This window comes from Saccharomonospora sp. NB11 (assembly GCF_015910535.1).
Taxonomy (GTDB): domain Bacteria; phylum Actinomycetota; class Actinomycetes; order Mycobacteriales; family Pseudonocardiaceae; genus Saccharomonospora.
Genome location: NZ_JACBJG010000004.1, coordinates 228,879 through 284,046, shown reverse-complemented (window position 1 = coordinate 284,046; position 55,168 = coordinate 228,879). Strand labels below are relative to the sequence as shown.

Annotated in this window: 61 protein-coding genes and 1 tRNA gene (2 of these 62 only partly in view); 26 read left to right on the top strand and 36 right to left on the bottom strand. The window is 71.1% G+C overall.

Translation table 11 applies throughout. The annotated features are described in order from the left end of the window. From JAV51_RS08080 to JAV51_RS08065, 4 genes are all read right to left on the bottom strand, one after another. Positions 1-276 carry the 5' portion of an ABC transporter ATP-binding protein gene (locus JAV51_RS08080; protein WP_231641582.1) on the bottom strand. It extends 555 nt beyond the left edge of the window, so only the first 276 of its 831 coding nucleotides appear in the window; it begins with the start codon at positions 274-276; its stop codon lies off the left edge, out of view. Then, positions 273-1,136: an ABC transporter permease gene (locus JAV51_RS08075; protein WP_197320028.1), complete on the bottom strand. Its 864-nt coding sequence runs from the start codon at positions 1,134-1,136 to the stop codon at positions 273-275. Before JAV51_RS08075 ends, JAV51_RS08080 begins: the two co-directional genes overlap by 4 nt. After that, entirely contained in the window at positions 1,133-2,215 is a 1,083-nt protein-coding gene (locus JAV51_RS08070) for an ABC transporter substrate-binding protein (protein ID WP_197320027.1), read from the bottom strand. Before JAV51_RS08070 ends, JAV51_RS08075 begins: the two co-directional genes overlap by 4 nt. Positions 2,216-2,534: 319 nt before the next feature. Further along, a complete protein-coding gene (locus JAV51_RS08065) occupies positions 2,535-3,152 on the bottom strand; it encodes a TetR/AcrR family transcriptional regulator (protein WP_197320026.1) in 618 nt (205 codons plus the stop codon). A 44-nt stretch (positions 3,153-3,196) separates the two neighbouring features. Between JAV51_RS08065 and JAV51_RS08060 the strand changes: the two genes are divergently transcribed. The 3 genes from JAV51_RS08060 to JAV51_RS08050 are packed head-to-tail and all read left to right on the top strand — an operon-like array spanning position 3,197 to position 5,371. After that, entirely contained in the window at positions 3,197-3,949 is a 753-nt protein-coding gene (locus tag JAV51_RS08060; RefSeq protein ID WP_197320025.1) for an SDR family oxidoreductase, read from the top strand. Further along, positions 3,946-4,725, top strand: coding sequence for an SDR family oxidoreductase (locus tag JAV51_RS08055; RefSeq protein WP_197320024.1), 780 nt, complete (start codon positions 3,946-3,948; stop codon positions 4,723-4,725). The genes JAV51_RS08060 and JAV51_RS08055 overlap by 4 nt, the downstream gene beginning before the upstream one ends. A 55-nt stretch (positions 4,726-4,780) precedes the next feature. Next, positions 4,781-5,371, top strand: a complete 591-nt coding sequence (locus JAV51_RS08050) for a TetR/AcrR family transcriptional regulator (RefSeq protein ID WP_197320023.1) — start codon at positions 4,781-4,783, stop codon at positions 5,369-5,371. 2 nt (positions 5,372-5,373) lie between these two features. Here JAV51_RS08050 and JAV51_RS08045 read toward each other — a convergent pair whose 3' ends face one another. Continuing rightward, positions 5,374-6,297, bottom strand: a complete 924-nt coding sequence (locus JAV51_RS08045; protein ID WP_197320022.1) for a serine hydrolase — start codon at positions 6,295-6,297, stop codon at positions 5,374-5,376. Next, on the bottom strand, positions 6,294-7,238 hold the full coding sequence (locus tag JAV51_RS08040) for a LysR family transcriptional regulator (RefSeq protein WP_197320021.1): 945 nt from the start codon (positions 7,236-7,238) through the stop codon (positions 6,294-6,296). Before JAV51_RS08040 ends, JAV51_RS08045 begins: the two co-directional genes overlap by 4 nt. A gap of 114 nt (positions 7,239-7,352) precedes the next feature. On the opposite strand from JAV51_RS08040, the gene bla reads away from it, so the two are divergent. Both bla and JAV51_RS08030 read left to right on the top strand, forming a co-directional pair. Then, positions 7,353-8,255, top strand: a complete 903-nt coding sequence (gene bla, locus JAV51_RS08035; RefSeq protein ID WP_197320020.1) for a class A beta-lactamase — start codon at positions 7,353-7,355, stop codon at positions 8,253-8,255. 50 nt (positions 8,256-8,305) lie between these two features. Continuing rightward, the gene (locus JAV51_RS08030) at positions 8,306-8,614 is read left to right on the top strand and encodes a hypothetical protein (protein WP_197320019.1); all 309 of its coding nucleotides are present in this window, start codon (positions 8,306-8,308) and stop codon (positions 8,612-8,614) included. Between the two features lie 59 nt (positions 8,615-8,673). On the opposite strand, the gene JAV51_RS08025 is transcribed toward JAV51_RS08030, so the two are convergent. The 7 genes from JAV51_RS08025 to JAV51_RS07995 all read right to left on the bottom strand — a co-directional run bounded on the left by JAV51_RS08025 (position 8,674) and on the right by JAV51_RS07995 (position 15,949). Continuing rightward, positions 8,674-9,813: an acyl-CoA dehydrogenase family protein gene (locus tag JAV51_RS08025; protein ID WP_197320018.1), complete on the bottom strand. Its 1,140-nt coding sequence runs from the start codon at positions 9,811-9,813 to the stop codon at positions 8,674-8,676. Continuing rightward, positions 9,810-11,006 carry an acyl-CoA dehydrogenase family protein gene (locus JAV51_RS08020; RefSeq protein ID WP_197320017.1) on the bottom strand — a complete coding sequence of 399 codons (1,197 nt, stop codon included), beginning with the start codon at positions 11,004-11,006 and terminating at the stop codon, positions 9,810-9,812. The genes JAV51_RS08025 and JAV51_RS08020 overlap by 4 nt, the downstream gene beginning before the upstream one ends. Then, positions 11,006-12,214, bottom strand: a complete 1,209-nt coding sequence (locus tag JAV51_RS08015) for an acyl-CoA dehydrogenase family protein (protein WP_197320016.1) — start codon at positions 12,212-12,214, stop codon at positions 11,006-11,008. Before JAV51_RS08015 ends, JAV51_RS08020 begins: the two co-directional genes overlap by 1 nt. Then, complete coding sequence (locus JAV51_RS08010; RefSeq protein ID WP_197320015.1) at positions 12,214-13,233, bottom strand: phosphotransferase family protein; 1,020 nt, start codon at positions 13,231-13,233, stop codon at positions 12,214-12,216. The genes JAV51_RS08015 and JAV51_RS08010 overlap by 1 nt, the downstream gene beginning before the upstream one ends. A gap of 116 nt (positions 13,234-13,349) precedes the next feature. Beyond that, positions 13,350-13,811 (bottom strand): MaoC family dehydratase, encoded by a 462-nt coding sequence (locus tag JAV51_RS08005; RefSeq protein WP_197320014.1) that lies wholly within the window; start codon positions 13,809-13,811, stop codon positions 13,350-13,352. Beyond that, positions 13,808-14,569, bottom strand: coding sequence for a 3-oxoacyl-ACP reductase FabG (gene fabG, locus JAV51_RS08000; protein ID WP_197320013.1), 762 nt, complete (start codon positions 14,567-14,569; stop codon positions 13,808-13,810). Before fabG ends, JAV51_RS08005 begins: the two co-directional genes overlap by 4 nt. Before the next feature lie 231 nt (positions 14,570-14,800). Beyond that, a complete protein-coding gene (locus JAV51_RS07995; protein ID WP_197320012.1) occupies positions 14,801-15,949 on the bottom strand; it encodes a DnaJ domain-containing protein in 1,149 nt (382 codons plus the stop codon). A 308-nt stretch (positions 15,950-16,257) separates the two neighbouring features. On the opposite strand from JAV51_RS07995, the gene JAV51_RS07990 reads away from it, so the two are divergent. Then, a complete protein-coding gene (locus JAV51_RS07990; RefSeq protein ID WP_197320011.1) occupies positions 16,258-17,037 on the top strand; it encodes a hypothetical protein in 780 nt (259 codons plus the stop codon). Positions 17,038-17,085: 48 nt separating this feature from the next. On the opposite strand, the gene JAV51_RS07985 is transcribed toward JAV51_RS07990, so the two are convergent. The 11 genes from JAV51_RS07985 to JAV51_RS07935 are packed head-to-tail and all read right to left on the bottom strand — an operon-like array spanning position 17,086 to position 22,871. Beyond that, on the bottom strand, positions 17,086-17,463 hold the full coding sequence (locus JAV51_RS07985) for a DUF6401 family natural product biosynthesis protein (RefSeq protein WP_197320010.1): 378 nt from the start codon (positions 17,461-17,463) through the stop codon (positions 17,086-17,088). A gap of 25 nt (positions 17,464-17,488) precedes the next feature. Next, positions 17,489-17,800: a gas vesicle protein K gene (locus tag JAV51_RS07980; protein ID WP_197320009.1), complete on the bottom strand. Its 312-nt coding sequence runs from the start codon at positions 17,798-17,800 to the stop codon at positions 17,489-17,491. Further along, on the bottom strand, positions 17,797-18,036 hold the full coding sequence (locus JAV51_RS07975) for a gas vesicle protein (protein WP_307845774.1): 240 nt from the start codon (positions 18,034-18,036) through the stop codon (positions 17,797-17,799). Before JAV51_RS07975 ends, JAV51_RS07980 begins: the two co-directional genes overlap by 4 nt. Then, on the bottom strand, positions 18,033-18,872 hold the full coding sequence (locus tag JAV51_RS07970) for a GvpL/GvpF family gas vesicle protein (RefSeq protein ID WP_197320008.1): 840 nt from the start codon (positions 18,870-18,872) through the stop codon (positions 18,033-18,035). Before JAV51_RS07970 ends, JAV51_RS07975 begins: the two co-directional genes overlap by 4 nt. After that, entirely contained in the window at positions 18,865-19,299 is a 435-nt protein-coding gene (locus tag JAV51_RS07965; protein WP_197320007.1) for a gas vesicle protein, read from the bottom strand. The genes JAV51_RS07970 and JAV51_RS07965 overlap by 8 nt, the downstream gene beginning before the upstream one ends. A 43-nt stretch (positions 19,300-19,342) precedes the next feature. Next, on the bottom strand, positions 19,343-19,612 hold the full coding sequence (locus tag JAV51_RS07960) for a gas vesicle protein (RefSeq protein WP_197320006.1): 270 nt from the start codon (positions 19,610-19,612) through the stop codon (positions 19,343-19,345). Positions 19,613-19,615: 3 nt separating this feature from the next. Further along, entirely contained in the window at positions 19,616-19,876 is a 261-nt protein-coding gene (locus JAV51_RS07955) for a gas vesicle protein GvpG (RefSeq protein WP_197320005.1), read from the bottom strand. 23 nt (positions 19,877-19,899) lie between these two features. After that, positions 19,900-20,694 (bottom strand): GvpL/GvpF family gas vesicle protein, encoded by a 795-nt coding sequence (locus tag JAV51_RS07950; RefSeq protein WP_197320004.1) that lies wholly within the window; start codon positions 20,692-20,694, stop codon positions 19,900-19,902. Then, a complete protein-coding gene (gene gvpJ / locus JAV51_RS07945; protein ID WP_197320003.1) occupies positions 20,694-21,056 on the bottom strand; it encodes a gas vesicle protein GvpJ in 363 nt (120 codons plus the stop codon). Before gvpJ ends, JAV51_RS07950 begins: the two co-directional genes overlap by 1 nt. 18 nt (positions 21,057-21,074) lie before the next feature. Continuing rightward, positions 21,075-22,214, bottom strand: coding sequence for an SRPBCC family protein (locus tag JAV51_RS07940; protein ID WP_197320002.1), 1,140 nt, complete (start codon positions 22,212-22,214; stop codon positions 21,075-21,077). Between the two features lie 3 nt (positions 22,215-22,217). Beyond that, positions 22,218-22,871 (bottom strand): hypothetical protein, encoded by a 654-nt coding sequence (locus JAV51_RS07935; RefSeq protein WP_307845773.1) that lies wholly within the window; start codon positions 22,869-22,871, stop codon positions 22,218-22,220. Between the two features lie 154 nt (positions 22,872-23,025). Between JAV51_RS07935 and JAV51_RS07930 the strand changes: the two genes are divergently transcribed. Beyond that, positions 23,026-24,738, top strand: coding sequence for a serine/threonine-protein kinase (locus JAV51_RS07930; RefSeq protein ID WP_197320001.1), 1,713 nt, complete (start codon positions 23,026-23,028; stop codon positions 24,736-24,738). A 7-nt stretch (positions 24,739-24,745) separates the two neighbouring features. Here JAV51_RS07930 and JAV51_RS07925 read toward each other — a convergent pair whose 3' ends face one another. After that, the gene (locus tag JAV51_RS07925) at positions 24,746-25,243 is read right to left on the bottom strand and encodes a hypothetical protein (protein WP_197320000.1); all 498 of its coding nucleotides are present in this window, start codon (positions 25,241-25,243) and stop codon (positions 24,746-24,748) included. Between the two features lie 364 nt (positions 25,244-25,607). Between JAV51_RS07925 and JAV51_RS07920 the strand changes: the two genes are divergently transcribed. Next, entirely contained in the window at positions 25,608-27,005 is a 1,398-nt protein-coding gene (locus JAV51_RS07920) for an aldehyde dehydrogenase (RefSeq protein ID WP_197319999.1), read from the top strand. Between the two features lie 37 nt (positions 27,006-27,042). Here JAV51_RS07920 and JAV51_RS07915 read toward each other — a convergent pair whose 3' ends face one another. Then, positions 27,043-27,507 carry a YbhB/YbcL family Raf kinase inhibitor-like protein gene (locus JAV51_RS07915; protein ID WP_197319998.1) on the bottom strand — a complete coding sequence of 155 codons (465 nt, stop codon included), beginning with the start codon at positions 27,505-27,507 and terminating at the stop codon, positions 27,043-27,045. A 55-nt stretch (positions 27,508-27,562) separates the two neighbouring features. Further along, positions 27,563-28,555 carry a selenide, water dikinase SelD gene (gene selD / locus JAV51_RS07910; protein ID WP_197319997.1) on the bottom strand — a complete coding sequence of 331 codons (993 nt, stop codon included), beginning with the start codon at positions 28,553-28,555 and terminating at the stop codon, positions 27,563-27,565. Between the two features lie 72 nt (positions 28,556-28,627). On the opposite strand from selD, the gene JAV51_RS07905 reads away from it, so the two are divergent. The 3 genes from JAV51_RS07905 to selB all read left to right on the top strand — a co-directional run bounded on the left by JAV51_RS07905 (position 28,628) and on the right by selB (position 31,789). Beyond that, positions 28,628-28,719: transfer RNA gene (locus tag JAV51_RS07905), tRNA-Sec, on the top strand. A 29-nt stretch (positions 28,720-28,748) separates the two neighbouring features. Continuing rightward, on the top strand, positions 28,749-30,062 hold the full coding sequence (gene selA / locus JAV51_RS07900) for an L-seryl-tRNA(Sec) selenium transferase (protein ID WP_197319996.1): 1,314 nt from the start codon (positions 28,749-28,751) through the stop codon (positions 30,060-30,062). Beyond that, positions 30,050-31,789, top strand: coding sequence for a selenocysteine-specific translation elongation factor (selB, locus tag JAV51_RS07895; RefSeq protein ID WP_197319995.1), 1,740 nt, complete (start codon positions 30,050-30,052; stop codon positions 31,787-31,789). The genes selA and selB overlap by 13 nt, the downstream gene beginning before the upstream one ends. Here selB and JAV51_RS07890 read toward each other — a convergent pair. The 3 genes from JAV51_RS07890 to JAV51_RS07880 all read right to left on the bottom strand — a co-directional run bounded on the left by JAV51_RS07890 (position 31,780) and on the right by JAV51_RS07880 (position 35,817). Next, positions 31,780-33,825: a CocE/NonD family hydrolase gene (locus tag JAV51_RS07890; RefSeq protein WP_197319994.1), complete on the bottom strand. Its 2,046-nt coding sequence runs from the start codon at positions 33,823-33,825 to the stop codon at positions 31,780-31,782. The genes selB and JAV51_RS07890 overlap by 10 nt on opposite strands. A gap of 12 nt (positions 33,826-33,837) precedes the next feature. Beyond that, positions 33,838-35,112, bottom strand: a complete 1,275-nt coding sequence (locus JAV51_RS07885) for an ATP-grasp domain-containing protein (protein WP_197319993.1) — start codon at positions 35,110-35,112, stop codon at positions 33,838-33,840. Between the two features lie 66 nt (positions 35,113-35,178). Then, positions 35,179-35,817: an alpha-ketoglutarate-dependent dioxygenase AlkB gene (locus tag JAV51_RS07880; protein ID WP_197319992.1), complete on the bottom strand. Its 639-nt coding sequence runs from the start codon at positions 35,815-35,817 to the stop codon at positions 35,179-35,181. 129 nt (positions 35,818-35,946) lie between these two features. Here JAV51_RS07880 and trxA point away from each other — a divergent pair, with 129 nt between their 5' ends. Both trxA and JAV51_RS07870 read left to right on the top strand, forming a co-directional pair. Further along, positions 35,947-36,306, top strand: a complete 360-nt coding sequence (gene trxA, locus JAV51_RS07875) for a thioredoxin (RefSeq protein ID WP_197319991.1) — start codon at positions 35,947-35,949, stop codon at positions 36,304-36,306. Between the two features lie 62 nt (positions 36,307-36,368). Then, entirely contained in the window at positions 36,369-36,638 is a 270-nt protein-coding gene (locus JAV51_RS07870) for a PASTA domain-containing protein (protein ID WP_197319990.1), read from the top strand. A gap of 13 nt (positions 36,639-36,651) precedes the next feature. Here JAV51_RS07870 and JAV51_RS07865 read toward each other — a convergent pair whose 3' ends face one another. Beyond that, positions 36,652-37,158, bottom strand: coding sequence for a flavodoxin family protein (locus JAV51_RS07865; protein ID WP_197319989.1), 507 nt, complete (start codon positions 37,156-37,158; stop codon positions 36,652-36,654). A 170-nt stretch (positions 37,159-37,328) separates the two neighbouring features. On the opposite strand from JAV51_RS07865, the gene JAV51_RS07860 reads away from it, so the two are divergent. The 8 genes from JAV51_RS07860 (at position 37,329) to JAV51_RS07825 (ending at position 45,449) form a co-directional block, all read left to right on the top strand. Then, a complete protein-coding gene (locus JAV51_RS07860; RefSeq protein ID WP_197319988.1) occupies positions 37,329-37,613 on the top strand; it encodes a hypothetical protein in 285 nt (94 codons plus the stop codon). Between the two features lie 68 nt (positions 37,614-37,681). Continuing rightward, positions 37,682-40,930 (top strand): formate dehydrogenase, encoded by a 3,249-nt coding sequence (fdh, locus tag JAV51_RS07855; RefSeq protein WP_197319987.1) that lies wholly within the window; start codon positions 37,682-37,684, stop codon positions 40,928-40,930. Position 40,931: 1 nt separating this feature from the next. After that, a complete protein-coding gene (locus JAV51_RS07850) occupies positions 40,932-41,864 on the top strand; it encodes a 4Fe-4S dicluster domain-containing protein (RefSeq protein WP_197319986.1) in 933 nt (310 codons plus the stop codon). Position 41,865: 1 nt separating this feature from the next. Further along, positions 41,866-42,927: an NrfD/PsrC family molybdoenzyme membrane anchor subunit gene (gene nrfD, locus JAV51_RS07845; protein WP_197319985.1), complete on the top strand. Its 1,062-nt coding sequence runs from the start codon at positions 41,866-41,868 to the stop codon at positions 42,925-42,927. Continuing rightward, the gene (locus JAV51_RS07840) at positions 42,924-43,397 is read left to right on the top strand and encodes an NUDIX domain-containing protein (RefSeq protein WP_197319984.1); all 474 of its coding nucleotides are present in this window, start codon (positions 42,924-42,926) and stop codon (positions 43,395-43,397) included. The genes nrfD and JAV51_RS07840 overlap by 4 nt, the downstream gene beginning before the upstream one ends. Before the next feature lie 152 nt (positions 43,398-43,549). Next, positions 43,550-43,864 (top strand): hypothetical protein, encoded by a 315-nt coding sequence (locus tag JAV51_RS07835; protein ID WP_197319983.1) that lies wholly within the window; start codon positions 43,550-43,552, stop codon positions 43,862-43,864. A gap of 245 nt (positions 43,865-44,109) precedes the next feature. Then, positions 44,110-44,631 (top strand): hypothetical protein, encoded by a 522-nt coding sequence (locus tag JAV51_RS07830; RefSeq protein WP_197320126.1) that lies wholly within the window; start codon positions 44,110-44,112, stop codon positions 44,629-44,631. Between the two features lie 2 nt (positions 44,632-44,633). Further along, the gene (locus JAV51_RS07825) at positions 44,634-45,449 is read left to right on the top strand and encodes an MBL fold metallo-hydrolase (protein WP_197319982.1); all 816 of its coding nucleotides are present in this window, start codon (positions 44,634-44,636) and stop codon (positions 45,447-45,449) included. 11 nt (positions 45,450-45,460) lie between these two features. Here the strand turns inward: JAV51_RS07825 and JAV51_RS07820 are convergent, their stop codons facing one another. After that, positions 45,461-46,213 (bottom strand): triacylglycerol lipase, encoded by a 753-nt coding sequence (locus JAV51_RS07820; protein ID WP_197319981.1) that lies wholly within the window; start codon positions 46,211-46,213, stop codon positions 45,461-45,463. 70 nt (positions 46,214-46,283) lie between these two features. Next, on the bottom strand, positions 46,284-47,381 hold the full coding sequence (locus tag JAV51_RS07815) for an ABC transporter ATP-binding protein (RefSeq protein ID WP_197319980.1): 1,098 nt from the start codon (positions 47,379-47,381) through the stop codon (positions 46,284-46,286). A gap of 124 nt (positions 47,382-47,505) precedes the next feature. On the opposite strand from JAV51_RS07815, the gene JAV51_RS07810 reads away from it, so the two are divergent. Next, positions 47,506-48,699 (top strand): ROK family transcriptional regulator, encoded by a 1,194-nt coding sequence (locus tag JAV51_RS07810; protein ID WP_197319979.1) that lies wholly within the window; start codon positions 47,506-47,508, stop codon positions 48,697-48,699. A 3-nt stretch (positions 48,700-48,702) separates the two neighbouring features. Here the strand turns inward: JAV51_RS07810 and JAV51_RS07805 are convergent, their stop codons facing one another. From JAV51_RS07805 to JAV51_RS07795, 3 genes are all read right to left on the bottom strand, one after another. Continuing rightward, positions 48,703-49,311, bottom strand: coding sequence for an SRPBCC domain-containing protein (locus tag JAV51_RS07805; RefSeq protein WP_197319978.1), 609 nt, complete (start codon positions 49,309-49,311; stop codon positions 48,703-48,705). A gap of 26 nt (positions 49,312-49,337) precedes the next feature. Beyond that, positions 49,338-49,685: a histidine triad nucleotide-binding protein gene (locus JAV51_RS07800; protein ID WP_197319977.1), complete on the bottom strand. Its 348-nt coding sequence runs from the start codon at positions 49,683-49,685 to the stop codon at positions 49,338-49,340. Between the two features lie 86 nt (positions 49,686-49,771). After that, positions 49,772-50,128 (bottom strand): Lsr2 family protein, encoded by a 357-nt coding sequence (locus JAV51_RS07795; protein ID WP_197319976.1) that lies wholly within the window; start codon positions 50,126-50,128, stop codon positions 49,772-49,774. A 704-nt stretch (positions 50,129-50,832) separates the two neighbouring features. On the opposite strand from JAV51_RS07795, the gene JAV51_RS07790 reads away from it, so the two are divergent. From JAV51_RS07790 to JAV51_RS07775, 4 genes are all read left to right on the top strand, one after another. Beyond that, the gene (locus tag JAV51_RS07790) at positions 50,833-52,038 is read left to right on the top strand and encodes an aminotransferase class V-fold PLP-dependent enzyme (protein ID WP_374058991.1); all 1,206 of its coding nucleotides are present in this window, start codon (positions 50,833-50,835) and stop codon (positions 52,036-52,038) included. A gap of 35 nt (positions 52,039-52,073) precedes the next feature. Next, the gene (locus JAV51_RS07785; RefSeq protein WP_197319975.1) at positions 52,074-52,214 is read left to right on the top strand and encodes a hypothetical protein; all 141 of its coding nucleotides are present in this window, start codon (positions 52,074-52,076) and stop codon (positions 52,212-52,214) included. Between the two features lie 20 nt (positions 52,215-52,234). Further along, the gene (locus JAV51_RS07780) at positions 52,235-53,695 is read left to right on the top strand and encodes an SDR family oxidoreductase (protein ID WP_197319974.1); all 1,461 of its coding nucleotides are present in this window, start codon (positions 52,235-52,237) and stop codon (positions 53,693-53,695) included. Positions 53,696-53,873: 178 nt separating this feature from the next. Next, on the top strand, positions 53,874-55,168 hold the 5' portion of the coding sequence (locus tag JAV51_RS07775; protein WP_197319973.1) for a DUF262 domain-containing protein. The gene runs 553 nt beyond the window's last position; only the first 1,295 of its 1,848 coding nucleotides appear in the window; the start codon lies at positions 53,874-53,876; the stop codon falls past the right edge of the window.

Here is a 55,168-nt window from a genome sequence, read left to right as displayed (position 1 = left end):
ACCGAGCGTGACGTTGTCCAACACCCGCGCCCATGGCAGCAGGCGGGAGTCCTGGAACAACACGGAGCGGTTGTCGGGCACCACCACCCAGCCCTCGCCCGCCACGTCGTCGTCCAGCCCGGCGAGTGCCCGCAGCAGGGTGCTCTTGCCCGACCCGCTGCGGCCGATCAACGCGACGAACTCGCCGGGCGCGATCCGCAGGGAGAGTCGGTCGAGGATCACGCGGTCGCCGTAGCGGCGGGTCAGTTCGCGCGTCGCCACCACCGGGGCGCTCATGAGCCGATCGTCCGTCGCCACGACAGCGCCTTCCGCTCGACGAACCGCACCGCGAAGTCCGACACCAGACCGAGCGTCGCGTACGTCACCAGGCCGACGACGATCACGTCGGTCTGTCCGTAGTCGCGTGCCCGGGTCATCAGGTAGCCGATGCCTTCGGTCGCGTTGATCTGTTCCAGCACGACCAGCGCCGTCCAGCACATGGTCACCGCGAGCCGGAGCCCGGTGAAGAAGCCGGGCAGCGCCCCGGGCAGCGCCACCAGGCGCACGAACTCCGAACGGCGCAGTCCGGTGGTGCGCGCGAGTTCGACGTAGCGGACGTCGATGCCGCGCAGGCCGGCGTGCGTGTTCAGGTACACCGGGACGACGACGCCGCCCACGATGACCGCGATCTTCATCTCGTCGCCGATGCCCAGCCACAGGATGACCAGCGGAATGAGGGCGAGCGTCGGGATGGCGCGCTTGATCTGCACCAGGCTGTCGATCGAGGCCTCGCCGAGGCGGGTGAGTCCCGAGAGCAGGGCCAGCACCACACCGAGGGCAACTCCGATCAGCAGGCCCAGACCGGCGCGGTACGCGGACGCTGCGAGGTGGGGCAGCAGTTCTCCGCCGAGCAGCATCTCCACACCCGTGCGCACCGCCACCGACGGGCCCGCGAGCGTGCGGGGCGACAGCCACCCGACCGTGGCCGCGAACTCCCAGACCGTCAGCAGGACGACGGGGCCGAACAGCAGGCCGAGCGGACCCAGCGGACGCGGCACGAGGCGGGGCCCGCGGGTCGGCCGCGGGGAGTCCTCGACCGTGTCGTCCGCTGCAACGGCGAGCCGTTCGGCTGCCGGAGAGACGTGGATCTGTGTCATGGGGATTCGCTCCTGCGCGCACCCGAGCTCGCCACGGCCTCGTCGATCACCGGATCGAAGCGGGTGTCGAACTCGTCTCGGGCGTCGAGTCGTTCGGGCAGGTCACCGGCGTCGTGCAGCAGGTCGATGGTGTCCTGCTGGAAGCCGATCAGCTCGTCGTCCAGCGGTGGGAACCAGAAGTCGCCCTCCGACTCGACGACCGACCGGCCCTCCTCGGGGCTCAACTGCTGGTTCTCGACGAAGTACGCGTCGATCCACGCGTCCTCGTTCTCCTGCGACCACTGTGCCGCGGCGACCCAGTGCTGCACGAAGTCGCGGATGGCCGCCGCCTTCGCGGGATCGCTCAACGCCGTCGCACTCGCGTAGAGGTACTGCAGGCCGCTTGCGACCCCGTCGGTCTCGGAGTCCGGCACCGCGCTAGCCCCGGCGTCGCGGTACTCGGAGAGGTAGCGCGTGAAGTGCGGCTCGTTGAGCACGGCGACGTCCACCTGGCCGGTGCGGATGGCGTCCGGGAAGTCCGAGGCCTTCAACGGCACGAGTTCGACGTCGTCCTTGGTCAGCCCCGCCTGGCGCAGTGCGCGCAACACGTACGGTTGGCGTCCCGTGCCCTCGCCGTAGGTGATGCGTTTGCCCTTCAGGTCGGACAGCGTGCGCACGGTCACCCCGGGAGCCACCGCCATGCGGTAGTCCGGCAGTTGTTGTTTCTTCGCCGCGACGATGGGAACGGCGTCACCCGACGCATGGGCCTGAATGGGCGGTGTGTCACCGACGACGGCGAGGTCGACGGCGTCCGCGCGAATTGCTTCGAGAATGGCAGGTCCGCCGAGGAAATTGGCGTACTCCACCGACGCGCTCAGTGCGTCGTGCTCGCCCGATGCGCGCATCAGCGTTTGGAGAGCCTCGTTCTGATCGGCGACCACGAGCGACGTGCCCGCCGGGACCTCGGTCGGCAGCGGCTCGTTCCCGGGCCGGGCGACCTCGGCGTTCGGCGCTGGTGCGCAGGCGGTGAGCACGAACCCGGCGACCACGGCGGCGGCGATCGAGACGAGCATCGCTCTCGGACGTTGACGTTGAAGCATCGATTTCCTTCCCTTGCCGGGTTCATCGACCGGTCTCGCGCGAAATCGATGGTCAATGCCGATCGCGGACGACAGCAAGAGACGTTCAGGGAGTGGGAAGAATGTGATTGTTGCGTCGAGAAAGAAACGCCGTGAAATTAACGCGCTGCAATGAATTCGTCGACGGATGGCGTGACCGGGCGGCGCGACACGTCGAGTGCGACCCGCTGAGGCTCGGGAGGGAGGGGTGGCGCAGCGGGTGAGCGACCGCTTAGTATGTCGCTGATCCGAGGGAGAGCACCCTGTCGCGACGAGGCCGGGAGGTGTGTGTGCGAGGCGGTCAGCTCGTGGGGTCGGCGCCCAGCATGCGCAGCGCGAGCTCGCCGTACAGTCGGCCCAGCTCGTCCGGTGAGGTGCGGGACCGTTCGGTGTACCAGCGAGCCACGTCGACGCCCAGGGACAACACCGCGCGGGCGGCCACGCGGGCGTCGGACACGGTGAAGTCGCCCGAACGCTGGCCCGCGAGCACGAGGTCGGTCACGATGCGTTCGATGTCGCGGCGCAGCTCGGCGACGACCCGGTACTCCTGCTCCGGCAGTGCTCCGATCTCGTACTGCACCACCCGCGCGATCGTGTGGCGTCGCGCGTGCCAGGCGGCGAATCGCTCCACGATCTCGCGCATCGCGTCGATCGGGGCGTCGGCCGACTCGGCGGCGGTGCGGACGAGGTCGAGTGCCTGTTGGTGCCCACTGCGGCTGATCGCGAAGAGGAGTGCGGCCTTCGACGAAAAGTGCACGTACAGCGCGGCCGGGCTCATGCCGGCCTTGGTTGCGATGTCGCGGGTGGTGGTGGCGTGGTAGCCCCGTTGGGCGAAGGACTCGACCCCGGCCAGCATGAGGCGGCGGGCCGCGTCCGGTTGGACATCCGGCCACAGCTCGGCCGACAGGGATTCCGTCATACCCGAATTGTAAGCGAGCGCTTAGCGTGGATTGGAGAACGGCCGTGGGAGCACTGACAGACCGGGTCGCCATTGTGACAGGAGCCAGCCGGGGAATCGGCTTCGGGGTGGCGCAGGCCCTGGTCGAGGCGGGTGCCAAGGTCACCATCACGGCGCGCAAGCCGGACCCGCTCGCCGAGGCCGTCGAGAAACTGGGTGGCGACGCGGTCGCCCTCGGTGTTCCCGGCAAGGCCGACGACCCCGCGCATCAGGACGACGCGGTGAAGCGGACGCTGGAGACCTTCGGGCGCATCGACTTCCTCGTCAACAACACCGGCATCAACCCCGTCTACGGCTCCATCCTCGACGTGGAACCCGACGCGGCGGCGAAGATCATCGGTGTCAACGTGCTGTCGCCGTTGGCGTGGACCCGCAAGGTCCGCGACGCGTGGATGGGCGAGCACGGCGGGGCCATCGTCAACGTCGCATCTATCGCGGGGCTGCGCACGTCGCCCGGCATCGGCATGTACGGCGTCAGCAAGGCGGCACTAATTCGGCTCACCACCGAACTCGCGCACGAACTCGCGCCCGCGATCCGGGTGAACGCGGTGGCTCCCGCGGTGGTGAAGACGGCGTTCGCCACCGCCCTGTACGCCGACCGCGAGGAGGAGGTCGCCTCCGCGTACCCGATGAAGCGGCTCGGTGTACCGTCCGATGTGGCCGGTGCGGTGACGTTCCTGCTGTCGGAGCAGGCGGGCTGGATCACCGGGCAGACGCTCGTCGTCGACGGCGGAGTGACCCTCGGCGGTGGACTGTGACGGTGGAACTCGACGGCGCGGGTGTCGTCGTCACCGGCGGAGGCCGGGGCATCGGTGCGGCGCTGGCCACCCGGTTGGCCGCGGAGGGGGCGCGCGTCGTGGTCGCCGACCTCGACGGTGAGGCCGCCTCGGAGGTGGCTGCCAGGATCGGGGGCACGGCCGTGCCCGGCGACGCCGCGTCGGAGGACGGGGTGCGCGCCCTGATCGCGGCGGCGCGTGAGGCGCTGGGCGAGATCGACCTGTTCTGCGCCAACGCGGGCATCGCCGTGGCCGGCGGCCCCGAGGTGGCCGACGACGTGTGGGAGCGGGTGTGGGAGGTCAACGTGATGGCCCACGTCCGCGCCGCGCGGGAGCTGTTGCCGCGGTGGCTGGAGCGAGGGCGGGGACACTTCCTCGCGACCGTGTCGGCCGCCGGGCTGCTCACCAACCTCGGTTCCGCGCCCTACTCCGTCACCAAGCACGCCTCGCTCGGGTTCGCCGAGTGGCTGGAGGTGACGTACCGGCATCGGGGAATCCGGGTGCAGGCGATCTGCCCGCAGGGCGTGCGCACGGACATGCTCGCCGACGCCGGTCCGGCCGGTGCGGCGCTGTTGGCCGCGGATGCCATCACGCCGGAACAGGTTGCCGACGCTGCCGTGGCCGGGCTCCGCGACGGCCGGTTCCTCATCCTCCCGCACCCCGAGGTGGCCGAGTACTACGCACACCGTGCCACCCGGACCGACCGATGGCTCGCGGGGATGAACAAGCTCCAGCGCAAGCTGGAGGACGCGTCGTGACGGCCGGGGGCCCGGCGACCGGGCCCCGACCACGGCGGCCAGTAAGCTCGCCGCGATGAGTTCCTCGCAGTCCGACGTGCAGCGGAGGCTGCTGTCCGCGGCCACCCGGCTGTTCGCCGAGCAGGGTTTCGACCGCACGTCGGTGAGCCAGATCGTCGAGGCCGCCGGGGTCACCAAGGGCGCGATGTACCACTACTTCCGCTCCAAGGACGACCTGCTGTACGAGGTCTACGCGCGGGTGCTGCGCGAGCAGACGCGGCGGATGGAGACGTTCGCCGCGAGCGACGAACCGGTGGGCGACCGGTTGCACGCGATCGCCGCCGACGTCGTGGTGAGCACCATCGCCAACCTCGACGACACGACGATCTTCTTCCAGTCCATGCACCGGCTCGCTCCCGACACGCGAGCCGCGGTGCGCAGGCAACGTCGCCGCTACCACGAGCGGTTCCGGGGGCTGATCGAGGAAGGGCAGCGCTCCGGCGAGTTCCGTGCGGACAAACCGGCGGAGGTCATTGTGGACTTCTTCTTCGGCGCGGTGCACCACCTCGGCTTCTGGTACCGACCGAGTGGTGAGCTGTCGGCCCGCGAGGTCGGTGACCACTTCGCCGACCTGTTGCTCGACTCCCTGCGGCCGACCGCTGGGTGACGTCAGCGCCGCAGACTCTCGAACGCCGCTCTGGCGGCGGCGCCGATGGCGAGATCGACGTCGTGGGCGACGATCGCGCGTCGGTGGGAGCGGGTCAGCGCGGCGATGGCGACCCGGTCGCCGGACTCCGACTCGACGACCCCGATCTCGTGCCGCAGGTGCAGGAACGAGCCCGTCTTGCCGCTGACCTTCACCGTGTCGGTTCGCAGGTCGGCCGAGAGTCGGTGGGTGAACACCTGTAGTCCCATCAGCCGTCGTAGCTCCGCGGTGGCCGACGGGTGGGCGACGCGGTCGAGCCAGATGCGCTGCAGCAGTTCGACCAGCGCGGCGGCCGAGGCCACGTTGCCGTGGGCCGGATCGAGCGTGTCGATGGAGTACTGGCGGGTGGTGTCGTCGCGGATCGCCAGTTCCAACGCGAGGTGGAAGTCGTCGCCCGCGACACCCGCCGCGCAGTCGTACATGCGTTGGAGTCGGTGCCGCACTCGAATGCCGGAGCATCCCCACTCGCGCAGGCGGTCGTCCACCGTCGTCACACCCACCAGGTCGAACAGGGCGTCGCCGCTGGCGTTGTCGCTGACGGACAGTGTCTGGTGGAGCAGGTCGCCGACCGCGAGGGTCGCGGGATGCCGGAACGCCGACACACCCGTGGGGCCCACGCTGCGCTGCGCCGGTTCGATGGTCACGGGTCGAGCGGCGTCCAGGCGGCCGTGCGCGATCTCGTCGAGCACCACCAGGCCGAGCGGGACCTTGACGACCGACGCCAGCGGCACGGGCGTCTCGGCGTCGAACCCCAGCTCCTCTCCGGTGTCGAGGTTGCGGGCCAGCAGGTGTCCGAGCGCGCCGACCTCGCGCCAGTGCTCCGCGATCGACTCGGCCACGCGCAGCAGCTCCGTCGACGTCGCCACGTAGGTGGGTTCGGTACTCATCCTCGCGCCGCCGATGGGTTGTCACGACCGGAACGTCGACTGTCCGATGTGGATTCGGTGTCGGGTGGAGTCGCGCCGAGCGCGGCCGCGACCAGGTGAGTGAGCCACGCGAGGTCATCGTGCCCCACGGTGCGTCGAGGGGAGAACGCCACCTCGTACCCGCGATGCAGGGAAGCATCGGCGAGCGGGCGCCACGACAGTCCGTGCCGACGGGCGAGTTCCGCAGGACACAGCAGCAGCGACGGGCCTGCGAGGGCGTCGGCGACGGCCGCGGACAGCGACGTGGCGGGCACGAGGCGACTCTCGGCCAGCCCGGCCCGGGCGACGGCCTTGGCGAGCCGGTCGGCGGCGAAGGGCACGTCGTCCTCGGCGGTGACGAGAATCGGCGCTGGTCGGTCCGCGTTTCCACGCCGGGGCCGCAGGTCCTCCAGGTGCACGGTACGGCCGGGGCCGGGGGAGCCGGTGGCGAGGCCGAGCGGCACGCGCACCGACGCGGTCTCCGGTGCCACGCGGACCACCGCGCAGGTCAGTGACCCGTCGGCGAGGCCGTGTTCGCGGTCCTCGGCGGACAACTCGCGCACGGCCACGGTGACGCCACGCTCGGCGCCGGACCGGATCACGCGGGCGAGCCCCGTCGGGTCCGTGTCGGGTGGGACGCCGAGCGTGTGGGGAGCGGTGGCCAGCGCCGTCGCGGCCACCTGGCGCAGGTGCTCGACCCGGCCCAGCACGTCGCGCGCGTGGGGCAGCAGCAACTGCCCGAGATCGGTCGTGGTCACGCGACGGCCGCCGCGGTCGAACAGCGCGCCGCCGAAGTGTTTCTCCAGAGTCTTGATCCGCCGACTCAACACCGGCTGCGCGACGTAGAGCGTGTCGGCGGCGGCGGAGAAACTGCCCTGCTCGGCGATCGCGACGAACGCTTCGAGGTGCGCCAGCAGGTCCACGCCTGCGGTTATATCAGAACGCTATGGCCGTCGCGGACATTGCTCTTGGACATGGGAGGCGTGGCGCTGCTTGGCTCGCCTCGAACCCGTTGCCCGACAAGACGAGGAATGTCGATGAGTGTCACCTTCTCCCGCCGTTCGTTGCTCCGTACCGGTCTGGCGGTCACCGCGGGCCTCGCGACCGTGGGACTCTCAGTGCCCGCAACCGGCTCGGCGACGGTCTCGCGGGCCGTGTCGGCGGAGTTGCGGGCGTTGGAGTCACGACACGCCGCCCGACTCGGCGTGTTCGCGCTCAACGTTCGCTCGGGAGCCGTCGTCTCCTACCGCGCCCACGAGCTGTTCCCGATGTGCTCGACGTTCAAGACCCTCGAGGTCGCGGCCGTGCTCCGCGACCTCGACCACGACGGCACGTATCTCGACCGGTGGGTGCACTACACGGACGCCGACCTGGTGCCGGGATCGCCGGTCACCGAGCAGCACGCCGGGACGGGCATGCGGGTCGAGGGCCTGTGTGCCGCGGCCATCCGGCAGAGCGACAACACGGCGGCGAACCTGCTGCTTCGGCCGTTGGGGGGACCGAGTGGCATCACGCGCTTCTGCCGCTCGCTCGGTGACTCCGTCACCCGGCTCGACCGGTACGAGCCGGACCTGAGCGACGGTGTCCCCGGAGATCGGCGGGACACCACCACGCCCGCCGCCCTCGCCGCCGACTACCGCCGACTGCTGCTCGGGCGTGCGCTCGACGACGCCGACCGGGATCGGTTGGTCACGTGGCTCACCGAGAGCGTCACGAGCGATACGCGGTTCCGCGCCGGACTGCCCTCCCACTGGCGGGTCGCGGACAAGACCGGGTCGGGCGGGTACGGCACGGCCAACGACGTGGGCGTGGCGTGGACGGACGACGGCACCCCGCTGGTGTTGGCCGTGCTGACGACCAAGGAGGTCGAGGACGCCGATTGGGACGACGAACTGGTTGCCCGCACGGCGGAGCTGCTGGCTCGCACGCTCGTCGGGTAGGTGGCGAGGACGGGTCGTCGTGCCCTACTGGCAGCGGGTCGCCACCGACCATGCTGGTGCCGTTCGCCGCGACATCGGCGAACGACGGCAAGGGATCGATCATGAAGAACACGGCCGAACTGACCCGAGAGCAGAAGAGGGCGTTCGCCCGCAACCGCAGCGAGCTGTACGAGATCGAACAGCGGTTGCGCGAGGTGTACCAGACGGCCCGCGAGCGGCTGGCGGAAGCGGAGTGGATCGCGCCCACCACGGAACGTTTCCCCTGCATCGAATGCGCGTGTGAGGACTGGGAAGGCAGCGCGAACCGGTGTGAGACGGACGGCTGCGGTCACCCGGGCTTCGCCCACTGGGGAGTCTGACGGCGGCGGGCGGCGTCACCGGATCGCGACGCCGCCCGCTGAGGGAACCACTCCCGCGATCACGCCGGGGGTAGGTCGACCACCTCGGCCAGGCGCGCACGATGGCGGCCCGGCGTGCCGAGGGCGAGTTCGTCGGCCTTGGCACGCTTGAGGTACAGGTGGGCCGGGTGCTCCCAGGTCATGCCGATGCCGCCGTGGAGCTGGATCGCCTCCTCCGCCGCGTGGACGGCTGTCGTGGAGCACGCGGACTGTGCGACGGCCACCGCCACCTCGACGTCGGAGTCCGGGCCGAACGCCTCGGGGGAGGACAGGACGTCGGCGGCGTAGCGGGCGGCGGCCCGGGCGGTCACCAGATCCAGCCACACGTCGGCGAGCCGGTGCTTGAGGGCCTGGAACGAGCCGACCGGTCGACCGAACTGGTGGCGCTGCCGCACGTAGTCCACGGTCGTGTCCAGACACCACTGCGCCACCCCGAGCTGTTCGGAGGCCAGCAACCCGGCCGCGCAGCACAGTCCTCGGGTGAGCGCGGTGACGGCGGCGTCGCCCCGGACGAGTTCTCGCGCGGGAGTCTGCCGCAGTCGCACGTCGGCCACGCGGCGGGTCAGGTCGAACGAAATGACCTCGTCGACGTCGACACCCTCGGCCGTGACCTCCACCGCGAACAGGGCAGGCCCGTCGGTGGTCGCGGCGGGCACCACGAGCACGTCGGCCACGGACGCGTCGGCCACTGTGGTCACCGTGCCGTCGAGCAGGCCGTCCGCCGTGCGCACCGTGGTCGGGAACTCCGCGTGCGGGGGCGTGGAGAACGTCACGGCGACCGCGCCCGTGGCCTCGCCCGTCGCGAGCCGTCGCAGCAGAGCGGCCACCGGCTCGGCGTCCGGGTCCGCGTGCAGCAGCACCGACGTCGCGAGCACCGCGCTGCCGAGGAACGGGACGGGCGCGACGGCGCGGCCGAGTTCCTCCAGCACGAGCGCCGTCTCCCGGAACGACGCCCCCTGCCCGCCGAGGTGCTCCGGCACCGGGAGTCCTGCCAGGCCGAGGTCGTTCGCCAGAGTCCGCCACAACGCCGGGTCGTATGCCGGTTCGCTGTCCATTCCGGACACGAGTGAGGCGGGCAGACCGCGGTCGGTGAGCACGTCCCGCACCGTCGCCCTCAGCTCGGTCTCGACGTCGGAGTAGAGCAGGTCGGGTGTGCTCATCGAGGCAGGTCCTTCCACGCGACGTCCTTGTCCGTCCTGGGTTCGGCGGGCAGCCCGAGGACCCGTTCGGCGATGATGTTGCGCAGCACCTCCGAGGTCCCGCCCTCGATGGAGTTGCCCTTCGCGCGCAGGTACCGGTAGCCGGCCTCGCGGCCGGTGAAGTCGACGATCTCCGGTCGACGCAACGACCAGTCGTCGTATCGCAGCCCGTCCTCGCCCGACAACTCGACCTCCAGGCCGGACAACGCCTGCGCGAGCCGGGCGAACGCGAGTTTCATCGCCGACCCCTCCGGCCCGGGCGCCCCGGCGGCGAGCTGCTGTCGCAGCCGCACACCCGCGAGCCGGACCGCCTCCTGCTCGACCCACAACCGCAGCAGGCGTTCGTGCAGTTCGGCGGTGCGCAGCTCGGGACGGGTCCGCCACGTCTCGGTGACCCGGCCGAGGATGCCGCTCTCGCGGGGCGCGACGTTGCCGCCGATGGCCACGCGCTCGTTCATGAGCGTCGTCTGCGCGACCCGCCAGCCCTCACCGACATCGCCGAGGCGGTGGGCGTCGGGAATGCGCACGTCGGTGAGGAACACCTCGTTGAACTCCGCCTCACCGGTGATCTGCCGCAGTGGACGCACCTCGACGCCCGGGGCCGTCATGTCGCAGACGAAGTACGTGATGCCGCGATGCTTCGGCACGTCCGGGTCGGTGCGGGCCAGCAGGATCGCCCAGCGGGCGTTGTGGGCGGAGGACGTCCACACCTTCTGGCCGTTCACCACCCAGTCCTGCCCGTCGCGCACGGCTCGGGTCGCCAGTGCCGCCAGGTCCGAGCCCGCGCCGGGCTCGCTGAAGAGCTGACACCAGATCTCCTCGCCGGTCCAGAGTGGACGCAGGAAGCGGCGTTTCTGCTCCTCGGTGCCGACGGCGAGGATCGTCGGAGCCGCCATGCCGAGCCCGATGCCGTTGCGGCGAGGGTCGTTGTCGGGCGCGCCCGCCGCGGCCAGCGCGGCGTCGACCACGGCCTGTGCCTCCCTGGCCAGGCCGAGACCACCGAGCCCGACGGGGAAGTGCACCCAGGCCAGTCCCGCGTCGAAGCGGGCCCGCAGGAAGTCCAGCCGGTCGGTGGTGGCGGGATCGTGGTCGGCCAGCAGCGCCGCCACCCGGTCCCGCAGCTCGTCACGCTGCTGAGAGTTCACCTCGTCCATCACAGGTACCTCTTCAGCTCACGCCGGGCGAGGGAGCGCTTGTGCACCTCGTCCGGCCCGTCGGCCAACCGGAGCGTGCGTACCCCCGCCCACAGCGACGCCAGCGGGAAGTCCTGGCTGACGCCGCCCGCGCCGTGGAGCTGGACGGCCTTGTCGAGGATCCACTCCACCGTGCGCGGCGTGGCGATCTTGATGGCCTGGATCTCGGTGTGCGCGCCCTTGTTGCCCACGGTGTCCATGAGCCAGGCGGTCTTGAGCACCAGTTGCCGGAGCTGCTCGACCCGGACCCGCGACTCGGCGATCCAGTCCTGCACCACGCCCTGCTCGGCGAGCGGTTTGCCGAACGCCACCCGCGAGACCGCGCGCCGACACATCAGTTCGATCGCGCGTTCCGCCATGCCGATGGCGCGCATGCAGTGGTGGATGCGGCCCGGTCCGAGGCGGGCCTGGGCGATCGCGAAGCCGTCGCCCTCACCGCCGATGAGGTTGCTCGCGGGGACGCGGACCCGGTCGAAGACCACCTCGGCGTGCCCGCCGGACTCCTCGTCGCCGTACCCGAAGACGGTCATCGGGCGCCGGACCTCCAGTCCGGGCGTGTCCCGGGGGACGAGCACCATGCTCTGCTGCCGGTGGGGTTCGGCGTCGGGGTCGGTCTTGCCCATGACGATGAAGATTTGGCACCGCGGGTTCATGGCCCCGGAGATGAACCACTTGCGACCCGTGATCACGTACTCGTCGCCGTCGCGTTCGATGCGCGTGCTCACGTTGCGGGCGTCGGACGAGGCGACGTCGGGCTCGGTCATCGCGAACGCCGACCGGATCTCGCCCTCCAGCAACGGTTCCAGCCACTGCTTCTGCTGCTCCGGCGTGCCGAACTCGGTCAGCAGCTCCATGTTGCCCGTGTCCGGGGCCGCGCAGTTGGTGGCGACGGGAGCCAGGTGCGGGCTGCGTCCCATCAGCTCGGCCAGCGGCGCGTACTGGGTGTTGGTGAGTCCCGCGCCCCGCTCGCCGGGCAGGAACAGGTTCCACAGTCCCCGGCGCCGAGCCTCGGCCTTGAGCTCCTCGACGACCGGCAGCGTGTCCCACGGGTTCTCCGCCGTCTTCGTCTGCTCCGCCAGCACGGCCTCGGCGGGGTAGACGTGCTCGTCGAGGAAGGCGAGCAACAGCTCGCGGTAGTGCTCGGTGGTGGCGTCGTACGCGAAGTCCATCAGTCCTCCTCCAGGGTGGCGTTGCCGCGTGCCACCAGCGGCGCGACGCTCGCGCCGATGCGGTCGAATCCTTCCCCGACGGTCTTGCCCTGGGTGTGCCGGAAGTGGATACCCTCCAGAATCACGGCGAGCTTGAAGAACGCGAACCCGAGATACCAGTTCATGGCGGAGGTGTCGCGTCCCGACGTGGCGCTGTACCGGGCGACGAGGTCACGCACGGGTGGGAAGCCGGGAGCGGTCGCCACGCTGGAGATCTCGTCACCCAACGCCTCTCCCTCGGTGTAGGCGATGAGCAACGCGATGTCGGTGAGCGGGTCGCCGAGCGTGGACATCTCCCAGTCCAGGACGGCGGTGACCTGGTCGTGGTCGTCGACGAGCAGGTTGTCCAGCCGGTAGTCGCCGTGCACGATGGTCGGCTCCGGCGAGCTGGGCAGTCGGGCCGACAGTCGCTCGCGCAACGTGTCGATCCCCGGGATGTCGCGGCTGCGGGAGGCGTCGAGCTGCTTGCCCCAACGCCGCAGTTGCCGCTCCAGGTAGCCCTCCGGCCTGCCGAACTCCGCCAGCCCCACCTCGGTGTGGTCGACGGCGTGCAGGCGAGCGAGCGTGTCGATCATCGCCTCGGCGATCGCGCGGGTGCGCTCGGCGCCGAGGGCGGCGAGTTGGTCGCGCCGCCGGTACGGCGTGCCCTCGACGAAGTCCATGACGTAGAACGGCGCGCCGATCACCGACTCGTCGGTGCACAACAACACGGTGGGCGGGACGGGCACGTCCGTGGGGCCGAGGGCGCTGATGACCGTGTGCTCGCGCACCATGTCGTGGGCGGTGGGCAGCACGTGTCCCAGCGGAGGCCGCCGGACCACCCACCGGTGTGTGCCGTCGTCGACGACGTAGGTGAGGTTCGACCGGCCGCCCTCGACGAGCCGCGCGTTCAGCGCTCCCGTCACCAGCCCCGGGCGGTCGGCGTCCAGCCGCGCTCGCAACCGGGTCAGATCGAGGCCGGGTGGGGACTCTGCGCTCATGTGACCTCCTCGTCACGGCGGACGTGGTACCGACCGGTCGGTACGGCCGATGCCGAACGGCACCACGTCCGCACGGTTCGTGTGTCTCGCGGCCGACTCGTCGTGGCCGTGCGGGGCTACGCCACCAGCAGCGCGACGGTCTCGGCGACACAGGCGGGCTTGTCGACGCCCTCGATCTCGATCGTCCACTTCACGACGGCCTGGCTGCCCTGCGCGCCGGGCGTCACCGACACCAGCTCGGCGTGCGCCCTGATGCGGGAGCCCACCGTCACCGGCTGCGGGAAGCGGACCTTGTTGAGCCCGTAGTTGATGCCCATCCGCAGGTTCTCGATGCGGTAGATGTCCGCACCGAGGCTGGGGATCAGCGACAGCGTCAGGTAGCCGTGCGCGATGGGGGCTCCGAACGGTCCCGCCGCAGCCTTCTCCAGGTCGACGTGGATCCACTGGTGGTCGTCGGTGGCGTCGGCGAAGAGGTTCACCTGCTCCTGGGTGATCTCGTGCCACGGGCCCGTGCCGAGCGGCTGCCCGACCGCGGCGGCGAACTCCTCGACGTCGGCGAAGGTGCGCGGCTCGCTCATGCCTTCGGCCCACCCGCCACGTAGATGACCTGGCCGGACACGAACGACGCGTCGTCGCTGACGAGGAACGACACGACACCGGCGATGTCGGACGGCTGCCCCACCCGGCGCACCGGGATCTCCGCGGCGGCGGCCTTCTTGAAGTCCTCGAACGGCACCCCGACGCGCTCGGCCGTCGCCGCCGTCATCTCGGTCTCGATGAAGCCAGGGGCGATGGCGTTGACGGTGACGCCGAACTTGCCGAGTTCGATCGCCAGGGTCTTGGTGAAGCCCTGCAGGCCCGCCTTCGCGGCGGCGTAGTTCGCCTGTCCGCGGTTGCCGAGGGCCGAGGTGCTGGAGAGGTTCACGATCCGGCCCCAGCCCTGCTCGGTCATGTGCTTCTGCGCGGCCCGGCTCATCAGGAAGGAGCCCCGCAGGTGCACGTTCATCACCGAGTCCCAGTCGCTCTCGGACATCTTGAAGAGCAGGTTGTCGCGGGTGATGCCCGCGTTGTTGACCAGCACGGTCGGTGCGCCGAGCTGCTCCACCACCGTGGCCACGGCCGTGTCCACCGCCTCGGCGTCGGACACGTCCACGGCGACACCGATCGCGCGGCCGCCGTCGGCGTTGATCGCGTCGGCACCGGCCTTCACGGCGTCCTCGGCAAGGTCGAGCAGGGCGACGGCGAAGCCGTCGGAGGCGAGACGCTGGGCGATCGCGGAGCCGATGCCACGTCCGGCACCGGTGACGATGGCGACGCGAGAGGGGGAATCGGTCACAGCAGTCCTTTCGTTCGGACGCTCGAACGCACGGCGGCCCGTCGGGCTCCTCGTCGTCGAGTGTCGTTGGGCAGTGGTAAGCGTGCGCTTAGTACCGTACCAGGGGATCGGCCGATTCGGGGGTGTGATCGTTCCCGCGCCCCAGGTGACGGGGCGGTAGTACGTCGACGTGACCAGGGCGGCCCGGGCGCAGCGGTCGCCTCTCCCGCCGTGGCGGCGGCCTGGCCGGGCTCAGCCGGCGGCGGCCGGGGATTCGGTGTTCGAGGAACTGTCGACGACCTGTTGCAGCACCGTGCGGAAGACGTGCCGGTCGACGGTGACCGGTTCGGTGGCCAGCCAGTCCCCGACGTGCTCCACGAACTGCTCGGGCGTCAGCGGCACCGCCTCGTCGGTCCCGACGAGGTCGTCGAGGTACGGCTCGTCGGCGGTGAGCTCGCCGTCCCGGCTGGGATACACCACCAGAACGCCGAGCACCTCGACGTCGGGGAGCAGGCGGCGGAACGCCTCGATGCCGGTGGGGAGCTGGGAGCCGCCGCCGCGGAACCGGCGGCCGTTGCGGGTGAGCGTGCCGTCGTCGGCCAGTCCGTAGTGCCCCGGCAGCCACGACTTCGACTCGACCAGGACGAGCCTGCGCCCGCACAGGACGGCGTGGTGGATGTCGGCGAACACCGAGTCGGGCCACGCGAGGCCGTGGAAGATGCGGACGCCGGGCAGGCGGGTGAGGTAGCGCTCGCACAGCTCGGCGGTCAGTCGCTGGACGGCCTCGTCGTCCTCCGACCCCGGAGCGCCGAACACGACACGGTCGCCGAACTCGCTGCGGAACGCCCGCACCGTGCGCAGCGATTCGAGGTGCCGCCGCACCAGCAGCGCGGCAGCGGCCGCCGCGGACACCATCAGCAGCGCCCACACCGCCGTCAACCACGCGGAGAACGCGAACGGCAGGAGCAGCGGCAGCGGCAACAGCACCATGCCGCCCGCCGCACCCGCGGCCGTGGCGTGCCCGGGGGAGCCGGGATGTGCGTAATGCACCCGGGCGGCGTCGCCGACGAGGTGCCACCAGGTGAGGGAGTCGACGTCGATGCTCGGCGCGGACGGCACGAAATCGGGGTCCTCGCCGAAGCGACGAGGTCGGGACCACCGGCTCGCGCGGGTCTCCGCGGAGAGGGCCAGCGACGGCCGTCGACCACGACGGTCGTACGCCGCCCGCAGGACCGGATCGGACAGCGTCTCGTAGGCCTGCCGCAGCAGTTGAAACTCCTCCGCGGACCCTCCCGCGTCAGGGTGAGCCTTCCGTGCGAGGGTGCGGTACGCCGACTTGATCTCGGCCGGGGAGGCGTCGCGCTCGACGCCCAGCACCGCGTAGTAGTCGACCTCGGACACGATCACCTCCGCTCGCGGGCGCTCACACTATGGCGTGCCACCGCGCGACGGTGACAACGACCTGTGTGTAGACGATCACCCAGAGTGTGCTATTGATGGGAGTTTGCGGGGGTTTCGACCGTTGAGTGTCACCCGGGTGGAGCGATGCGCTCCCGAAAGGGTGTCTACGGTTCGTGAGTTTCGGGGCGCAAACCGGGTACTCCCCGGCACAGCCGACGAACCGTGTGGCCCGGCACGGGCGGATCCGAGTGGTCCGGCCCAGTGACGTGACGAGGACCGGCCGGCCACGGAAAGGATGTGAACCCCCGATGAACATCACGGAATCGTTCAACGAAGCCCTTCGGTCGGTCATCACCTTCCTGCCGAAGTTCGCTGCCTTCCTGGTCATCCTTCTCATCGGGTGGCTGATCGCCAAAGGTCTGCGCAAGCTGGTCGACGTCGTGTTGGAGCGGCTCAACTTCGACCGGGCGGTGGAGCGCGGCGGTATCAAGCGCGCGCTGGAGGGGTCGCGCTACGACGCGAGCGGTCTTGTCGCGGCCATCGTGTTCTACGCCGTGTTGTTGATTGCGCTGCAGCTCGCCTTCGGGGTCTTCGGGCCGAACCCGGTGAGCGACCTGCTGGCCGCGATCGTGGCCTGGCTGCCGAGGGCCATCGTCGCCATCGTGATCATCGTCGTGGTCACGGCCGTCGCCAGCGGTGTCAAGGACCTCATGATGGGCGTCATGAGCGGCCTGAGCTACGGCCGCGCGGTCGCCACCGCAGTGCAGGTGATCATCGTCGGTCTCGGTGTGATCGCCGCCCTGAACCAGATCGGCATCGCCACGACGGTCACGACCCCGGTGCTCATCGCGGTGCTCGCGACGATCGGGGCGATCCTCGCCATCGGGGTCGGCGGTGGCCTGATGCGGCCCATGCAGCAGCGCTGGGATCGCTGGCTCAACCGCGCCGAGGAGGAGATGCCCAACGCCCGGGCGCAGGCGGAGGCCTACCAGCGCGGCCGGGAGGACGTCAGCCGTGCGCAGACCGAGCCGTTCGAGGCACAGGGGGAGCAGACGCGGCGCACCACGCAGCCGCCGACGTCGTCGTGAGATCCGCCGGGACACGCCGGGTCGCCACGGCGGCCCGGCGTCGTCGTGTCAGGAGAAGAGCAGCGGGTCGATGTCCGGCACGTCGTCGCCTGCCTGGGCGTCGGCGAGCGCGCACACCGCGAGCAACCGCAGCACGATCCACTCGCCGGTCGGGCACGAGGAGAGGAAGTGCGTCTCGGGCGTCCAGTCGGCCTCCGCCGCCCCGTCGAGCACCCCCTGGGCGTAGGCGGCCAGCTCGACGACGCCGAACGTGGCGCTTTCGATCGACAGGATGTCGCGCACGGCGGCCGCGTGCTGGTCCACGCCTGCGAGCTGCGCCGGACCCAGTGTCGACGCCGTCACTCCGGCGGCGCGGAGCCGCCGCGTGAGCGCGTCCAGGTCACGTCGGGCGAAGGCCACCTGCTGCGCGCCGGTCAACGAACTCATGGCGCGACAGCATAGGAAATCGCTCTCAGTCGCCGAGCAGAGGACCGAGCGGACCCAGATCGATGTTCAGGTCTTCGGGCGCGAGCCCGAAGTGCTCGCGCAGCTCCTCCATCCGCTCCTCCAGCTTCATCAGCGTCTGGCCGATGCGTTCCACCTGCTCGTCGGTGAGATCACCGTCGTCGACGCGACGCAACGCCTGCCGTTCCATGATCTGCCGCAACAGCTCGATGATGGTCAGGACCAGGCTCGCCAAACCGTGTTCGACGTTCTCGGGGTCGGAGTCGATGCGCTCCGCGAGGGGATTGCGGTAACGCGGGTCACCGGTGGCGTCGCTCACGGCCGACCTCCTCGGTTCAGCGTTCCCACCGACGTGATCAAGGCACGCAACGAGACGTGCACCAGGTCGACGTCGGCGATGCACAACCGCACCTCGCCGGTCAGCACCACGCCCCCGGCGAGGACCCGGTCGAGCAGGTCCACCAGGGCGATCCGGCGCTCGGGCGAACTCACGCTCACCTCGTCGGCGACCGGTTCGAGGAGGTCCATGGTGTCGGGACGGGGCGGCTGGGTCACGGTTGCTCCGAACGTCGAGGCTGGTCCTGGCCCACGGCGGCGAAGGAGTACGGCGGCCACGGGCCGGTGAGTTCCACGCGGACGGCCGGGTGTTCGCCGTCGAGCGCGTGCACCAGCTCGGCGAACGCGCTCGCCCGGTCGTCGGCCACGAGGTAGGCGCCGTTGAGCACCATGTGCGCCCGCTCGCCGGACAGCTTCGGGTCCTGCGGCGGGTGGCGACGGCTGGCCACGGCCGAATCCGCCAGCCGGGCGTGCAGTCGTTCGGCGTGTCCGGCGGCGATCTGCTCGCCGGTCTCCCGCGCCGACAACGCGGCCTTGCGCCGCCGCAGGTAGGCCGCTCCCGCTCCGCCACCTCCGGAGGTCGACGTCGAGGCGGCTCGCGCCGGTTCGGCCGCGCCGGCGAGCGCGGTCAGATCGGCGTAGACCTTGACACCCCACTCGGTCCGGCCGGTCAGGGCATCGAGCGTGGTGACGAACTCGCGCCTGCCTTCCTCCACGAGGCGACGCACCCGCTCGTCGTCGAAGCACACGGTGGCCAGCCGCAGCGGCACGGCCGCCGACGCGGCGTCGGACACGGCCGCCACGACGGCGTCGTGGGCGCGGGCGGTGGCGGCGAGCCAGTCGAGGTCCTCCAGGTTACGGCGCAACGCCTGCTCGCCGAACTCGTCCAGCGACACCGGGCTGACGACGGCGGTCAGCGGCTCGCTCTCCGGGGTGGGGACCGCGATGCCGCGCACCGGGGCGTCGCCGACACCCCGCAACGCGTCCAGCGACGCCACGTCGAGTCCGCGCGCCACCGCGTACAGCCAGAGTCCCGTCGTCGGGTCGTCAGCCATCGCGTTCCTCCGGCACCGGCTCGGCGTCGATCACGTCGTCGACGCGTGACCCGTCCTCCACCTGCGGCGCGGCACTGCGGGCTTCCAACGCCTCCAGCCGTCGGCGCAGCTCCCGGTTCTCGCGTTCGAGCTCGCTCTGCTCGCGTCCTTGCTCGGTCTGCTTCCGACCGTTGTTCCCGGTGAGCCAGGGATCGTTCTCCCACCAGTTGATGCCCACCTCCTTGGCCGTCTCCAACGAGGCGACCACGAGGCGCAGCTTGATGGTCAGCAGTTCGATGTCGAGCAGGTTCACCTGGATGTCGCCCGCGATGACGAGACCCTTGTCGAGGACTCGCTCCAGGATGTCGCCGAGGTTTCCGGGCTGGTGGCTCGCCGCCGACCCCGTCGACGAGGTCAGCGCCGAACCGGGGCGTCCTGATGAGGTCATGTGTGGGTCGAGCCTTTCCTTACGTGCGAAGCGAGTGGGGGTCTCATTCGGTGTGACCCCGGGCGTAGCGGCGGGTGCGGCGGTAGGAGACCAACTCCCCGTCCGGTTCCAGATCGACCTCGTAGAGGCCGAGGATGTTGGCGGTGGAGGGCACCCGGCTCTCCTCGATCACCTCCACCTCCGCCAACCAGCCCTCCTCGGTGGGGCGCACGGACGTCACCCCGAGCGGCTGGCGCTTGGTGAGCCGTTCGACGTGGCCGAGGGCGAGTTCGGCGGCCTCCGAGGCGGTCACCTCGTCGAGGTCCGATGCCATGTGTCACCGCCCCCCGGGGTCGTCGCCCGGGTCCGTCCCGTCGTAACCGGTGAGCCTGCCGAGGACACGCTGCTGAATCTCGGCCTCCTCCTCGGCCGTGATCTCGCCCGCGGCGCGCGCTTCCTCGGCGGCTTCCAGCTCCCGGCGCACCGACGCGGGGTCGTAGAGCTCGTGGTCCACCTGCTCGCGGATCACGTCCGCCAGGGACACGACCGCGCGGACCGGGGCCAAAGGCAGCCCCAGGATCGCCGTCACCACACCCACGTCGGTGCCTCCTTCGGTCGGTCTCAACCGCTCGGTCGAGTCGTGTGGACGAAGTCGTAGGGCGCGAGCGGGCCCGTCAGTTTCAGCTCCACCCGCTCGTCCCACTGGCGGGCGAGGTCGTCGACCACGTCCTCCAGGTCGCGCTGGTCGGCCACGGTCGCGAGGCACGCGACGTACACGGCATCCCGCTCGTGGGTGGCCTCGCGCACGGACACCTCGACGCCGAGGTCCTCCAACGCCCGCACCGCGGTGGCGGTGTCCGCCTCGCGTTTCGCGGCGATCGTGTTGGCGATGAGCTCTCCCAGCGCCAGGCGTTCGTTGCGCGTGGCCTCCTCGGGCTTGTCGCGGATCGCGTCGCGCAGCCGTGCGGCGTCGGAGTTCTCGTCGAGAATCTCGTTGATGACGGCGCGTTCGTCATAGCGGCCCTTGAGGAGGTACTGCGCCTTGCCCTCCAGCTCGTCGAGCGCGGCGGCGAACTCGTCGTGGTGCTGGGCCAGCAACTCGTCGGTCACCGCGTCCCGGTCGGTGACCACCGCGCCGAACCGCAGCGGCAGGACGGGAACCTCGGCGGCCGAGGCATCGAGGATGCGTGCGTGCGCCCTCAGGTCGTCCGGCGTGCCGAGCGGCCGGTCGACCTTGATCTCGCTCACGAGGGCGGCGATGTCGCCGTGTCGCACGGTGTCGATCGCTCCGGGCGGATCGCCGATCCCCGTCACGTCCCCGCCGTCGAGTTCGACGTCGGACGGGACGATGCCGTAGATGTAGACGGCGGTGCCGGAGGCGGTGGTCTCGGCCTCGGGAGTCGCTGTGGTCGCCATCAGGACTTCTCCTCCTCGGTCTCACCGAGCACGTCGCGCAGCTTGTCCCCGGCCGCTTCGAGAGCGCCCTTGGTCCGTGACTTCGCGGCACCCGAGTTCATGTCCTCGATGAGCTCGGGAAGTCCCTTCTTGTCGTCGTCGGACACCTGCAACCGGTTGGTGGCCTCGGCGAACCGAAGGTAGGTGTCCACACTGGCCACGACGATGCGCGCATCGATGGTCAGCAACTCGATCCCGACCAGCGACACCCGCACGTAGGCGTCGATCACCAGTCCCTTGTCGAGGATCGTGTCGATCACGTCCGCCAAACCGGACGGTGAGGGACCTCCGCCGCCTCCGGTGGCGGCAACTGCAGTGGTCACGTGGTGAGCCCTTCTTCTTCAGCGGCGACGGCGTCGAGCGCGCGTGTCGCCGTCCGCCTCGTTCGATTGTCTGTCCGAAGAGGACTCCTGCTCGTCCTCGTCCTCGTCGTCCTCGAAGTCGTCGTCGTAGTCGTCGTCTTCTTCTTCGTCGTCTTCCTCGTCGTAGTCGTCGTCGTAGTCGAGGTCCTCGTCGTCGTAGTCCTCGCGTTCGTCCTCGTCTCGATCCCGCGGCCGCCCCTCGCTGCCGTCGTCGACGACCTCGCCGTCGTGGATGGTTCCGTGCCAGCCCTCGACCTCGTCCGGGTTCAGCAGGGTCTGGGTCATCACGTGCCGACGGAAGTGCTTCAGCTCCAGGCGGACGCGCCGACCCTGCGCGCGCCACAAGTTCCCGGTCTGCTCGAAGAAGCCCTGCGGGTGGTACTCCAGGACCACGAGGATGCGGGTGAGGCGCGGGGCCAACTCGTGGAAGGTCACCACGCCGTCGACGTAGCCCTTCGCGCCCTTGGACCGCCACACGATGTGCTCGTCCGGCACCTGGTCGGTGATCGTGGCCTCCCACGTCCGATGCGACCAGAGGATCTGGGCTTTCCACGTCAGCTTCTCGTCGGACTCCTGCTCGACGTTCTCGACCTTCTTCATGAAGGACGGGAAATCGGTGAACCGGGTCCACTGGTCGTAGGCGACCTCGACCGGCACGCCGACGTCGATGTGTTCGACGATGTTGGTGAGCTTCAGCCCGCCGCCCTTCTTGCCACCGCCGCCGAACGCCTTCTTGATCTTCTCGCCGACCTTCGAGGCGCCGGTGCTCAACGCGGCGCCCACCGGACTCTTGCCCTCGGCCAGCTTCTTCGCGCCCGTCAGCGCGGTCATCAAACCGCCGTCACCCTGCCCCGAGGCGTAGTCGGTGAGCCGACCGGCCGACTCGCTCACCTTGTCGGAGACCATCGACCCGGCCTTCTTCGCGGCCACGCCCACCAACGTGCTCAACGCGCTCGTCAGGTCACCGCCCGGCGCCGCGTCGCTCACCGTGTCCGCGGCGTCCCCGGCTGTGTCCTTCGCCGTGTCCTTCGCCGTGCCCGCCGCCTTGCGGGTGCCGCTCGCCGCGCCCTTGGCCGTGCTCGTCGCCTTCCCTGCTGCTGCGCGTGCTGCCCTGGTCATCGGTCACCTCCCGCGCCTGCGTACCGGTGACGGACCGGCGGACGAACGGGCCCGAGTCCGTGGGCGGCCGTCACCGTCGTCGTGGTCGGTCGAGGAATCGGTCTCGGCGTCGTCACGCCGGCGTCGAACCGGACGCCGGTTGCCCTCGCCCGAGGAGGGACGACGTCGAGGTCGCGAGCGGGAGGGTGGTTCGTCGTCCTCCGACGCTCGGGACGGTCGCCGTGAGGCCGACCTGCGGGCGGGCTTCTCGGCGGCCTCGGTCTCGTCGGCCGACTCGGATGTCGGTTCCTCCGTCTCCTCGTCGGACGTCTCCTCGCCGGACGCCTCGTCGTCGGAGCCGCCGGAGTCGTCGGACAGCCTCCGGGTCACCGACTCGATACGCGAGGTGGCCGCCTTCGTGGCCGCAGCCCGAGCGGCCGTCAGCAGCTCGCCTCGGACGCTCTCGGTGAGCTTGCCCAATTCGGCCGAGTCGCCGAGTTGGGCGAGTCCCGACTTCAGGAGCCCGCTGGTCTTCGTGCCGTGCCTTCCCGTGGCACCTGCCGCGGCGATCATCAAAGCCAGGCGCATCTTCTTGGTTCGGCCAAGGAAATACCCTGCGACGATGGCCGCGGCGGTCTGCGCGCCGCGTTTCATGAACGTCTCCTCGATCGGAGTCACGGACCCGACGCAATTACCCCGTTGGGGTGAACGGGAAACGCGGCGCGCGACGCGGAGGGCTTCCAAGATTCGAGAGCGCGCAGGTTGCCGGACCTGGGCGGGGACCGTGATCGTGACGCTCTAGTCTGTCCGTGGTCGACAGGAGGGGCCGCGAGTGAGTGAGGGCGACGAGACACTGATCGCCGGGCGTTATCGCCTGGAACATCAGATCGGCAGCGGTGCGATGGGCGTCGTCTGGCGCGCGGTCGACGTCATGCTGGACCGTTCGGTGGCCGTCAAGCAGTTGTTGCTGCCACCCGGGCTGAACGAGACCGAGACCGAGAAGGCCCGGCAGCGAGCCTTCCGCGAGGGCCGCATCGCAGCTCGCCTGCAACACCCCAACGCCATCTCGGTGTACAACGTCGCCGAGCACGAGGGTCAGCCGGTGCTGGTGATGGAGTACCTGCCCTCGCGCAGTCTCTCCGACATCCTCGCCGAGCGAGGTGTGTTGCCACCGGCCGAGATCGCGGGCGTGGGTGCGCAGGTCGCGGCGGCGCTGGTCAAGGCCCACGACGCGGGCGTCATCCACCGGGACGTCAAGCCGGGGAACATCCTGATCGCCGACGACGGCATCGCCAAGATCACCGACTTCGGTATCTCCCGTGCCGCCGGGGACATCACGGTGACCAGCACGGGCCTGCTCGCGGGCACCCCGGCGTTCCTGTCTCCCGAGACGGCGCGCGGCGCCGAACCCGGGCCCGCCGCCGACGTGTTCTCCCTGGGCGCGACGTTGTACGCGGCGGTGGAGGGCAGGCCGCCGTTCGAGAACCCCGGCAACGAGATCGCGATGTTGCACGTGGTCGCGGCAGGAACCATCATCCCGCCGCGGCAGGCCGGGACGTTGGACAACGTGTTGCGGGCGATGCTGCACCCCGAGCCCAACGCTCGCCCGACGATGAAGCAGTGCGAGGCCGCGTTGCGGGCGGTGTCCGAGGGACGACCCGACGGGCTGGACGCCCCGACGATGCCGCCGAACCCGGTGCGGGGCGGTACCCGCGTCGACCACAACCCGGCCGCCGTGGCGGCGATCCCGAACACGGGCCCGGTCCCGCTTCAGCACCCGACGGGGCCACGGACGCCGACCGGGACGGCACTGCCGCCCGCCGGGCCACAGCAGGGGCCGGCCACCGGACCACACGCCAGCGGTCCCAACCGCGCACCCACCCGTCCGCCCACGGGGCCCGCCACGCCTGCGCCCGCAGCGTCACGCTCGTCGGAGCCGGAAGGCTGGTCGCGTGCCCGGATCGCGACCACCGCGGTCGCCGTGCTGGCCGCGGCGGCGGTGGGCATCCTCATCGCCGAGCTGGTGGTCGGCGGCGGAGCGGACGAGGACCCCGGCGACTCCCAGGGCCTCACCGGCGGGACCAGCGTGAGCATGCCCGTGTCCTCGCCACCGGCCGACGCCGAGAGCGAGGCTCCGCCTCCGGAGACGACCGACGAGACGCCGGACTCGCCGGAGCCGGAGGTGCTGAGCCCGGCCGAACTCGAAAGTGCCGTCGCCGAGTACTACGCGCTGATGCCCGACAACGCCGAACAGGGCTGGCAGCGGCTCGGGCCCGGCCTGCAGGCCCAGGGCGAGGAGGCCTACCGCGAGTTCTGGGACGGCATCGAGGCCGTGCGCGTTGTCGGCGGCCCCACCGCCGTGAGCGGCCACGTCGTCGAGGTCGAGGTCGAGTTCACCAAGGAGGACTCGGTGGTCCGCGAGACGCACCGCCTCGGCATGGTGGTCAGCGACGGCAAGGCCCTCATCGACAGCGACGAGCTGCTCGACCTCACCGACCTGGGCGCGCCCGAGGACGACGACGAGGACGACGACGGCGACGAGTGACGGGCCTTCAGCCGTCGCCGTGTCGTTCGCGCTGCGAGCGCATCGCCTCACCGTGGCCGGCCACGTCGCCGGCGTCCAGGGCGTCGAGAGCGGCAGCCACCTCCGCGCGCACGGCGTCGCCGGTCATCGCGCGCGGCGGCGTGGCGGGACGTCCCACCGGGAGGATCCGGACGTCGGCCACCTGCGGCGTGGCATCGGGTTCGGCGTCGACCACGACGATCGAGCGGAGCTGATCGGCGTGGCGGCGTAGCACGTCCACCACGTCGGCGGGGTCGCCGTGGACGACGGCGTCGATCGGCCTGCCGAACGCGTCGGCGTCGGCGAGCAACCGGTCGACCTCGGCCAGCGCCTCGTCGGTGTCGAACCGGCACCACAGGATCTGCCGGGTCTCGGCGAGCGCGCGCCACGCGGTGGGCAGCTCGATCGGCCCGGATGCCGGAGCCGGGTCGAACACGAGGACGGTCGGCAGGTCGGCTTCCCCCTCCCACACCAGAGCGGTGGTCATGCGGGGCCTCCCACTGCGACGCCGGGCATGCCCGCCGGTCGGGCGGGGAGAAGGGGCGTGGGGCGCAACTCGGCCGGTTCGGCTTCCACCGTCGTCGGTTACCCGGCTCGCACCGGGGTATGCCCGGCGCGGAGGTGAGAACCATGTCCCAGCCGAGCCCGTCCGGCTGCGGATTGCGCGTGTCCGGTGTGGACTGTCCGGGCGGCAATGAGGGCCTGCTCCAGCACGGGACACCGGAGCCGACGACGGGCGGCACGTGGAGAACATCCCCGACCGCACCCACGACGGCCCGAACGCCGTGAGCGCCGAGTCCTCCCATTGATCGATCCGAGTCACGCCGACCCCTGTGAGGTGCCGACCATCCATGACGACCGACCTCGCTCTCCAGCTCGGCCTGCCGACGGCCGACCCCTCCGCCGGACGCAGCATCCGTGTCGACAGTCCCGTCGACGGAAGTCTGGTCGGGCGACTCGCCATGGCCACCGAGGACGAGGCGGCCGCCGCCGTCGCCCGTGCCCGAGCCGCCTTCGCCCAGTGGGCCGCCACGCCCGCCGAGACGCGTGCCCGAGCGTTGCGTGAGGCCGCCGACGCCCTCGCCGACCGCGCCGACGATCTCGCCAAGGTCAACGAGTCCGAGACCGGTCGCCCGGCGGCCGAGGCGCGAGAGGGAGTGTTCGCGGGCGTGGGCACGCTCCGCCAGTACGCCGAACTGGGGCCGGTGCACCGGGGGCGGGTGCTGGCGGGCGCACCGACGGCGACCGACCTGATGGTGCCCGAGCCGCGAGGCGTGGTGGTGGCGCTGACGCCGTGGAACGACCCGGTCGCCGTCGCGTGCGGTCTGTTCGGGGCGGCCCTGGTCACGGGGAACACGGTCGTGGCCAAGCCGAGCGAACGCTGCCCGCACACGGGCCTGCTGTTCGGCGAGATCCTCCGGCCGGTCTTCCCCGAAGGCGTGCTGCAGCACCTCGTGGGTGACGGCGAGGTCGGCTCGTGGCTCGCCGAGAACCCGGACGTCGACGTGATCGCCCACGTCGGCAGCACCGCGACCGGCCGACGGTTGGCCTCGGCCGCCGCCAGGACCGGCGCGAAAGTGTTGCTGGAGAACGGCGGCAACGACCCGTTGCTCGTCGACGAGGACGTCGATCCAGTGTGGGCAGCCGAACAGGCCGCCCTCGGCGCGTTCGCCAACAGCGGGCAGATCTGCGTGGCCGTGGAGCGCATCTTCGTGCACCGTGCCGTCGCGACGCCGTTCGTCGACGCCCTCACGGCCGCCGCCGACGCCCGGGGACTGTTGCCGCTGGTGGACACCCGCCACCGCGACGCGGTGCACGCCCACGTGGCCGACGCGGTGGTGGCGGGAGCGCGGCTCCGAGTAGGCGGTGTCGTACCGGAGGGTCCCGGCTCGTTCTATCCCGCGACGGTGCTCACCGACTGCGATCCGAACCTGCGCGTGATGCGCGAGGAGACGTTCGGCCCGGTGGCACCCGTGTGCGTGGTGGACGACTTCGCCGAGGGACTGGCCCTCGCCTGTGACGACGCCTACGGGCTTGCGGCCACCGTGCTTACCCGGTCGATGGAGCACGCGCAGCAGGCGTGGCGCGCTCTTCCCGTGGGCACGGTGAAGGTCAACGCCGTGTTCGGAGGTGCGCCGGGCGGCGCCGCCCAGCCACGTCGCGCCAGCGGGCACGGCTACGGGTACGGGCCGGAACTGCTCGACGAACTCACCACGACCAAGGTCGTGCACGTCGAACCCGCGCCCTGAGCCCACTCCGGCGCTCGGTTCACACCGGGTGCCGGACTCAGCGCGAGAACAGGCCGACGAGCGTGCCCGTGGCCAACACGTGGTCGTCGAGGGCGGCGTGCACGTCGTCGGCCGTGACGCCCTCACCGAGCCCCAGCGGGCGGTCCACCGCGTAGAGCCGGAAGAAGTACCGGTGGGCGTCGTCGCCCACCGGTGGCTGCGGACCGCTCCAGCCCAGCTCGCCGAAGCTGTTGCGCCCCAGCACGGCGTTGGTCGGCGCGGCGTCCTCGATGCTGCCCACGTCCGGCGGGATCGCCGTGACGACCCAGTGGACGAACACCCCACCCGGCGCGTCGGGGTCCTCGCACAGCAGCACGAGTTCCTCCGTGCCCTCGGGGACCCGCGTCCACTGCAGCGGAGGCACTTCGTTGCCGCCCTGACGCGAGTAGCGCTCCGGGATGACGGTGCCGTCGTCGAACGCGGGCGAGTGCAGCTCGATGTCGGTGCGGTCGGCCTCGGCCATGTCGCACTCCTCTCCTCGCCTCACCGCGTTCCCGGCTCCCCTGCGGGCAAACCGCTCAACGAACGACGACGACGTGCTCGCCCCGTGGCACGAGTTCGCCGACCACCGGCGCGCCCGGAATCTCACCGGCGACCAACAGCCCGCCCGAGGTCTGGGCGTCGGCCAACAACAGGGCGACGTCCTCCGACACGGCCGACAGGTCGGTGTGCGGGCGCACCCAGTCGAGGTTGCGGCGGGTCCCGCCCGAGACGTAGCCCTCGCGCACGGCCACCCGGGCCGCGTCCAGCACCGGCACCGCGGCGGAGTCGACCACCGCCGTGACTCCGCTGGCGCGTGCCAGCTTGTAGAGGTGCCCGAGGAACCCGAACCCGGTGACGTCGGTGGCACAGCGATGCCCGGCCTCGACGGCTGCCCGGGCCGCGTCCGCGTTCAGCGTGGTCATCACCTCGATCGCCTCGCCGAACACCTCGCCGGTGGCCTTGTGCCGGGTGTTGAGCACGCCCACCCCGAGCGGTTTGGTCAACGACAGCGGCATTCCGGGCCGCCCCGCGTCGTTGCGCAGCAACGTCTCCGCCGAGGCCAGTCCGGTGACGGCGAGCCCGTACTTCGGTTCCGGGTCGTCGACGCTGTGCCCGCCCGCGAGGTGGCAGTTCGCCGCGGCACAGACCTCCGCGCCACCGCGCAGCACCTCGGACGCCAGCTCGAACGGCAACGTCTCCCGAGGCCAGCACAACAGGTTGAGCGCCACCAGCGGCGTCCCGCCCATCGCGTAGACGTCGGAGAGGGCGTTGGTCGCGGCGATGCGGCCCCAGTCGTACGGGTCGTCCACCACGGGCGTGAAGAAGTCCGTGGTGGCGACGACGGCACGGTCGCCGTCGAGGCGTACCGCCGCCGCGTCGTCACCGCCGTCGAGGCCGACCAGCAGTTCCCCGGGCGGGGAGCTCGGCACGGCCCCGGCCAGCCCGCGCACGATGTCCTCCAACTCGCCGGGCGGGATCTTGCACGCGCACCCACCGCCGTGGGCGTACTGGGTCAGTCGGTGTGCCATGCCGCCCATGCTGCCCGGAATCGTCGGACTGCACAGAGTGAATCTTGCTGGCACGATGTCGGTATGTCCCAGGGAGGCGCTTCCGGCCTGGTGACCGGCACGGTCTTCAAAACCGTTGAACGGCGGACACCGTCGTTGGCGGGTTCGATTCCCGTTCGCCTCCGCGACGACCGGTGCTCGGGAGGAGGCGTCCGTGGCGGATTCCGGCGCTGACCCGCGCAGGCGCATCCCACGCACGGACGTGCTCCTCGCCGAGCCCCGGTTGGCCAAGGCCGTGGACGAGCTCGGTCGTTCCCTCGTCCGGCGGGCGGTCACCGAGGCACAGCAGCGCGCCAGGGAAGGACGGATCGCCCCGGAGGCGGTGGCCGACGAGGCGGTGTCCCTGCTTCCGGCCACGGCGTCGTCGTTGCGTGAGGTCCTCAATGCCACCGGCGTGCTCGTCCACACCAATCTGGGGCGGGCTCCGCTGTCGCCCGCCGCGGTGCGCGCGGTGAGCGTCGCGGCGGGTGGGACGGACGTCGAGTTCGACCTCGCCACCGGCCGTCGCGCCCGGAGAGGTCAGGGGGCGCTCGCGGCGCTGGCGGAGGCGCTGCCCGAGGCCGGGGGAGTCGACGGCGTGCACGTCGTGAACAACAACGCCGCCGCGCTGCTGCTGTGCGCGCTGGTGCTCGCGCCGGGCAAAGAGATCGTCATCAGCCGTGGCGAGCTGGTGGAGATCGGCGACTCGTTCCGCATCCCCGACCTCGTCACCTCGGCCGGGGCGCGACTGCGGGAGGTCGGCACCACCAACCGCACCCACCTGGCCGACTACGCCGACGCGATCGGCCCGGACACCGGGTTCGTGCTGAAGGTGCATCCGTCGAACTTCCACCTCAGCGGCTTCACCTCCGAAGTCCCGGTGGCCCGCCTCGCCGACCTCGGGGTTCCCGTGGTGGCCGACATCGGCTCGGGGCTGCTGCGGGCCCATCCACGCCTGCCCGACGAACCCGACGCCGCGAGCGCGCTCGCCGACGGGGCGGCAATGGTCACCGCCAGCGGTGACAAGCTGCTCGGCGGCCCGCAGGCGGGGCTGCTGTTCGGCAGGCCGGAGCTCGTGCGCCGACTGCGGCGGCACCCGGCCGCGCGGGCGCTGCGGGTGGACAAGCTGACGCTGGCCGCGCTGGAGGCCACCCTGCGCGGCCCCACGCCTCCGGTGCGCCGGTTCCTCGACACCGACCCGAAGACGCTGCGGGCGCGGGCCGAGCGGCTCGCCCGCGCGTTGCGTCGTCACGGTGTCGACGCGGTCGCCGTCGCCACCACGGCCGCCGTCGGCGGGGGAGGGGCACCCGGCGTCGACCTGCCCAGCGCCGGGGTGAGCCTGCCGGAGTCGTACGCGCGGCGGCTGCGGACCGGTGAGCCCGCGGTCGTGGGCCGCGTCGAGCAGGGACGGTGTCTGCTCGATCTCCTCGCGGTCGCGCCCGAGGCGGACGGACGTCTGGTGGAGGCGGTCCGGCGATGCACGTCGTAGCCACGGCGGGACACGTCGATCACGGCAAGTCCACGCTGGTGCGCGCGTTGACGGGGATGGAGCCCGACCGGCTGGCGGAGGAACGCCGTCGGGGCCTGACCATCGATCTCGGGTTCGTCTGGATGTGGGAGGCGGGGCAGGCGTTCGCGTTCGTGGACGTCCCGGGACACCAGCGCTTCGTCCCGACGATGCTCGCCGGTGTCGGGCCCGTCGCCGCCGTGTTGTTCGTGGTGGCCGCCGACGAGGGGTGGCAGGACCAGTCGAGCGAGCACCTCGCCGCACTCGACGCGTTCGGCGTCCGCCACGGTGTGCTGGCCGTGACGAAGGCCGACCGGAGTGATCCCGAGCCGGTGCTCGCCGACGCGCTGGACCGACTCGCCGCCACGAGCCTGGGACGCGTTCCCGCGGTGGCGGTGAGCGGCAGGACGGGAGAGGGCCTGCCCGCGCTGCGCGCGGAGCTGCTCGCCCTCGGCGGGCGGCTGCCCCGGCCGGACCACCACGCCGACGTCCGGCTGTGGGTCGACCGCTCGTTCAGCGTCCGTGGTGCCGGGACGGTGGTCACCGGGACGCTCGGGGCGGGCACGATCGAGATCGGGGACGAGGTGGTCGTCGCGGGCCGCCGCTGCGTGGTTCGAGGTCTGCAGTCCCTCGGAACCGATCACGACACGGTGCGGGCGGTGGCCAGGGTGGCAGTGAACCTGCGCGGCGTGGACCACCACGAACTGGGACGCGGCGACGTCCTGCTCACCCCGGGGGCGTGGCGACACACGCGCGAGGCCGATGTCCGTCTGCGGGGCGAGAAGGCGGAGGGCCTGCACCGGGAGCTGGTCGCGCACGTCGGCTCGGCGGCCGTGCCGTGCCGAGTCCGTCCACTGGGGACCGACCTGGCGCGGCTGTCGTTCTCGCGGGAGCTGCCGTTGCGTGCCGATGATCGCGGGCTGCTGCGTGATCCCGGCGAACACGCCGTGCCCGCGGGGTTCGACGTCCTCGACCCGCGCCCGCCCGCGCTCCGGCGCCGAGGCGCGGCCAAGGCGCGGGCGGTGGAGCTGGCCGACCCCGCCGCCGCCCACGTCCGCCGACACGGCGTCGTGCCCGTCGCCGAACTGCGCGCGCTCGGGTGGGAGGTCCCGGGCACGTGCGTGGGCCGATGGGCGGTCGCCGAGGACCTGCCCGAGCGACTGGCCTCGCAGGTCCGCGAACGGGTCGCTGCGTGGTATGAGCGGCATCCGCTGTCGGCAGGACTGTCCGTCGAGTCGCTGCGCAGTGCGCTCGACGTGCCCGACGACCTCGTCGCCACCGCCGTCCGGGACGCCGGACTGCGGGTCCGCGACGGCGTCGTGGTCGACCCGTCGCGCACGGCCACCCTGCCCGCGTCCGTCGAGTCGGCGGTGCGGACGCTCGAACGCCGGTTCGCCCGCGAACCGTTCGTCGCACCCGAGGCACACGACCTCGCGAAGGCCGGGCTCGGTCCCGCGCACCTCGCCGCCGCCGAACGCGCGGGCAGACTGTTGCGGATCGCCGACGGCGTCGTGCTCGGTCCGCGAGCGCTCGACGAGGCGGTCCGGGTGCTCGCGAAGCTGCCCGAGCCGTTCACCGTCAGCGAGGCCCGGCGTGCCCTCGGCACCACCCGGAGGGTCGCCGTCCCGCTGTTGGAGCGACTGGACGCCGAGGGCCGGACCCGCAGGGGACCGGACGGCACCCGCACGCTGCGGCGCCCTCACACGTGATCGCGAGGCACCGACGTGTGCCAGTTGCGGGAGAACACGCGTTGCTCGCCTTCGTAGGCGTCGAGCCGGGCGTGCACGACGAACTCCGACGGCGTGCACGTGAGCGTGGTGTGGGTGACCGTGGCCGCATCCCACTCGCCCCGGGTGAAGCGCATCGTCCAGTCCACACTGCCCCGCACCGACTCGAAGTCGTCGGCCACCCACTCGTAGCGTTCGTCCGCGCGACGCCGCACGTCGAGGTCGATGTCGTCGAAGTGCAGCACCCCGAGGTCCTTCACGACGTCGAGCGCCGAGTGGTAGCCCACCAGGTCGCGGGAGACCGTCCAGCGGCCCTCACCGGGCTGCCGCCGCCGGGCCGGGGTGGGAGCGGCTCCCTCGGGTTCACCGAACGGTGCGAGATCCTTCTCGCCCTCCCGGATCGGCCTCATCGGCAGCGTCACCGAACTGCGCTCGGCGAACACCGTCAACCGCACCGGCTCCGGCGGCGGCCACGCCAGCGGCCAGTAGGACGTGGACACCGCGAGGCGGATGCGGTGCCCGGCCGGGAACGCCTGGGCCACGCCGTTCAGGGGCACGTCGACCCGGTAACGCCGCTCGGGTTCGAGCTTCTCGGGCTGGTCGTGGCCGGTGCGGTGCGTGAGGTTCAGCAGGCCGTAGCTCACCCGCGTGGCGCGTCCGTCCGGTGAGACGTCGGACAACCGCACCGTCACCATCGCGTCCGGTCGGTCGCTGCTCAGCTCCAGGTGCACCACCGGGGAACCCAGGATCTCGTGGCGCTCGGTGAGCACGTCGGTGTCGAACACCAGCGATCCGCCGTCCTCCTCCCGCTGGTCGTACGGCAGGTCGGGGGGAGCGTTGTACGAACACCACTTGCCCGCGAACTGCCCCACCGACAGCGGCGACTCGATGGTGAGCGGCTCCCCGCCCTCGGCGCGGCCGCCCGCCTCGTCGCCGGGATCGCGCGGTGGTCCGAGCCGGTTGCGCCGGAGCACGAAGTCGGTGGGCTCGACGGTCGGCGACGGCCACGACGGCTCGCCGATCCACCGGCCCGGCCGCCGCTCGTAGGCGGTCGCGGGTTTCGCGCTCTCCTGCATCCAGATGTACAGCATCGGCTCGTCCATCACGCCGGTGTCGACGCCCTTGAGCCAGTGGTCCCACCAGCGGACCAGCTCCTGGAGGAACCCGATCGCCGGGCCGGGGCGACCGAGGTGGGGGTACTTGTGCGACCACGGGCCGATCAGGCCCCGGCGAGGCACGTCGAGGTGCTGTAGCAGCCGGAAGACGGAGTTCGAGTACCCGTCGGCCCACCCGCTCACGGCCAGCACCGGGCATCTCACGGCCGAGTAGTCCTCGCACACCGAGCCGTGCCGCCAGTAGGAGTCGCGGCGCTGGTGACGCAGCCACTCCACCAGCCACGGCTCGCAGTGCTCCAGCCGCTCCCACCAAATGTCCCGCCAGCGCGGCCCCACCACGGCCGGGTCCGGTGGACAGGAGTTGTAGGCGAACATGGTCGACGCCCACGACAGGTTGTCCGACAGCAGGCACCCGCCCATGTAGTGCACGTCGTCGGCGTAGCGGTCGTCGGTGGAGGACAGCGTGGCGATGGCCCGCAGGCTGGGCGGGCGGCGGGCCGCGATCTGCAGGGCGTTGAACCCGCCCCACGAGATGCCCATCATCGCCGTGGTGCCGTCGCACCACGGTTGCTCGGCGAGCCACGCCAACACCTCCTCGCCGTCGCGCAGCTCCCGGTCGAGGTACTCGTCGGCGAGGACACCGTCGCTGTTGCCGCTGCCACGCAGATCCACGCGCACGCCCGCGTACCCGTGGCCCGCGAGGTACGGGTGATGGATCGAGTCGCGCTGGAAGGTCAGGTCGTTCAGCCGGTAGGGGATGAACTCCAGGATCGCGGGCACAGGCTCGGTGTCGGAGGACACCGGGCGCCAGATCCTCGCCGCGAGCCGGGTGCCGTCCGACAGGGGAATCCACACATGGTCGTCCCTGCGGACGTCGTACGGGAACGAGGTGACTGTGCGCACGACCGGCCTCCGTCAGACGTCGTCGATCTCGAAGCGCAGCGCGGAGACGCAGCGTTCGTACTTCTCGGTCAGCTCCTGCGGGTCACCGGCCGCCACGTGGACGTCGGCCAGTTCGTAGCTGTAGCTGTCGCGGGCGTACTGCTCGGACAACCGGGCGCCCTTCTCCGTGGTGAGGTCGACGACGACGTCGCCGACCTCGCGTTCGACGGCCTCGATCTCCTCCGGGCTCGGAACCCGGCGCACGATCCCGTCGGTGAAGCGGCGCAGGAACCACTTCGCCGCCACGGCCGTGCGTCCCTTCCGATGCGGCATGTCCGGGGCCCGGCCGAGCGCGAGGCTCACCATGCAGTGCAGGTTCGTCACGCCGTCCACCGCCTCGAACAGGCGGGCGTGCGACTGCGACAGCCGGGGATTGACCTCCAACAGCCACACCCGGTCGGTGGTGGTGTCGACGAAGAACTCGATGTCGAAGGTCGTCGACCGCAGGCCCAGCCGGACCACGACGGCCTCGGCGATGTCGGAGACCCGACGCTGTAGTCGTTCGGGGAGGGTGGACGGGTACTGGTAGCGCAGGAAACACGACGTTCCCGGGTAACACACCGAGTCGACGATCCCGTACACGTGCGGTCGGTGATGGTGGCGGTAACCCTCGACCGTGACCTGCGCGCCGCCGACGGCTTCCTCCGCCAGACACGCCCGCGCGCCGACGTCGGCCACCTCGGGCGGCAGGGTGACGCGCCGGAGCACGGCGTCGAACGGCCCGCCGACCCGATCGACTCCGTCGCGGATCGCGGCCACCGCGTCGGCGAGTTCCGCCTCGTCGCGGGCCAGGTAGGCGAGTTTGGACGACGTCGACTTCACCGGCTTGAGCCACACCGGGAACTCCAGGCCGTCGGGCAGCCGCGCAGGTGCGGCGGTGAGGTCGACGAGTCCGAATCGAGGACAGGAGTCGGTGGCCTGCGCCTGCTCCAGCCTGCTCCAGTACTTGTGCTCGCACTTCACGATCGACTCCAGGCTGGTGCTCGGCAGCCCGTAGCGCTCGCACAACACCGGGACCAGCGAGGTGACCGGGAAGTCCCAGTAGCCGGTGACCGCGTCGACGGGACCGTCGAAGGCGTCGAGTACCGTCCGAGCTTGCTGCAGGCAGCCGAGGAAGTCGGTGTAGCCGATCCGCAGGTCCGCGACGTCGAGGACGGTGTGGAACCGGTGGTTCCGGGCGTCGGGGAGCCGGTGCAGCAGCTCGGCGTTGCCCTCGTCGAGGCCCAGCACGAAGACGTTCTCGGCCACCGGCCACCTCCCGCGGACAGCGACTCGTCCCGTTCAGGGTGTCCGGCAGCGGTTCTGGTGAAACGGCTAGCGAACGCCGCGGGGCCGGAACTGGATGCTGATACGCGGTCCGGTCGGTTTGCCGGTCTTGGGCACGGCGTGCTCCCACGTGCGCTGACACGACCCGCCCATCACGAGCAGGTCGCCGTGCCCGAGCTGGTAGCGCAGAGTGCCCCCGCCGCCGAAGCGAGGCCGCAGCAGCAGCGCCCGCGCGGCGCCGACCGACAGGATGGCCACCATGGTGTCCTCCCGGCGCCCCCGGCCGATGCGGTCGCCGTGCCAGGCGACACTGTCGCGGCCGTCGCGGTAGTAGCACAGCCCCGCCGTGCGGAACGGCTCGCCGAGTTCCCGCTCGTAGCGGGCGGTCAGCGCCGAGCGGGCCGCCTCCAAGACAGGCTCGGGCAGGGTGTCGTTCTCGCCGTAGAAGCACAGCAGTCGGGGGACGTCGACCTGGTGGTCGTACATGACGCGGCGTTCTGCCCGCCACGGCACGCGCTCCGCCAGGCGTTCGAAGAGCACGTCTGCTCCCGAGAGCCACCCGGGCATCACGTCGATCCAGGCGCCGTGGGAGAGCTCGGTCCGTCGCACGCCGTCGAGCGGGCGCAGCGACGGCTCGTCGCCCGGGGCGAGCGAGTCGAACAGCGAGCCCTGTAGTGCGCGGTCCATGGCGCCAGCGTAGCTTGACTCGAACATATGTTCTACTCGCTGCGGGTGTGCCCGGTCGGAATGGTGGCCCGTGCCGCGCTGTTGACGACAGTGTCCGACCATGGACGCCCACGACGACAGGAGACAGCAGTGGCGACAGTCGAACTCACCAGCGAGAACTTCAACGACATCGTCGGCGCACCGGGAACGGTGTTCGTCGACTTCTGGGCGTCGTGGTGCGGGCCGTGCCGGGCGTTCGCGCCGGTGTTCGAGCAGGCCTCCGAGCAGCACCCCGACATCACGTTCGGCAAGGTCGACACCGAGGCACAGGTCGAACTGGCGCAGGCGTTCGGCATCTCCTCGATCCCGACCCTGATGGCCGTGCGTGACGGGGTCGTGCTCTACGCCGAGCCCGGGGCCCTGCCCGCCTCGGCGTTCGACGAGCTGATCGACAAGGTGCGGCAGGTGGACATGGACGAGGTGCGCGCGGAGATCGAACGCGCCGGCTGACGACGGCAGGCGCTCGCGGTCGAGGACTGCCGTCGCCGATCGCGAGCGCCTACACTGGCCTCATGCGTGGTCCTCGCCCGGTCACCGAGGTGCCCGACGTCGTCGGTCTTGGCGCCGACGATGCGTGTGACATCGTGCGCAGGGCCGGACTGAACCCGGTGCCGCCCGACGGTGGAGAGCTGCCGATGTCGGGCATCGTGACCGCTCAACGACCCATCGGAGCCGCCGGAGCGGTGGAGGGTGCCGACGTGGTGCTGTGGGTGCACCCGGGCAAGGAGGCTCCGGTCGGTGCCTCCAGCACGGGGCCGCTGGAGTCCGCGTCCCCCGAATGACACGGCCCGATCGTCACCGCGCCGGAACGCGGTCGGCGAGCCTTGCGCCCCACTCCCGGGCCCGGCCGAGTTCACCGTCGACGAGCGGGCCGAGCGTGTCCACCACGTAGAAGTGCCGGACGGGCGCGATCCATTCGACGGGCGCGCCCCGTAGCTTCTTGCTCATTGCCTTGGCTGCCGAGCCCGGCAACCGAGGCCGGGCGATCTTGGTGTCGAACGCCGCCAGCAGTACGGGCGAGGCGATTCGCACCCGCCCCAGCCACTCCCGCATCCCGTCGGTCCGCGACACGAGCGTGACGTTCGCGGCCTGCGCGCGGCGCGCGGCGTCCTCGCGGGTGGCCGTCCTGCTCATCCCGAACGCGTGGGTCGGAGCCCCGAGCACGAGCAGTCCCGCGCCCACCTCGTCCGGAGCCTGCCCGACCTCCACGACGTCGACCTCACCGGACAGTCCGGTCGCGATCGCCTCGGCCACCGAGCGCGTGTTGCCGAACAGGGACTCGTAGACCACCAGCGAACGCATGCGGCCACCATGACCGGGCGGAGCCGTCGCCGCCAGGGTCCTAAGGACCTGCGTCCGGGCCGTGCTCGTCCCCGCTGTTCGTCCCCGCTGTCGTGTGGACCCCGACCCGGCCGGGTACCCGACGTTCCGGCACGGCACGTGGAGGTGCGACGCACGGGACGGAGGGCATCGTGCCGACGTCACAGCAGGTCACGGCGTTGCTCGACGCGGGACTCGACTACCGCGCCGCCGCCCGCAGGCTCGGCATCCGGCCCGGGCTCGCATACCTGATCGCGACCGGGCTGCCCGCCGACGGCGGGGACGCTCCGGCGCCCGAGGAGGGACACGACCGCCACCTCGTCGCCGGGAGCCAGGCGCTGGCGCTGCCTCCCGTGGACAATCCGGAGGCGAACGACGTCGTTCTCCGCTGGTTGGCCGAACGCGTTGCGCGTGACGCCCGGATGCGTGGAGCGTGATCGCGTGGTTCGATCGAGATGACACGCGATCACGCGAGCGGTCCGGCTGACGAAGCGAGGGGAACGCGATGACGCGAGGGCAGTGGAAACAGTGGCTGGCGAGCTGGCCCGTCTACCGCCAGTTCACCCAAGGCGACCGCACCGGCCGGGGCGCGGCGGCGAAGAGCAAGGTCAGCGAGTCGCTGCTCGCCCGCACTGCCGGGGCCGACAAGGTCGTGAAGTCGGTGTGCCCCTACTGCGCCGTGGGCTGCGGGCAGAACGTCTTCGTCAAGGACGGCAAGGTCACGCACATCGAGGGGGACCCCGACTCGCCGGTGAGCCGCGGCAGGTTGTGTCCGAAGGGCTCGGCGAGCCTCCAACTCACCACCGGGTCGACACGGCAGTACCAGGTGCTCTACCGCAGGCCGTACGGCACCGACTGGGAGACCCTCGACCTCGACACGGCGATGGACATGATCGCCGACCGGATCCTGGAGGCCCGCGAGGCCGGGTGGCAGTCCGAGGTGGACGGCAAGACCACCAACCGCACCCTCGGCTTCGCCAGCCTCGGCGGCGCGACCCTGGACAACGAGGAGAACTACCTCCTCAAGAAGCTCTACACCGCCCTCGGCGCCGTGCAGGTCGAGAACCAGGCGCGCATTTGACACTCCTCCACGGTTCCCAGTTTGGGAACCTCCTTCGGTCGCGGTGGTGCGACGACCTTCCAGCAGGACCTGGCCAACGCCGACTGCATCATCATCCAGGGCTCCAACATGGCCGAGTGTCATCCGGTGGGCTTCCAGTGGGTGATGGAGGCGAAGGCACGCGGCGCCACGGTGATCCACGTCGACCCGCGCTTCACCCGCACGAGCGCGATGGCCGACCTGCACGTGCCGCTGCGCGCGGGCAGCGACATCGCGTTCCTGGGCGGCATCATCCGCTACGTCCTGGAGAACGAGCGCTACTTCCGCGACTACGTGCTGGCCTACACCAACGCCGCGTCGATCGTGAGCGAGGACTTCGTCGACGCCGAGGACCTCGACGGTCTGTTCTCCGGATTCGACCGTGAGAAGCGCCTCTACGACCCGTCGTCCTGGCAGTACCAGGGCGCGCGCGTGCGACCCGCGTCCGGGCACCCGGACCAGTTGCAACGCGATCGCGGCGTGTCGGAGGCAGCGCGTGGGGAGGCACACGGCTCGGGCGGTCCGGAGATCCGCAACGAACCCGAGACCGACCCGACGCTGACCCACCCGCGTTGTGTCTTCCAGATCCTCAAACGGCACTTCGCGCGTTACACCCCGGAGGTCGTGGAGCAGATCTGCGGGGTGCCGAGGGAGACCTTCCTGAGGGTGTGCCAGGCACTGGTCGACAACTCCGGCCGCGACCGCACCACCGCGTTCGCCTACGCGGTCGGCTGGACCCAGCACACCGTCGGGGCGCAGTACATCCGCACGGCGGCGATCCTGCAGCTCTTGCTGGGCAACATCGGACGGCCGGGTGGCGGCATCCTCGCGTTGCGGGGCCATGCCTCGATCCAGGGGTCCACCGACATCCCCACGTTGTTCAACCTGCTGCCCGGCTACCTCCCGATGCCGCACGCGAAGAGCGATCTGAGCCTCGACACGTTCGTCGAGGCCGAGAGCGCGCACAAGGGCTACTGGGGCAACCTCCGGTCGTACCTGGTGAGCCTGCTGAAGGCGTGGTGGGGACCGGCCGCGACGCCCGACAACGACTTCTGCTTCGACTACCTGCCTCGCCTGACCGGCAGCCACGGCACCTACGAGACGGTGATCGAGCAGATGAAGGGCACGTGCAAGGGCTACCTCCTGCTCGGCGAGAACCCCGCCGTCGGGTCGGCCGACGCCAAGGCACAACGCATGGGCATGGCCAACCTGGACTGGCTCGTCGTCCGCGACTTCTCGATGATCGAGAGCGCCACCTGGTGGAAGGACGGCCCCGAGATCGAGAGCGGGGAGCTGAAGACCACCGACATCGCCACGGAGGTCTTCTTCCTGCCCGCGGCCACGCACACCGAGAAGGACGGCAGCTTCACCAACACGCAGCGGTTGCTGCAGTGGCACTACCAGGCCGTGGAACCGGCGGGCGACGCCCGCAGCGACCTGTGGTTCGCCTTCCACCTCGGCCGCATCATCCGCGAGAAGCTCGCGGGCTCGACGCGGGAACGGGACCGGCCGATCCTCGACCTGACGTGGGACTACCCGACCAAGGGGCCGCACGACGAACCCGAGGCGGAGGCCGTGCTCGCCGAGATCAACGGCTACGACGCGCAGGCCAGGCCGTTGTCGCGGTACCAGCAGTTGCGTTCCGACGGTTCGACGGCGTGCGGCTGCTGGATCTACTGCGGCGTCTACGCCGACGGCGTGAACCAGGCCGCGCGACGCAAACCGTCGTCGGAGCAGGACTGGGTGGCCGCCGAGTGGGCGTGGGCGTGGCCGCTGAACCGGCGCATCCTCTACAACCGTGCCTCCGCCGCCCCCGACGGCAGGCCGTGGAGCGAACGCAAGGCCTACGTGTGGTGGGACGCCGAGCGGAAGCGATGGGTCGGTCACGACGTGCCCGACTTCGACGCCGAAAAGCCGCCGGACTTCGTGCCGGACCCGGACGCGACCGGGCCCGACGCGCTGTCGGGGGTCGACGCGTTCGTCATGCAGGCCGACGGCAAGGCGTGGCTCTACGCGCCCGCCGGACTCACCGACGGGCCGCTGCCCACGCACTACGAGCCGCAGGAGTCGCCGTTCGACAACCTCCTGTACGGCCAGCAACGCAACCCGGTGCGTGACGTGCTGCAGCACGAGTACGCCCGCTACCAGCCCAGCGGGTCGCAACCCGGGTCGGAGGTGTTCCCGTACGTCGCCACGACCTACCGGCTCACCGAACACCACACGGCGGGCGGCATGTCGCGGTGGCAGCCCTACCTGTCGGAGCTGCAGCCGGAGATGTTCTGCGAGATCTCCCCGCAGCTCGCGGCGGAACGGGGGCTGGAACACCTGGGGTGGGCGACGATCGTGTCGGCCCGGGCCGCCATCGAGGCCCGGGTGCTGGTCACCGAACGCATGAGCCCACTGCGCATCCAGGGGCGGACCCTGCATCAGATCGGTCTGCCGTACCACTGGGGGCCCAACGGCCTGTCCACCGGTGACGCGGCCAACGAGCTGGCGGGCATGGCGCTGGACTCCAACGTGCACATCCAAGAGGTGAAGGCGATGGCCTGCGACATCCGGCCGGGGCGACGTCCGAGGGGACCGGCGCGCGTGGCACTGGTCGAGGAGTACCGCCGGCGTGCGGGCATCACCGACGAGACGGGGACCGAGGTGTGACATGAGCAGTGCCACGACCGAGCCGGCCGACTCCACCGGCTACGTCGACCACCCGCCGCGCATGGGGTTCTTCACCGACACGACGGTGTGCATCGGGTGCAAGGCGTGCGAGGTGGCCTGCAAGGAGTGGAACGCCGTGCCCGACGACGGCCAGGAGCTCACGGGCATGTCGTACGACAACACCGTCGGGCTCGGCGCCGACACCTGGCGCCACGTGGCGTTCATCGAACAACGCAAACCCCTCGGCGTGGCACAGACCGACCTCCACGCCGACACCGACGTGCTCGCGCTCGCCGAACAGGGCACCGGCACCCCGCCGAGCGAGGCGGGCATGACCCCCACCGCCCCCGGAGACGAGGGGGAGTTCCGCTGGCTCATGGCCTCCGACGTCTGCAAGCACTGCACCGAGGCGGCGTGTCTGGACGTGTGCCCCACCGGGGCGTTGTTCCGTACGGAGTTCAGCACGGTGGTGGTGCAGCAGGACGTCTGCAACGGGTGTGGCTACTGCATTCCCGCGTGTCCCTTCGGTGTGATCGGACAACGCAAGGGCGACGGCAGGGCGTGGAAGTGCACGCTCTGCTACGACCGGCTGGGCAGCGGTCTCGAACCCGCGTGCGCCAAGGCGTGTCCCACCGACTCGATCCAGTTCGGTCCCCTCGACGAGCTGCGGGAGCGGGCGGCCCGCCGCGTGGAGCAGCTCCACGACGCCGGGATCTCCGACGCGCGGCTCTACGGTGCCGACCCGAACGACGGCGTGGGCGGCGACGGGGCGTTCTTCCTGCTGCTGGACGAGCCCGAGGTGTACGGACTGCCACCGGACCCCGTGGTCACCACGCGGGACCTGCCCCGGATGTGGCGACACGTCGTGTCGGCGGCGGTGACCTTGGCGGCCGGGGCGGCCGCGGCGTTCCTCGGCGCACGGAAAGGACGGTGACATGACCGGCCGTGACGACGCACGAGGTGACGGGGCCGGACGCGACGCCGTGACGGCGCGTCCCGGACGGGAGGCCGTCACGGGAGCGCCGGGACGGGTGCCCGGGCCACGCCGCAGGAGACGGCGTGGTGAACAGGCCATGGTCCCCGAAGCCGAGTTCACCTCGTACTACGGCAAGCCGGTGCTCAACGGTCCGGTGTGGAAGGTCCCGGACGTGCCCGCCTACCTCTTCCTGGGCGGGCTCGCGGGCGGGGCGTCCCTGCTGGCGGCGGGCTCGCAGGTCACCGGTCGGGCGCACCTGGCCAGGGTCACGAAGATCGGCGCGCTGGGAGCGATCGGTGCCTCGGTGGTGGCGCTCGTGCACGACCTCGGCAGGCCGTCGCGGTTCGTCAACATGCTGCGGGTCATCAAGCCCACGTCGCCGATGAGCATGGGCTCCTGGTTGCTGTCGGTGTACGGGCCGATGGCGGGACTCGCGGCGGCCTCGGAGGTCACGGGCCTGCTGCCGAGGATCGGTGCGGCCGCCACGGCCGCCGCGGCGGTGACGGGTCCCGGAGTGGCGTCCTACACGGCGGCGCTCGTGGCGGACACCGCCGTGCCCGCGTGGCACGACGCGCACCGCGAACTGCCGTACGTCTTCGTCGGCTCGGGCGCGGTGGCGGCGGGAGGACTCGGGGTGCTCGCCGCTCGCCGACCCACGGACCTGACACCCGCGCGGAACTTCGCGCTGTTCGGCACCGCGTTGGAGCTCGGTGCCTCGCGGTTGCTGGAGCGCAGACTCGGCATGGTCGCCGAGCCCTATCACCAGGGCCGGTCCGGCACGCTCGTCCGCGTCGGCGAGGCGCTGGCGGTGGCCGGGACCGCCGGGGCGTTCGCGGCCCGACGCAGCCGGATCGTGCGGGCCCTCTCCGGTGCGGCCCTGCTCGCGGGGTCCGCGCTGACGAAGTGGGGGGTCTTCGGGGCGGGCCGAGTGTCGGCGGCCGATCCGAAGTACACGGTGGTGCCGCAGCGTGAACGTCTCCGCCACCGCCAGGCCGCGCGCGACGGCGCCGCCGAGCGGTGAGCCCGCCACGCGGGCGGCGTAGCGCGGGCATCCTCCTCTACCGCCTCGTCTCGAACACGCCGCAGGTCCTGCTCGGCCACATGGGCGGACCGTTCTGGGCTCGCCGGGACGCCGGGGCGTGGACGATCCCGAAAGGGGAGTACGAGCCGGACGAAACGCCCGAGGCAGCGGCGCGGCGGGAGTTCACCGAGGAACTCGGCGTGCCCCCGCCGCGCGGCGAGCTGACGCCGCTGGGGGAGGTGCGGCAGTCGGGTGGAAAGGTCGTGACCGCCTTCGCCCTGCATGGTGATCTCGATCTCGCCACCGTGGTGCCGGGGACCTTCAGGCTGGAGTGGCCGAAGGGATCGGGAGTGGTCCGCGAATTCCCCGAACTCGACCGCGTCGACTGGTTCACCCCCGATCGGGCGAAGAGCAGACTCGTTGCCGCACAACGGGTCTTCGTCGACCGGCTCGTCGAGCAGCTGCGCTGAGACCGCTCACCCGAACGAGCGGCCACCGTGGCGGCCGACGACACCCGGCCGACGAGTGCCCGCCCGAACGGCACCTCGTGGGCGGCCGAGCGAGGTGGAACCAACTCCGGCGGTGCCGTTTGCCGCCCCCTGACCGGGGTACGCCTGCCACCATGAGCATCGCGCCGCAGATCTCCTCGGTGGGCACAGGTCCAACCCACGTCGTGGGGGAACCGGCTCACGCGATCGTGCTTCCCGACGACACGACCGTGGAGATTCTCTCCTCCTATCCGGTGCGCCCGGACGCTGATCTGCACAGTCTGGCGTGTGCCGTCGAGTTCGCCTGTGCGCGGTGTCGCGAACACTGCGAAGCGACACTCGTCGGGGTTCGCGACGGCTGGCTGTTGTGCCCGAGCTGCTACGCGGCCCTCGACGTCTCCGACGCGGCACCGGCGCCACGGGTCCCGGACGCGCGGAGCGCGGCGTGAGCCGACGGAACCGGGAGGGCCGCCGGACACGTTTGGCTGCGTGCCCTCCGCGTGAGGTCCGCGACGTTCCCCCGTCGCGCCGCGGGACGGGGGAGCCGAAGGTCCGGCGTCCGCGGCACCGGGCCGGTCCGCCGTCCGGGACGCGCGGACCGGCCCACCCGGCGGGAGGACGACACCACCGTGTCCCGCCGAGTCGACCACGAGCCACAGCGACGGAGTGAGGCGAGACGGTGCGAGCGACGAGGATGGCCTGGGGGCGTTCGGCGGCCCTGGGCGTGCTGGCCGGCACGGGCGGAGCCGTCGCCATGACGGTCGCCGAGAAGCTGGAGCAGCGCATCACGGGACGCCCCGACTCCTACGTGCCCGCCCGGACCCTCGAACGACTGCTCGGCCTCGACCACGTACGGGGGCGTCGAGCCCGGCGGCGCAATCTCGCCATGCACGTGAGCCAGGCGAGCCTGCTCGGCGCGCTCCGAGGGGTCATGGCCGGTGCCGGACTGCGCGGCCCGTGGTCGTCCCTGCTGTTCTTCGCGGTGCGCCTGACCAACGACCAGACGTTCGAGAACGCCACGGGAGTGGGCGCGCCCCCGTGGACGTGGCCGCGTGACGAGCTCGTCGTGGACCTCGTGCACAAGGCGGTCTACGCCTTCGCCACCGGCGCGGTGGCCGACGCGCTCGCGAATCGGTGGGGCCCAGGGCCCGGGCAGCTCCACGCGCAGCGCCTGCCGGGGCGCCGCCCGGACGTCGGTCCGCTGCCACGGGAGTAGGCATGCCGCTGGAGCCCGCGCCCGACACCCTGACCGTCCTCGGCACGGCGACCACGCTGCTGCGACTCGGACCGTTCACCGTGCTCACCGACCCGAACTTCCTCCACCGGGGGCAGTGGGTGCACATCGGGCACGGCCTTGTCACCTGGCGTCGGACGGAACCCGCCGCGCAACCGTCCGATCTGCCGAGGCTCGACGCCGTGGTGCTGTCACACCTGCACGGCGACCACTTCGACACCACGGCGCGACGGCACCTGCCCCGGGACGTGCCGATCCTGACCACCCACCACGCCGCCCGCCGGTTGGGACGGCACGGGTTCACGGCGGCCACTCCGCTGCGGGTGTGGGAGAGCGAGGTCCTGCGCAGTGGCGAGGCGACCCTCACCGTCACCGCCGTCCCGGCGCGGCACTCGGGCACCGTGCTCGACCATCTCGTGTTGCCGCCGGTACAGGGCAGCGTGCTGGAGTATCGGCCGACACCGGCGTCCGAGCCGCTGCGGATCTACCTCAGCGGCGACACGGTGCCACACGCAGCGCTGCGCCCCGTCGCCGAGCGGTTCCCCGTCCTCGACCTCGCCGTGGTGCACCTCGGCGGCGCGCGCGTCCTCGGTCTGCGACTGTCGATGGACGACCGCCTCGGCGCCGACCTGCTGGAGCTGCTCGAACCGGCCGAGGCGGTGCCCGTGCACCACGACGACTACGGCCTGTTCACCTCACCGGTGTCGAACTTCCTCGTCGAGGTGGAGGAACGGCGGCTGCACACACAGGTGCGACTGTTGCGGCGAGGACAGAGCGTGTCCCTACGAGCGGGGCAGTGAGCCGGACACGATCAACGGACGGCGTACGGCGTGGGCCTCGGGTCGGCGCTCCACCGGCCGAACAGCCCGTCGAGCACGACGTAGACCTCGGGATCGAGGCCCATGCTGGTGTGCGAGCTGGTCACCTCGACGCAGTCGGCGCACGGGTCCTGGCACAGCGCCCACGGCACCACCGCGTCCCGGCGGGAGAACACCGACACGGCCGGGACCCGGCGCGGCAATGGCTTGCGCAGCAGCGCCCGGTTGCGCCGATGGCAGGTCCCGTCGAGGCAGTCGGCGTCGAGCAGGCCGGGTACTCCCCAGGCCGACACGCGTGCCAGGGCCCGCGCGAACTCCACGCCACGGGTGTGGACCCCGAGGGGATCGAGCACGGGCGCGGCGAGCATGACCAGCGCCCGCACCAGGTCCGGTCGGCGGACCGCGGCGATCCGCGCGAGCCAGCCACCCCGGCTCTGCCCGACCACGATCACGCGGCGTCCCGTCACACGGGCCAACTCGTCCAGCCGGTGCTCGATCCGCCGCACCAGCGTGGTCGTGCAGCCGAGGTTCAGGCCGGTGCCGGTTCCGCGGGCGTCGTAGCCGCGGCGACGCAACCAGGCGCGCAGGGGCCGCAGACTCCAGTCACCGAAGCCGAAGCCGGGGACGAGCAGCACCCCTTGCCCAGCACCGTCGTCGGGTCGGCCCGACTGCCACACGGGGTGGCGCACCAGCCGGGGAATCATGCGCGCCGTCACCACGAGCACCGCATCCTGCGAGGACCACATGCGGGTCCATACCCGCTGGCACGTCACCTACGCGCGACGCACCCGCCGGATGCGGTGCCGGGTGTGGAACTCAGGCGGTGAGGCGCTGTCCCGTCTCGGGGTCGAACGTGTGCGCGGCGTCGGCGTGCCGCAGCGTCACCCGCATGGTCTCGCCGAACGACGGGGCCCGGTCGGCCTCGGTGCGCACGATGAACCGCTCGCTGCGCCCACCGACGTCCACCTGCCCGTACACGTAGGCGTCGGAGCCGAGGACCTCGACCAGCTCGACCTTCAGCTCCAGCGCGGGCTCGTCCGCCGAGGCGGCGCGCAGGCCCTCCGGCCGGATGCCGACGGTCACCTCCCGCAGGTCCGCCGCGCTCCCCGCCAGGACGTCACGGGCGACGGGGATCGTGAGCCCGTCCAGCGTGGCGCCACCGTCGGTCAGCGGCACGGTCGTGAGGTTCATGGCGGGCGAGCCGATGAACCCGGCGACGAACACGTTCGTCGGGGTGTCGTACAGCGCCTTCGGGGTGTCGCACTGCTGCAGGACGCCGTTCTTGAGCACCGCCACCCGGTGCCCCATCGTCATGGCCTCCACCTGGTCGTGGGTGACGTAGACGGTGGTGGTGCCCAGCCTGCTCTGCAGGGCTGTGATGTTGGCACGCGTCTCGACCCGCAGCTTGGCGTCCAGGTTGGACAGCGGCTCGTCCATCAGGAACACGGCGGGCTCCCGCACGATGGCCCGGCCCATCGCCACGCGCTGACGCTGACCACCGGAGAGCGCCTTGGGCTTGCGGTCGAGGTAGTCGGTGAGGTCGAGCAGGCGAGCGGCCTCGGCGACCCGTGCGGCGATCTCGGTCTTCGGCACTCGCTTGATCTTGAGCGCGAAGCCCATGTTCTCGGCGACGGTCATGTGCGGGTAGAGCGCGTACGACTGGAAGACCATCGCGATGTCGCGGTTCTTGGGGGAGACGCCGGTGACGTCCTTGCCACCGATGGTGATGGAACCCTCGTCCACGTCCTCCAGGCCCGCGAGCATCCGCAGGGCGGTGGACTTGCCGGAACCCGAGGGGCCGACCAGGACGAGGAATTCGCCGTCGGCGATGTCGAGGGAGAGCTTGTCCACCGCGCGCACGGGAGGGCTGCCCGGGAAGAGTCGGGACGCTTCGACGAACGACACCTCGGCCATGCGCTGTTCCTCTCTCGCAGGCGAGCTCCTGAGGCTCGCGGTGCGCACTGTCTACCGCCCCTCACCCGATCGTGGCTATAGTTAGATAGTCCGATGGACTGACTAATTACTCCCAGGAGAGGTCGTGGACTGGGCCATTCCCGCACGTCAGGACGGTCAGCACGCCCACAACCTGGCACTCGTCGCGCGGCTGATCGCACGGCACAGCGCGGCATCCCGTGCCGAACTGGCGCAGCGCAGTGCGCTGACGAAGACCACGGTCACCCAGCTCGTGGGCGAGTTGCTCGACGCCGGGTTGGTGCGGGAACTGGGCACCGCGCGGCACACCGGACCCGGCAGACCGGCCACCGAGCTCGCACTGAACGCGTTCGGGCCGGTCGGGGTCGGCCTGCAGATCGAGGCGGACCACGTCGCGGGCTGCGTGCTGGACCTGACCGGCCGGGTGCGCGACCGAGCGCTGCGCCGGATCGACGACGCCCACGGTGATCCGGCGTCGGTGGTGAAGGCCGCCGAGCCGGTGTTGCGTCGGCTGCTGGCCTCGGCGGTCGACCAGGACGCGGTGGTCGCCGGTGTGGCGGTCGGAGTGCCCGGGCGTGTCGACGCGGCGGGGCGGGTGCTGTCGGTGGAACTCGGCTGGCAGCGGGTGCCATTGGCGGACCTGCTGTCGCGTCGGCTGGAGTCGTTGAGCGGAGGTGCGATCCCCGTGGCCGCCCACGACGCGTCCCGCCTGGCGGCACTGGCCGAGTGGTGGTTCGGTCCGGCGGACGCCGCCACCCCGCTGCTGGCGATCGGCGGCGAATTGTCCCTGGGCGTCGGTGTGGTCGAGGACGGGGAGCGATGGGAGAGCGGCCCGTCCGGTCCGTTGGGACACGTCCGGCACCGGCGACAGGGCGAGGTGTGTCGGTGCGGGGCGCGGGGGTGTCTGGACACGGTGGCGGGGCCTCGCGCGGTGCTGCGCGCGGTCGGGGAGCGGGCGGCGTCGCGGCTTCCCGGCGGTGACGGACAAATGCGTTCGCTGGCCCGGTCGGAGGCGCCCGAGGCGAGGACGGCGTTGCGGCGTGCGGCCGCCGCGCTCGGTGACACCCTCGCCGGGCTGTCGGTGCTGTACGACCCGATGCGGATCGTGGTGTGCGGTCAGCTCGCCGCGTTGGGGACCGAGTTCGCCGACCAGGTGGCCGACGAACTCGGTCGTCGTCTCCCCGGTGACCCGCCGCCGGTGTCGGTGTCCGGGCTGACGGGTGACGCGGTGGCGGTGGCGGCCGCCGCCACCGTGACTCGGAGACTCGTGGAGAATCCCGCTCGCTGGGTGGCGAGTTGAGGGTCAGGCCGAGGGGCCGGTGAGGTCGGGAGCCAGCCGCCGCAGGCAGTCCCGGACCGCGTCGACGAGTTGGTCGGCCGTCGCGACCCCGCTGACCTCGCTGGCCCTGACCCACGCGCTCGCCGAGTGCTGCGCGAAGGTCTGCACCTCGGTCGACGCCCGCCAGGCCGCCGGGTCGGGTTCGACGTCCCCGGCGAGGAAGCGTTCGAGTGCGGCGACGGCCACGTCCCAGTCGGGTCCGTGGCGCACTGCGCCGTCGCGTCCCACCCCGGTGTGGACCAGTTCGAGGACGGTGTCGCCCTGGTCGTCGGCCGCCAGTCGCACGGTGACCACGACGGTGTCGCTGCCCCAGGTGACGGCGAACAGGTGCGGTGCCGCGCAGTCGAGCACCGTGGCCGTCCCGGGGCCGGCGAGTTCGACCGTGCCGCCGGGACGCAGATCGCCGGTCACGGGGCCGAACCAGCGGGTGAGACGATCAACCTCGGTCAGCGCACCCCACACGGTCTCCGGTGGGGCCGGGAACCGGCGCCGCAGCACCAGACCGAACTCGTCGGTGTCGGTGGCTCGCACCTCACGGTGCGTCGCGGTCAGCCGGTCGGCAATGTCGATCATCTGTGTGTCCTCCCCACGACCGGCCCTCAGCCCGGGGGCCACGTGAGGTTGCGGCCACCCAGCACGTGACAGTGGGCGTGGAAGACGGTCTGGCCGCCGTCCTCTCCCGTGTTGAAGACCAGGCGGTACCCCGTGGCGTCCACACCGTCCATCTTGGCGACCTCGCCCGCGACGGCGAGGACCTCCCCGGCGAGTTGCGGGTCGGCCGTGGCCATGGCGGCGGCGTCGGCGTAGTGCTCCTTGGGGATCACGAGGACGTGCGTGTCGGCCTGGGGGGCGATGTCCCTGAAGGCCAGCACGGTGTCCGTTTCGTGCACCACGGTGGCGGGCACGGAGCGCGCGACGATCCGGCAGAACAGGCAGTCTGTGCTCACGAACTCACTGTATGCGGCCGAGTGCGCGTGCGCGAGGAAGGGGCCGCGAATCCCGGCCACGCCGGGAAGCCGGGATTCGCGTCGGCTCAGTGAGCCTTGTGGTAGGCGTCCGCGACTTCCGACGGGATGCGGCCGCGGTCGGAGATCTCGTACCCGTTCTTGCGGGCCCAGGCGCGGATGGCCTGGTTCTGCTCACGTTCGGCCGAGGAGGACCGAGCCGGTGCGGCGGGGCTGTTGCCGCGACGGCGGGAGCTCGTCCGCTTCCGGCCACCGGCCCTGCGGGCGTGCTCGATGTACTGGGCGAGCGCGTCCCGCAGCTCCTCCGCGTTCTCCGCCGACAGGTCGATCTCGTAGGTGACACCGTCGAGGGCGAACTGCACCGTCTCGTCGGCCTCGGACCCGTCGAGGTCGTCCACGAGGGAGACAAGAATCTGCTGCGCCACCAGTTCCTCCTGCTTCGCGCCTGCTCGGCGAATGAATTGAAGTCTGTTGATCGAGAAGTGTACCTGACGCCGTTGGGGGCCGATCGGGTGCCGTTTGCTACGACGCCGATTTGGAAACGCGCAGGTCGGTTCCGGGTGCGGTTCGGGACATAGCGCCGAGAATGCGGGACGCAGTTGTGAGGAAGCGAAGGGTATTCACCGCGGCCACGAGGTCGGGGAGGGCGTGTCCTCGACGCCCGTTCGGCGGCTCCGGTTCAGTGTATAACGACCTACACGCCGAGGGCTTTTCGGTGGCACTGAGCCAACTTCGGCGTTCCCCGCGTCCCAGTGGGGGCCCGGGGAACGCGACGGACACGGCACAAAGGACCTCGCCGCCGACCGGGATGCGTGTGCGGCTCGGGCCGATCGCGACACGTGTCCGGCGTCGGCGCGTCTAAGCGATCCGTCGCCGTGAGGTGGTCGGCTCGATCACGCGCTGCTGACTCGGGTGATTCCGGTGACCGGAACGGTGAGCGTGGGCGCGCTTATTCCGGTTCGAGTGATCGTCGGTGGAAAGGCCGGGGAAAGCGCGCTCGGCCTGGGTGAGGGTGTGCGAATGGTGCGGTCTCGGTGCGGGCGGTAATGCCGCGCAAAAAGGGGAGGTCGTCGTTACCCGGGCGGGTACTGTGACGGGTGATCGTCATGTCGTCCCGCACGGTGATGCCGTGCGGTCACGAGGGGAGCTGTCCTTGGTCCGCGACACCGAGAAGGTCGCGCGGTTGCGCGCCGACACTCCCGCCTGCGAGGACGTGGTGCACTTCGACAACGCGGGGTCCGCCCTGCCGCCTCGGCCGGTGGTGGAACGCGTCGTCCGGCACCTGCGCAGGGAGGAAGAGGTCGGGGGCTACCGAGCCGCCGAGGAGGTCGAGGAGGAGCTCGCCGACGGCTACGCCGCGCTCGCGCGACTGGTCGGGGCCGACCCGGCGGAGATCGCGATCACCGACAGCGCGACCCGGTCGTGGGTGTCGGTGTTCACGGCCGTGTCGTGGCGAGAGGGCGACCGCGTGCTCACCGCGGCCCCCGAGTACTCCAGCAATCTGATCGCCATGCTCGCGATGGCGGAGAGTCGCGGCGTGCGGGTGGACCGCGTGCCGAGCACCGTCGACGGTGACGTCGACGTCGACGCGTTGTCGGCAATGCTCGACGACCGGGTGCGGATGGTGGCGATCACGCACGCCCCCACCAACGGTGGTCTGGTGCAGCCGGTCGACCGCATCGGTGCCGTCCTCGCCGACCATCCCGCCCTGTTGCTCGTCGACGGATGTCAAAGCATCGGGCAGATCCCCGTCGACCTCGACGCCATCGGGGCGGACGCGATCTCGGCGACGGGCCGCAAGTACCTGCGTGCGCCCCGGGGTACCGGCTTCCTCGCGGTGCGCCGGCGCGCGCTGGACGACCTCGTCCCCGCGCACGTGGACCTCGACTCGGCGTGGCTCGAAGGCGGTCGGGTCCGCCTGCGGAACGACGCCCGACGGTTCGAACTGTTCGAGCGCAACGTCGCAGCGGTGCTCGGTCTCGGTGCGGCGGCCCGGTACTACCTCGACGTGGGGCCGCAGTGGGTCCACGACTACGTGACCGGACTCGCCGAGCACCTGCGGGAAGAACTGACGGAGCTTCCCGGCGTGGAGGTCACCGACCTCGGCTCACGTCGTTCGGGCATCGTGTCTTTCCGGACCTTCGATCTGTCCGCGCGCGACGTCGTCCCGCGCCTGCGGGAGCGCGGGTTCCACGTCACCGTGTCGCGCGCGGCGTCGACGCCGTGGGACATGGGGGACCGAGACCTCGACGAGCTGGTGCGTGCCTCGGTCCACTACTACAACACCCCGGACGAGGTGGCCCGATTCTGCGCGGCGGTCGCGTCGCTGCGCTGAGCCGGCGGCGGTACGTGAAGACGATCATGCACCCGGTGCGGGGACCGCTCACACTCGACTGTGACGTGCTGACCGAGGACGGCGGCCACCTCCGCCGCATGCTGTACACGGCCGACAGAGGCAGCGACAGCGAGCGCCGACTGCGTCCGCTCGCCACGGCGCACCGGGCGGGGTGACACCGACGGAAGGAGCCGGGATGCGCTGCGTGGTGTTCGGGGCCACCGGCTACATCGGAGGCCGACTCGTGCCCGCCCTGCTGGCCGCGGGACACCAGGTGCGCGCGGTGGCCCGCGACCCCGCGAAACTCTCCGGATTCGGCTGGCGCGACCGCGTGGAGGTCGTCCGTGCCGACGTCACCGACGCCGCCACCGTCGCCGACGCGGTGCGGGGCCAGGATGTCGTCTACTACCTGGTGCACTCCCTGACCCACCGCACGTTCGCCGACCTCGACCGGGCTGCGGCCCACCTCGTCGCCGACGCCGCGCTCGCGGCGGGCGTGTCGCGCATCGTGTATCTCGGTGGAATCCTCCCGCGCCGGGACGGCCGACCACTGTCGGCGCACCTCGCTTCTCGTGCGGAGGTCGGGCGCATCCTGCGCGAAAGCGGCGTACCCACCGTCGAACTGCGTGCCGCGGTCGTGCTCGGGTCCGGCTCGGCGAGCTTCGAGATGCTGCGCTACCTCACCGAGAACCTGCCCGTGATGATCACGCCGCGCTGGGTGCACAACCGGATCCAACCCATCGCGGTCCGCGACGTCCTGCACTACCTCGTCGGAGCGGCCACCGCCCCCGGCCGGATCAACGACGCGTTCGACATCGGCGGTCCCGAGGTGCTGACGTACCTCGACATGCTCCGCCGCTACGCCGCCGTGGCCGGGTTGCGTCGGCGCGTGATCCTTGTGGTGCCCGTCCTGACGCCGTGGCTGTCGGCGCAGTGGGTGAACCTCGTGACGCCCGTGCCTCGGGCGCTCGCCGTGCCGTTGGTGGAGTCACTCGTGCACGAGGTCGTGTGCCGGGACCGGTCGATCGCCGAGATCGTTCCCGACCCGGAGGGCGGGCTGACCCCGTACGACCGGGCCGTCGAACGCGCGCTGCGGCGCATCCGCGACGCCGACGTGCCGACCCGTTGGTCGGACGCCACGCCCGGCGACCCGTCGGAGCCGCTGTCGTCCGACCCGACGTGGTCCGGCGGCTCCGTGTACACCGACGTCCGCGAGGCGCGTACGTCCGCTGATCCGAGGACACTGTGGGAGGTCGTCGAGGCCATCGGCGGCGAGACCGGGTGGTACTCGTTCCCGCTCGCCTGGTCGGTGCGAGGCTGGATCGACCGCCTGAGCGGCGGAGTCGGCCTCCGCCGCGGCCGCCGTGACCCCCGGCGTCTCCGCGTGGGCGAGGCGCTGGACTGGTGGCGGGTGGAACACCTGGACCCACCGCGCTCCCTGCGGCTCCGAGCGGAGATGCGGCTCCCGGGGCAAGCCTGGCTGGAGTTGCGGGTCGACCCGGCCTCGAACGGCGGCGCCCACTACCGGCAGCGAGCCGTGTTCGTGCCGAGAGGACTCGCGGGCCACCTCTACTGGAAGGCGGTCGCACCGTTCCACGCGCTGGTCTTCGGCGGCATGACGCGCAACATCACCGCCGCCGCGGAGCGAGCAGAGTGAGGTGTCTGAGGCGATTCGGTCATTCTGACGCTGAGTAGTCACTATGCTACGGGCGAAGATCATGATCGCTGACGACACCGTGGAAGCTTGACAACTTGGTGTGTGCCGCCGTCACGCAGCTCGAAGCCGCACGGAGGTGTGCGAATGGCGTCGCGCCCGAACGACCAAGAGGAATCCGATGGGCTTTCAAACCCCGCAGCACCCGCTCAAAGAGCTTCTTCCCATGATCGCCAAGGGCGAGATCCAGATCCCTGACTTCCAGCGCGGTTACGTGTGGGACGAGGAACGGATCCGCTCGCTACTGGTCACGATCGCTCACGGGCATCCGCTGGGCGTGGTGATGATGCTTCAGACCGGCAACGACCAAGTGCGGTTCAAGCCGAAGCCGATCGAGGGTGTCGACCTCGAGCAAGGTGTGGTGGAACCAGCTCTTCTCGTCCTCGACGGACAACAGCGACTCACGTCGTTGAGCCAGGCGCTCTGGGGTGACGGTGTCGTGAACACCTACGACGCCCGGAAGAAGTTCGTGAAAAGGCGCTTCTACATCGATATCGAGAAGGCGGTCGAGGACCCGCGCAACCTCGACGAGGCGGTGAAGTCGCTGCCCGGCGACGGCGTGATTCGTGAGAACTTCGACCGAGACGTCATCCTCGACGTCTCGACTCGGGCCAAGCAACTCGAACACGGGTACTTCCCCGTCAATCTCGTCTACGACGAGAAAGGAACCGAATGGTTGTTCGAGTACGGCGATCTCTCGGTGGCCAAGGCGTTCCTCAACACCGTGCTGACTCCGATGCAGTCGTACGCCATTCCGTCGATCGAGCTGGACAAGCAGACGACGAAGGAAGCTGTCGCGACGGTCTTCGAGAAGGTCAACACCGGAGGTATGAAGCTCACCGTCTTCGAGCTACTGACCGCAAAGTTCGCCGGAGACGGCGACTACTATCGCAAAACGGGCACCGACTTCCGGTTGAAGGACGACTGGCAGAAGACGAAGGCCGTGGTGGAGTCCTACCCGGTCCTGGCCGGGATCAGCGAAACGGAATTCCTCCAAGCCGTCATGCTGCTGACGAGCCACCACAGCGAGAAGGCGACCACCGCTCGCAAGGAAGACATCCTCGACCTACGGCTCGACGACTATCTGATCTGGGCCGATCCGGTGCGCGACGCGATGGTGTGGGTGGCGGGATTCCTCGACACCGAACACATCCACACCAGTCGTGACGTGCCCTACCCCACCCAGCTCGTGGCGCTGGCCGCGTTGCGGGTGCTGATGGGCGACGACATCGACATCCACGGTGTGAGGGCGAAGATTCGACAGTGGTACTGGTGCGGTGTGCTCGGCGAGCTGTACAGCTCGGCGACCGAGAGCAGGATGGCTCGGGACGTCGATCAGGTTCCCGAGTGGGCGCGCGGTGGCGAGGGCGCGACCGTTCCCCGGACGGTGGAGGATGCGAACTTCGTGGAGTCTCG

Bases quoted from the DNA above. Each gene is read 5' to 3' on its own strand.
- JAV51_RS07880 (WP_197319992.1), bottom strand. From the start codon at position 35,817: ATGGACCGCGCACTACAGGGCTCGCTGTTCGACTCGCTCGCCCCGGGC.
- JAV51_RS08025 (WP_197320018.1), bottom strand. From the start codon at position 9,813: ATGAGCACACCCGACCTGCTCTACTCCGACGTCGAGACCGAGCTGAGG.
- JAV51_RS07985 (WP_197320010.1), bottom strand. From the start codon at position 17,463: ATGAGTTCGTTGACCGGCGCGCAGCAGGTGGCCTTCGCCCGACGTGAC.
- JAV51_RS07925 (WP_197320000.1), bottom strand. From the start codon at position 25,243: ATGACCACCGCTCTGGTGTGGGAGGGGGAAGCCGACCTGCCGACCGTC.
- JAV51_RS07835 (WP_197319983.1), top strand. From the start codon at position 43,550: ATGAGCATCGCGCCGCAGATCTCCTCGGTGGGCACAGGTCCAACCCAC.
- JAV51_RS07965 (WP_197320007.1), bottom strand. From the start codon at position 19,299: ATGACCTCATCAGGACGCCCCGGTTCGGCGCTGACCTCGTCGACGGGG.
- JAV51_RS07780 (WP_197319974.1), top strand. From the start codon at position 52,235: ATGCGCTGCGTGGTGTTCGGGGCCACCGGCTACATCGGAGGCCGACTC.
- bla (WP_197320020.1), top strand. From the start codon at position 7,353: ATGAGTGTCACCTTCTCCCGCCGTTCGTTGCTCCGTACCGGTCTGGCG.
- JAV51_RS08010 (WP_197320015.1), bottom strand. From the start codon at position 13,233: ATGAGCGCAGAGTCCCCACCCGGCCTCGATCTGACCCGGTTGCGAGCG.
- JAV51_RS08070 (WP_197320027.1), bottom strand. From the start codon at position 2,215: ATGCTTCAACGTCAACGTCCGAGAGCGATGCTCGTCTCGATCGCCGCC.
- JAV51_RS07950 (WP_197320004.1), bottom strand. From the start codon at position 20,694: ATGGCGACCACAGCGACTCCCGAGGCCGAGACCACCGCCTCCGGCACC.
- JAV51_RS07915 (WP_197319998.1), bottom strand. From the start codon at position 27,507: ATGGCCGAGGCCGACCGCACCGACATCGAGCTGCACTCGCCCGCGTTC.
- JAV51_RS08075 (WP_197320028.1), bottom strand. From the start codon at position 1,136: ATGACACAGATCCACGTCTCTCCGGCAGCCGAACGGCTCGCCGTTGCA.
- selB (WP_197319995.1), top strand. From the start codon at position 30,050: ATGCACGTCGTAGCCACGGCGGGACACGTCGATCACGGCAAGTCCACG.
- selD (WP_197319997.1), bottom strand. From the start codon at position 28,555: ATGGCACACCGACTGACCCAGTACGCCCACGGCGGTGGGTGCGCGTGC.
- JAV51_RS07960 (WP_197320006.1), bottom strand. From the start codon at position 19,612: ATGGCATCGGACCTCGACGAGGTGACCGCCTCGGAGGCCGCCGAACTC.
- JAV51_RS07870 (WP_197319990.1), top strand. From the start codon at position 36,369: ATGCGTGGTCCTCGCCCGGTCACCGAGGTGCCCGACGTCGTCGGTCTT.
- JAV51_RS07825 (WP_197319982.1), top strand. From the start codon at position 44,634: ATGCCGCTGGAGCCCGCGCCCGACACCCTGACCGTCCTCGGCACGGCG.
- JAV51_RS07850 (WP_197319986.1), top strand. From the start codon at position 40,932: ATGAGCAGTGCCACGACCGAGCCGGCCGACTCCACCGGCTACGTCGAC.
- JAV51_RS08050 (WP_197320023.1), top strand. From the start codon at position 4,781: ATGAGTTCCTCGCAGTCCGACGTGCAGCGGAGGCTGCTGTCCGCGGCC.
- JAV51_RS08015 (WP_197320016.1), bottom strand. From the start codon at position 12,214: ATGGACTTCGCGTACGACGCCACCACCGAGCACTACCGCGAGCTGTTG.
- JAV51_RS07990 (WP_197320011.1), top strand. From the start codon at position 16,258: ATGAACATCACGGAATCGTTCAACGAAGCCCTTCGGTCGGTCATCACC.
- JAV51_RS07820 (WP_197319981.1), bottom strand. From the start codon at position 46,213: ATGTGGTCCTCGCAGGATGCGGTGCTCGTGGTGACGGCGCGCATGATT.
- JAV51_RS07805 (WP_197319978.1), bottom strand. From the start codon at position 49,311: ATGATCGACATTGCCGACCGGCTGACCGCGACGCACCGTGAGGTGCGA.
- JAV51_RS07830 (WP_197320126.1), top strand. From the start codon at position 44,110: ATGGCCTGGGGGCGTTCGGCGGCCCTGGGCGTGCTGGCCGGCACGGGC.
- JAV51_RS07865 (WP_197319989.1), bottom strand. From the start codon at position 37,158: ATGCGTTCGCTGGTGGTCTACGAGTCCCTGTTCGGCAACACGCGCTCG.
- JAV51_RS08020 (WP_197320017.1), bottom strand. From the start codon at position 11,006: ATGGACGAGGTGAACTCTCAGCAGCGTGACGAGCTGCGGGACCGGGTG.
- JAV51_RS08005 (WP_197320014.1), bottom strand. From the start codon at position 13,811: ATGAGCGAGCCGCGCACCTTCGCCGACGTCGAGGAGTTCGCCGCCGCG.
- nrfD (WP_197319985.1), top strand. From the start codon at position 41,866: ATGACCGGCCGTGACGACGCACGAGGTGACGGGGCCGGACGCGACGCC.
- JAV51_RS08030 (WP_197320019.1), top strand. From the start codon at position 8,306: ATGCTGGTGCCGTTCGCCGCGACATCGGCGAACGACGGCAAGGGATCG.
- JAV51_RS08065 (WP_197320026.1), bottom strand. From the start codon at position 3,152: ATGACGGAATCCCTGTCGGCCGAGCTGTGGCCGGATGTCCAACCGGAC.
- JAV51_RS07970 (WP_197320008.1), bottom strand. From the start codon at position 18,872: ATGGCTGACGACCCGACGACGGGACTCTGGCTGTACGCGGTGGCGCGC.
- JAV51_RS08045 (WP_197320022.1), bottom strand. From the start codon at position 6,297: ATGAGTACCGAACCCACCTACGTGGCGACGTCGACGGAGCTGCTGCGC.
- JAV51_RS07940 (WP_197320002.1), bottom strand. From the start codon at position 22,214: ATGACCAGGGCAGCACGCGCAGCAGCAGGGAAGGCGACGAGCACGGCC.
- JAV51_RS07815 (WP_197319980.1), bottom strand. From the start codon at position 47,381: ATGGCCGAGGTGTCGTTCGTCGAAGCGTCCCGACTCTTCCCGGGCAGC.
- JAV51_RS07920 (WP_197319999.1), top strand. From the start codon at position 25,608: ATGACGACCGACCTCGCTCTCCAGCTCGGCCTGCCGACGGCCGACCCC.